Here is a 53,785-nt window from a genome sequence, read left to right as displayed (position 1 = left end):
CAAAAAAAGGCCAAATATGACTGGAACCTGTCCAATCTGGTCGCATTCATCAGAATGAATATCTTCGTGAAAATAAACATCTGGCAATGGATAGATGATCCCTTTCTCAGGCCGCCTATAAAAGGAAAAAAGGGACAGCTAAAGATCTTCGCAGATTGAAAAATAGGGGTCAATATCGAAATGATGAAAAAAGCTATGCTTGTACCATAGAAATCCAATCCTAAAATTTATTTAGGACACATATGATTGCAGGTAAAACAAAATTCTTATGTTTAAATACCAATGCGCTGGAATCAGATTACTCCAATCCCGTTCCTGACTTTTCATTTATTGAGCAAGAGCGCCAAAAAGATACCACACGTTTTGAACAAACAGTTGTCGTCATGCATGCCAGACCCACATCCGATCAGTTCAACAACAATGTAGCTTCAGTCTTCCAATACAGTATAAAACAATTCCCCAATCTCCTTTATTGTACCAATGGCCACGATCATATCTATCAAAAAGAAGATATTTTTAAGGATGGTATCATCTATTACGGTACTCCCAATATCGGTAAACGTCAATTTCTAATTTTTACAATCACTAAGGACCACTATACCCATGAACTTGTTTCTTACTAAATCAAAAATACGATTTTTCGCGCTTGTTACCCTTTTCTTTTCAGTTCACAATATGGCTCAGGCTTCCGAACACCAATATCTCCCACGAACAAGCTTGGCTGGCAACAAAACGGACACCCTCCAGGAGAATAGCATCACAACGGACAGCATCAAAACGGGAAACATGAGATCTAAAGAACTAAAAAAAGCCGCCTTTAGCCTTGTTCCATCAAGTTACATGCTTCAATACGCAGGATCCATAGGACTGCTTTCTGCCGGAACAGGCTGGGATTATGGCCGACACAAGCAGTGGTCGACAGATTTCCTGCTTGGCTATGTACCAAAATACGATACAGACCGGGCTAAACTTACCTTAACGCTGCGTCAATCGTATACCCCTTGGGAAATTAAACTCAGTGAACAGTTTACTTATCATCCCTTGCGTACCGGCGCTTATCTCAATACGACCTTGGGTAAACAATTTTGGTATAAAGAACCCGACAAATACCCGAATAGCTATTATCGGTTTTCGACCAGGCTACGCATCAATATCTTTGTAGGACAGGACTTCAGTTATAAAATCAAATCCAACAGTTCTTATTTTGAAGGCATAAAATTCTATTATGATCTTCATACCAGCGATCTTTACCTCGTTAGCGGCGTACAGAACAAGTATCTTAAATTTGATGATTACATTGGACTGGCCCTAGGTGTCAAGCTACAGATTAGGCGAAAATAATGCACAAAAAAGGCTAGATCGATATCGATCTAGCCTTTCTGTTAAAATACAATCAACGCACTAACTTATTTAAGGTATCATTTAAACAAAAGCTACGGTCAAAACGTTTTAGAATTTACAGTCTGTACGTTTAATACCCCCTCTTTTAAACCTTTGCATTTCGCCTTTATCTGAATCTTTCCCGATTTTTCGCCTGCCTGCACAATCAAGTTAAGCTGTCCATTAAATAAATGCATCTGCGGTTTATGAAAAGCCTCCAGATTTGTTGGATCACCGTTAGCCAAGGCTTTAAATGTACCATCGCCACCTACTTCAAATTGGATCAGTTCTGCGGCCCTTGGACAGAGATTCCCCTCCTTATCCACTGCTTTGACACGGATATAGGCTAATGCACGGCCATCAGCAGAGATGGAATCATGAACCGCATCCATTTCAATCCTGAAGGCTCTTCCCGCCGTCCGTATTATTTTTTCGGCCGCTGGTTTTCCAGATTCATCGTAAGCTACTACTTTGACTTCTCCGGGTTCGTATACTGTATTCATCCACATGAGGCGGTAACGTTCCTGTAAAGAAGACTTACTCTTACGCTTTATTCCCTGACTTTTCCCATTGATAAAAAGTTCGGCACTTGGATAATCTGTATACACGAAGACAGGGGTTTCTTGCCCCACACGTTCAGGCCAAGTCCAATGTGGAAGTATATGCAGGGTATGCTCATTTCTATTCCATAAACTTCGGTACAGATAATAACGGTCTTTGGGAATGCTCGCCAGATCAATAATACCGAACATGGAACTATGGTTGGGCCAGGCATCGGTATCATAAGGGGAAGGTTCGCCAAGATAATCAAAGCCTGTCCAGACAAATTGCCCCATGGTCCAATGATGATCTTCCGCCAGGGCAAAATCCTCATCCGGAAGGTTGGACCAAGAGCAATATTCCATATCGTAAGAAGACGACTGATGATCGGAATACAACATATCACCTTTTTTTAGCACCGGAAATTTATAAACGCCCCTCGAGCTCACTGTTGATGCCGTTTCCGAACCCAACACTAGATTTTGGGGTAATTTGGCATACGCCTCTTCGTAACGGTGCGCACGATAGTTTAATCCCGGAACATCCAACAGACTAGCAAAACCATTTTCCAGCACACAGCTTACCTGATCCATACCGCAGGTCACTGGTCGGGACGGATCCTCACGATGGCATATATCCTGTAAAAACGAAGCTACTTTATAGCCTTCAGCACTGCATTGTGTGGGCACTTCATTTCCAATGCTCCACATCACGACAGCAGGGTTATTTCTAAAATGATGGATCATGTTGACCATATCCCGTTCGGCCCAATCCGCAAAAAATCGATGATATCCATTTTTACATTTCGCAATATCCCATTCGTCAAAAGGTTCAATCATCAGCATAAAGCCCAATTCGTCACATAGGGCAACCAATTCCGGAGCCGGCATATTATGTGCCGTACGAATGGCATCGCAGCCCATATCTTTGAGTAATTCCAATTGATAACGAAGAGCCGAAACATTGATTGCAGCCCCCAAAGGTCCAAGATCGTGATGATTACATACCCCCTGAAACTTTCGGATCTTTCCATTTAACATAAATCCCCGGTCGGCAATAATACGTACCTCCCGAATCCCAAAACGGGTTTCAAAACTGTCTGTCAATTTACCGTCTACAAATACTTGCGTGGAGGCCCGATACAGATTTGGATGTTCGGGGCTCCAGAGAGCAGGGTTTATCACTTCAAGATTTTGCACGAAAGGCTTGACATAATTTAGTTTTTGTTGGTTTTCCTTCTGCGCAACCACCTGTCCCGCCGCATCCAAAATCGCAGTTACCATTCGTACCAACTTGCCATCAGCATTCTTCAAACTGGTTTCAAGCTTAACTGAGGCTAGACTGTCCGACACAAAAGGCGTCGTGATATACGTCCCCCAAACAGGTACATGGATCTTCTCCGTCACGATTACATGCACATTGCGATAAAGTCCTGCACCGGGATACCAGCGTGATGACTGTGCTTTATTTTCCAACCGCACAGCAACTGTATTATTCATCCCGTCCGGATGTAGAAATTCGGTCACATCACAATGAAAAGCATTGTAACCATAGGGCCAAAAGCAGGCTTCCTTTCCATTGACATAGACCCGGGCTTCACTCATTGCACCATCAAATTTCAGGACCACGCGTTTATTGACGGGGTCGAATTGTGGAATATCAAAGTTGGTACGATACCAACCCACCCCCACATAAGGCAAACCGCCAGTCCGGCCCGTTTTTACAGTTGCCTTTTTCTCTCCATTTTGTGTCACTGCAACATCCTGCAGATCGTGTGACCGGTCAAAAGGCCCGAAAATAGCCCAATCATGCGGTACAGTGACCTTTTTCCAGGCCTTATCATCCAATGCTGCTGATTCCCCATGAACAACCTCACCCTGAAAAAAACGCCAGTTTTTCTCCAACAGGAAGGATTGGCGTGCTGACTGTCCGTGCGAATTGCCCGAAACAAGTAAGAATAAAAGAAACAAAAAGTAAGTCGTACGCAGTAATCTCATCATCAATTCAGGTGTTTATAGTCTACAGTTCAATTTTTTCATTGTCATTCAGCGGCTTAAATATACTTTATTTAAAGGCATTCAATGCTTTTGTTGGGCGCCCATTATTGTCAAATGCGCCTAGGGTATAACCATTCCAGCCACCATACGCCAAAGGCTCCCAATAGAATATACCCAGTACTTTCTGATCGGGCACACTATTGACCGCATTGAAAAGATCTTTTAACCATATTTCAGCACTATCTGCTTCATCCCAGCTCATCCCCACCTCGCAGATCATCACTTCTGAATTGTATCGGGCAACCATATCGTTGATGTTGCTGATGCAGGCCGCATTGCGCTCTTCCCAGTTTTCTGGAGTCGGATAAAGTGACATGCCAATTACATCCCATTTCCCACCGTTGTTTTTCAGACCGTCGAACATCCAACGAAACAAGTCATTGTCAAATCCATTATGCAGATGTACGATCACTTTTGCTGCCGGAAACACCGCTTTTACCGCATCATAGCCGGCATTATTCAATGTGGCATAATTAGCCATACTGACAGAGGCTTTTCCATCTTCCCAAAGCATTCCGTTGCCCGTTTCATTACCGACCTGCACCCATTCAGGTGAGATACCACTATCTTTTAGCAATTGAAGAACCTCCGTTGTATGATCACTAACAGCCTTCTTTAACCCATCAAACGATAAGCTCTTCCAGGCGGCAGGCTTTGTCTGCTGTCCCGGATCCGCCCAGGTGTCACTGTAATGAAAATCCACCATAATACGCATGCCCAGATGATGCGCCCGACGAGCTTTGACCAGTACGTCATTCTTGTTGCACCAGCCTTGTTGGGGATCTACCCAAACACGCAGACGTACCGCATCCATGCCTAGTCCACGCAAGATTTTCAGCCCATCCACTGCGCTGCCTCCTGCATTAAAAAATTGCACACCTGAGGCTTCCATTTCAGTAATCCAGCTCACGTCCGCACCTTTTGCCAAATGTGTTTTAGGTACATCCACCTTAAGATTATCTTTGTCGTTACAGCCAGACAAGCCCAAACACAAGCCTATCAGGGCCAACATTATTTTTATTTTTTTCATCCGATTATTTCATTTAAGAACCCGTCCCTATCTATTTTATTCCACATGATATTTGAATTGTTTTGGATCGCTTAGATCAAGAATCAAGGTATGTGTGCCGATCTTGTCATAAGCGAAGCCAGTTCCATCGCCCGTATACAAGGCACAGTTTCCATCGCCCTCTGCTGCGCCAAAAAACCAAGTCCAGCTGCCATTGATCAATACCTTAATTCCCCATTGTTCAGCTACCGTTGTCGTGATGGTTGCTTTCCAAACCTTCGCCGTCTGGTCATATACCATTGGTGTTGCTGTTGCACTCCAACCATTGAAATCGCCCGTTACCGTCATGGATTCTACGGAAGTTTCTTTCCAGGCCAATTTATTGACATCGGCTGTCAAGTATAAGTATCCACCTTTACTCGTCCAGCAATTCCAGCGATCAGCTCCGCTATACAAGATATATTGGCTACCATCTAGGGGATAAGAACCATAGATGAGTGGTGCACTCGCACTTTCCGCATTGGTTAAATAAAAATTATACCATTGGTCGAGACGCACAAAACCATCGTAAAAACCATCTTCCTTTCTCGAACACAGTTTCCATGGAAATTGCGTAAACTCTTTATTCGATAGGTAGAGATAGGCAGCATCCTCCACGGGCTGATAAGCGGTCACAGTCAGGGCGATCACATTACTGTAGAGCCAATCTGTATTGGTTCCCAATCGTGAAGCAATACGGACATAAAACACGTTCTTTTCATCGGGCAAAAATCCCATTCCCGTGACAAGGTTATTCAATTGTTCATGCGTATAGCTGAGCGAGCTTGCTACCTGCTCGATACTTTTGGTGACAGCAGAAAAAGATGGATCAGCAGCAATTTCTATTTTATTTTTTAAAGCCGACTGCGCCATTGGTTCATCGCTGCCCAAAATCGCCTCATCCCAGACAAGCTGCAGCGCCACGGTCTTGCGGTCAGTAGATTTTAAGACCAGTTCTGTTGTACTGCTGTACAACACTGCAGGTTTTATCCCACTGACAGCCGGTGTCCCACCCTCCTTTTTACAGGCAACGAAAAGCAACACCAGGATATAGAGTGTCAATTGTTTCATAGGTATCATTATCTTTAAAAGTCCATCTGGGAATACCTGGATACTCTCCGCAGCATGTGTGCTCAAATAGCAGTATATCCCCATAGATTTAGTTATTAATGCCAGCCAGCGCTAGTAGCCAGGATTTTGGATCAAATTCGGATTAGCGCTCATATCGGTGGTTGGAATCGGATACAGATTGAATTTCGCATCCACAGAGCGGCCGTTCATGTCACCGCCTTTCCATTGCCAGATGTAATCGCTACCGGTAAATTTCCCAAATCGAATCAGGTCAGTACGACGCGTACACTCCCAAAACAGTTCACGGCCGCGTTCTGCAAGGATAAAATCCAGTGTCAGCTGCGCCTGGTCAATGGCTCCGGCCGAACTACCATACCCCCGCTGACGGATACTGTTGACCAACCTGATCGCTTCCTGTACACTTCCTCCGCCACCGCGCAGTACAGCCTCAGCATACATTAGATACACGTCGGCCAAGCGGATCATCGGGAAATCAGTACTTACCAAACCTTCATCTGTCGTATAGGTACCATCATCTTTCAAATTTGTAAACTTAACAAGTCCATATCCCTGGCTCGAGGCAGCGGGGTCTTCGACATCCAGGGACTGGCCGTTTTTCCAGAAATCACCTCTTTTGTCTTCCGCCTGAAAGAGTGCCACAAATTCGCGAAGTGTACGAAAACTATTCCAGCCGGAAAGCACACCGTAATCCGATGATTTCATGCTTCCAACAATAGGGCCGTTGACAAGATACGTTGTCGCACCCCATGTCGTTGTATGCGCTACATCGGCCTCTATCGGGAAAATAATTTCATTGGTCCGTTTATCATTATCAGCATTAAATACCTGCTTATAGTTCGCATTTAAGGAATATCCAGCATCAATCACTTTTTTCGCATAGTTTAGGCATTCCGCATTTCGTGCTGTACCCGTATAGACCTGCGCATTCAGATAATTTTTGGCCAATAGGGACCAGGCGGCAGCACGGCTTACCCGACCATACTCATTTTGACGTGCTTCCGGTAAGATCGTCTCGATCTCAGTCAATTCTTTTTCAATAAATGCAAAGAGATCAGCTCTTGTCATCCGTGGTGGAAAAAATGCAGCAACCGGGTCCTTTTCAGTCACAAAAGGAACGTTCCCATAAAGGTCCATGGCATGACTATAGGCCAATGCACGCAGAAAACGCGCTTCGGCTGCGAACTCCAAAATTTGTGCCTGCTCGGCCGAATTAAAAGTCGCCAGCTTCTCTGTTGTTGCATTCCGTAGAAATTCATTACAGATGGCTACCGTATAGTAGATCCGATAATACATGGCATTCACCCAGGTATCAGAAGCTCCCCAGGTCATATACTGGATATCGGTCATATTGTCGCCTCCTGCCCATGTATAGATCACTTCATCAGTCGGTACCTCCTGCAAGTTAAAGTAAACCCGAAGGTAACCCCAAGAGGCCGTGCTGCCCGCCATATCCGGATCGGCATCACCACGTCCATTGCCCGCAACGGCAAATGAGGCATACAATTTAGCAAGTACTGCCCGGTAACCATCCACAGAGGTGTATACCGACTCCGAAGTAGTTTCTACAGTGGGATACTGGTTTAAGTCTTTTGTACAGGATTGTAGCAATGCGATTATACTCAACAATCCAAAACAATATCTTTTTATATTTTTCATCGCTATATAAGTTTTCTTTTTTGAGGTAGCCATTAAAAATCCATATTGAGACTCAAGGAGAAAGTTCTTGAGCGTGGGTAGAACGAACTGTCGAAGCCACTCGGAACCTCAGGGTCCATGCCGCTATATTTGCTCACAATAAAAACATTCTGAGCTACCGCACCCACACGTAGATTGGAGATCTTACCCACCTGACCAAAATTATAGTTCACCGACAGGTTTTCCATCCGAAGGAAGGAAGCATTTTCGACGTAATAATCCGAATAATACTGTCTGGTCTGGAATTGGGTATTCAAGTAATCCCGATGTAAGTTGTTGATCGATGCATCCACATATTGAACTGTTTCCCAAGCACTAAGATTCATTTTGGTATTATTGAATACGTAGTTACCCAAATTTGCGCGTAGCGTCGTTGCTGCTGTCCATTTTTTGTAGGTTAACTGCGTATTGAAACCAAAGAGCCATTTTGCCGCGGGCGATTGATAGCGGTACAAGTCCTTTTCGTTGATCGCTCCATCACCATTCAGATCCGCATATACACCTTCGAGCGGCTTGCCAGCCTCATTGTACAACTGTTTGTAGACATAAAACATGTAAGGCTGATACCCCGTTGTCAGAATCTGTATACCACGGCCACTGACATTCGGTCCCACATAAGTTCCTATGGCATTCGCATCCTGCACCAAAGCTGTATTGGTTACTTTTGTATGCTGATTAGTCGCATTGAAATTGACTTCCCAGCGCAAATTATCCTTTTGTATGGGTACGGTATTCAGTTGAAATTCGAAGCCACTACTTTCGACATTACCTACGTTGATAGTCGCGTTCTGGTCAAAATTGGTTCCTGCGGCTACAGGCACATTGGCCAATAGATCATGCGTTTTTCTTGTGTAATAGTCAATTGCACCAGACAGCCTGTTTTTCCAGAAAGCGAAATCCAGGCCGTAGTTAAATGCTTTGGTCGTTTCCCAGCGTAAGTCCCGATTGTAAACCGATGGTCTATACACCAGATGGTACTGATCGCCGAAACGATACTGTGCATAGGCTGTTCCCAAATTGTATACCGGCAAATATTCGTAATTTCCGATCCCTTCCTGCTGACCTGTAACGCCGTAACTCGCACGGAGCTTTAGATCGTCCAGGAAAGAGATTCCTTTCATGAAAGACTCCTGCGAAAGACGCCAGGCCAAGGCGACTGAGGGAAATGTTCCCCAACGGTTTTCGGGGCTGAATCGGGAAGTTCCATCCTTACGGACCGTAGCGGTCAATAAATAACGGCTATCGTAATTATAGTTGATCCGTCCGTACCAGGAAATCAGGGTATGTCTTTCGTCAGATGCAATAGCAGTCGAGCGTATATCACCAGCTTCGTTATAGTATACTATAGGTGGCCGTCGGGCACTCCAATATTGATAATCGTGACCTGCTGTCACGTCAATTGTACTTTTAATTTCCGGGAAGAACTTGTTGTAGTTTAGATAGCCTGTAAACAATTTATTTTTAAGCGTCTGTTCATAACGGTCAAAAGCGCCTCCGATCGTAAAATTATTGGCTGCACTTGCCGGAATAAGATTCGATCCATTTCCTTTGGCATAGTCATATCCGAGTGTTACGTGCGCTTTCAATTCAGGTAGCAGATGGAATTTATAATCGAGGTCAAGGTTACCCACGGCTCTATTGACTGTACTACGGTGTTTTTCCTGCTTGAGCAATCCAAGTGGATTGAGGTTTGCACCTGTTGCCGGAAGACCGGCATTATCCAAACTCTCGTAATAGCCACCATAAGCATCTGCCCCAGAATAAATCGGTTGCGTAGGATTAAATGCTACAGCAGACCATATCGCATCGGTATTGGCAAAACCGTTGTTGTTATGGGCACCTTTAACATTTAAATTTACGGTCAGGTGTTTATTAAAAAAAGTGGGATTTAACACCAAAGCGCCCGTCACGCGCTCCGTTTTGTCGGTCCGCAAAGTCCCTTGCTGATTATAATAGCCCACCGATGTACGAAAAGGCAAGGTTTTGCCGATCTTTCCCTGTAGACTTAAGTTATTATCCGTCCCGATGGCATCCTGAAAAACCTCAGACAGCCAATCTGTTGAGGCATTGCCCAATAACGCCTTTTGGGCAGTGCTCCCTTTGGTATTGATAAGCGAGGCAAATTCATCGCGCGACATCATATCAGCCACTCCCATAGCCTGCTGCATGGACACGATTGAAGAGAAAGAAAGCCGTAAAGCATCTCCTTTACCCTTCTTTGTTGTTATCAATAATACCCCGTTTGACGCTCGGGATCCATATATTGCTGTCGATGATGCATCTTTGAGCACTGTCATGCTTTCGATATCATTCGGGTTGATCAGACTGAGAAAATTGCCACTATTGCCGCTAATACCACCAGTCTCTAGCGGTACACCGTCCAATACGATCAATGGATCGTTGCTGGCACTCAAGGAGGCTCCCCCACGGATACGTATCGTACTCCCGGAAGAAGGAGAACCGCTGTTGGACATCACCTGCACACCAGCTGTTTTTCCATTGATCAGCTGTTCGGGAGAGCCGACAAGTCCACTGTTAAAATCCTTGCTTCCGACCGTATTTACGGCACCGGTTAGATCCTTTTTTGTTGTACTACCATAACCTACGATGACGAGCTCTTCCAGCACATTTCCCGCAGGCACCATGCTGACATCCACAGATGTTCCCCCTACCACCGTCAAGGTTTGGCTACTGTAGCCTACAACAGAGAATAGAAGCTGGGATTTACCCTTGGACAATGAGATACGGTACGAGCCATCACTCGCCGTTGAAGTGCCCACCGTAGTTCCGGCCACCAATACTGTAACACCTGCCATCACCTGCCCTTGCTCGTTGCGGACCACCCCACGGACATCCTGTTGTTGCATCGACCTGATCCACTTGCTTTCCCCTTTCGTTGCAGCATATAGCTGCATTTCCCCAAGACAGGATAGCAAGGACAAGCCCAATAAACTTGTTTTAAATGCAAAACCCTTCATTGTTTAAAATTTAGATGTGTTTATAATTGTTTTCTTTCCCTTTATTATATTTTTTGTATTCCTTATCGCTTTATTTAAGCATTCCCCTAAAAAACGTCGCCGTTTTTTTCAGGTCGTCGTCCTGCTCCAAACCTTGATCCTTACGGCCTGACGTATTATTATCCATGCCCTACTAATCGGTGGCATTAAGCAGCTGTATCGCTATTCGAGCCATATCGCAGCTATAGATAGTGCCACCCCTTCCATCTTTTCGCCTGAAACGATTAGTTTTTCGATATCCCTTTTGTCAAATTGAACCGGAACCGTGGGCTTAAAAAACCGTTCAAGAAATACAGGATAAGGAGCAGGTAGCAAAGCCGTAGGCACGAGTTTTAAGTCGGCTAGATCCATACGGACCACTGTTTCGCCGGATGCCCCAATAGCTATATTATCCACATAGGTATACCCTTTTTTTGTCACAAACCCAGCATTCAGTAGCGGATTTCCACCCTCATGTTTCAAGAGTATGCAGAGCTTTGTGGCAGCAGCGATACCCGCAGGCCGTTCAGCAATTGTCGATTTGATATCTTTTACCCAAAAATACTGTACCCCAGAATCCTTGGCATGAAAAGTATAGGTCCAAAATGGAACTTTACTGAGATCATGATGCTCCCGTTGCGCAGTCATGTAAGCCGTTTCTGGAATAGCGAAAGTTTCCAAAGAAGAGACTTTGGAGAAGGATTCAAAAAGCCCTATAGGCGCACCCTGCTCATATAAGCCCACGGTCCAATAACTATTGACGCGATAATTCCATTCCAGTGGGGCTCCAGTCTGATTGTCTGGGTAAGTAATTTTTTCACCACCCACAAACACAGTAGCTGTATATTTCAATTCATTGCTGACTAATAAGGATGCCGGGATGTCCGCTTCATAGGTACAGTTATCTGTGGAGATCAACTTGATGTAGGGATTATGATCTTTCCAAAACGAAACCTGATCCGTTTGTAGAATAATGGAATCGGGCTGTTTTTCAAAAACATAACGGAACTGCAATTTGGTAGACCGGCCTTTTTCCAATACTTCGGGCTGCTGGTGTATCAATAAAGGCTGCTTCAGCGCTTCCGTTTTTGGCGCGTAATATTCGCCTAAATAGCCATTTTTCCAGGGCGAGGAAGCTAGCCAGCTATTTTTCAGCTTGATATTCTTACGCTTTAACAGATATACTCCAGGCTTAACGCTAAAACTTGTTTTAGCGACTGAAATAGCTTCATCGCTGTCATTTTTCCCTACCAGTGACCGGACGGTAAAAAGGTCGCCTAGATCAGGGATCCGAATATCGATCATCTGTGACCGATACAGGATATGTACCACCTCCCGATCGAGCGATGGCTTGGCAAAAGGATCAGCGATTTTTTCTGCATCCGGCATAACCTCCAAACGCCATAGACCATCTTCCAGACGATCTAAAAAATAAGCACCAGATCCGCCATACTCCACCACAGGTGATGAACCATGACCGGCAATATGTTGCAATTTCGTTGGATTTAAAGGGCTTACTGTCGTATTATTGGTGTAAAAATACTTATCCTGCGCATTCATCACGGAGAGATCCTGCTCATAACTGACGCTAAAATCGCCAAATAGGGTGTCTTGAGGATACTGTTCAAACTTTTTATTTCTTGGTATCGTATAAGCTACCTCCGCAGCAATCATGGTACTCAGTGCTTTTGCCGGGGTATAAGCCAAATTGAGATAATGTGTCTGATATTCGGTATTGTAGGCTGCAATATCCATCGGATCGTAAGCAAACTGAGTGATCCACTGAAATCCCGCCGAACGAAATGTGCGGCTCATTGCGGGATGCATGTAGCTGTAGAGATTATCAGCAGGATCATATTCGTAAACCGCCTTCGCTTTGTTGGCAAAGCCTTTCAAGTTTGAAAAAGGGATATCGTAATGATCAATGTAAGGAAGAAAATTCCCCTGGCGCTCCCGTCCAGCAACCAGTCCCACAGGATACCATTGATAGGTTGTCCCTTGGATATCAGCATCAAAATAAGCCTTAACATGTTCCATATTATGACTTACATTGTAGAAAATCGGTTTTTTGTTACCACTTTTCTTCATGGCCTTCACCATTCGACCGATATAGTCCGACGTCGTCTGAATGGCACCTGTATGGCAAGGTTCATTATTTATTTCAAAACCTATGATGTAAGGGTCCGTCTGATAAGCATTTCCGGTATACGGGTTGACATGATGAAGTAACTGGGTAATGTATTTTTCTTGAGCAGCTATCGACTGTGGATTAGCATGAACCGCACACTTCTCATAATGATACGTAAATGCATCTGTATTTATATTTCTTTCTGGATAACCATTACCAAAATTGGTCATTCCCGTAATCAGGATCCTAATTCCCCTTTCCTGAAGTTTAAAAAGTAGATAATCCAATAGATCAAGGTGTTCATTGCTGATCAGGTTACCATTTTTATCGGAGATTTCTACATCCCAAATATGGATACGATAAGCATTATATCCCAAACGGGCGAAGTGGTAAACGTCGCGATCAATAGCCTGCTTTCGATCGATGCCTTTATCGTGTAAAGCCCGAAAGGCATGGGCAAAAGGAACGGTATAATTGACGCCATAAAATGAAGCTTCAGCTTTGGAGTCGGACCAGCGCATGACACCTTCACGGTCGACAAAAACTGTAGGGACCTTTTTAATCGCCTTCGATTGAGCGTAAGAATTGACATAGCCCAAAAGAGCAAAGCAGCATAAAATAATTACACGCATGGTTTGTATCGATTTATAATTTTTTGGTTATTACTCTTACAAACCTATCAAACGTGATTATTTTTTAAGGCCACATATCGGACAAAGAACAACACAAATTGGACATCCCCAACCACCTAAAACAACAAACAATACTAACAATCAATTACTTACAAATAACCTTCCATATACACCTTTGGTGACATCCCAAATTCCGATTGAAAACATTTTGAGAAATAAGAAGCATTGGAGAATCCGACCATATACATCACCTCGGAAACGGTAAACTTTTTTTGCTGTAATAACAGCGCTGCTTTCTTGATACGAATGCTGCGTATATACTCCACCGGTGTATAGCCTGTTAGTTGCTTAATTTTACGATAGAGTTGTCTGGCGGCGACATCCGTGAGCTCACTGAGCCGCTGCACCGAAAATTCCGAATCGTCCAAATTTTCTTCGATCAGCTGTGTCACATTGGTCAGGAATTTTTCATCCGGTGAATGTACAGCTATTGCTTCTGTGGGTTTACTGATTTCGTCGATACGCAATTGAGCGACAATCTTATCTTTCCTATCCAAGAGCTGCAATAGCTGTATTTGGAGCAAGTCCAGATCAAAAGGCTTCGCCATATAAGCATCTATGCCGACGGCAACCCACTCGCGTCTGATCAGCTCATCGTTTTGTGCGGTAAGCAAAATAATCGGAATGGTTGCCGTCACGATATTTTGTCGTAGTTTTTTCACCATTTCAATCCCCCCCATATTGGGCATCATGGCATCCGTGAGAATAATGTCGGGCACAAAACTATGTCCGTCGATCAAGCGTAAGCCCTCGCTACCATCACTCACAATGCGGCAATCGTAATGCGACTGCATGGCATTTCGTAAAAAATCAGCGAGTTCGGCATTATCTTCGACGATCAGTAGTTTTCGTTTAGCCCCTACCGGTATGCTATCGGTCTCATCCTTATCGTTTACATGGTCATGTTTCCAACTAAGCGTTACGGCTGTGCCCTTTTGATCGCTCGCTATATCAACGCTCCAGCCCAACTGCTCACAATAACTTTTGACCAAGTACAGACCAACGCCCGTCCCCTGTACAGCACTCACTTCTTTCAGGGAAGAACGATAGAATTTGCTGAAGACATAAGGCAGGTCTTCGGGTGCTATACCAATTCCCGTATCCCGAACGATAAGCTTGACATCCGGACCAATTACTTTCAGCTGCAGTTCCACGCTACCCTCCGGACGATTATACTTACAGGCATTAGCGATGAGGTTGTTGAGAATCGATCCCAGTTTGGCTACATCGGTCTGTATAAAAAAGCTCTCTACATCGGTAACAAAGTCAATATGGACGGTACTGTACTCAGGCACCTGCTGCCAGTCAGCTATAATTTGTCTGCTATAGGCGACCAGATCCATCTGAGAGGTAAGCAGGCCCTGCAAGGGCGTCTGTTGCTGCTCTACCTGATCAAAAGTCATCAATTCCTGGATGAGATGACTGATTTTTAAGGCATTTCGATGAACACCATCCAGTTGCTTCTTTTTGTCACTGTTCTTTGTCTGCCGCATCATTTGGCTGACAGGGGCCAAAATCAGGCTCAACGGGGTTTTCAGCTCATGCGACACAGCTGTCAGGAAGTCCATTTTCATTTTTGTGAGCTCAAGTACCTTTCTCCGTTCGCGCCTTTCCCATTTTAGCGTACTGCGAACCCTGAAAAAATTGACGACCCAAAATAGCAGGAAAATAACAATGAGGACGTAAGCAGCTTTAGCCCAATAGCTTGCATACCATGGATAACGGATCTGAATATGGTAGGTATAAATCTCCGACACAACATGACCGGCGACATCCACTTTAGCCAACTGAAGGTCGTAGTTACCCGAACTTAAGTTGGACAGCAGCACTTTGTTATCACCCCGTTCCATCGGAATCCAGGTTTCATTTTTTCCTTTAAAAGCATAAGCTAGGCGATAGCCTAAATGATTTCCATAATCCAAATCGGAAAATTCAAGCCGGAGGTTATTCTGATCATGCGCCAAAGTGATCTCGTTTTTATACCGTAAGCCATAGTCGTAATTACCGAAACGTTCATTATTGACATACATTGCGGTGAGCACAATCTTTTTGGAACCATCCAGATCCGCTTGCTCATTTTGCGCGGGCAACAGGACCAGCTCATCAATTCCGCCCAGCACCACTTCCTCCCGCTCTTTATCGTAATACATCGAGGATATCCTTTGCCCGTATCTTAATAGTTCCGTTTTTAAACTCTGCTTATTAACCTGCCATACCCCAGTACTTGTTGCCAGCCAGATGCTTTCTTTGACCTCGGCCATGGCAGTTACTTCTCCTTTACCAACAGGATCAAAACGAACCAATGTATTTTTCCCGTCCGGAGCAATACGCCTCAATTCGCCATGTTCCCCTACCCACACCGTATGCTGCCTATCCTTCAGCATAAAGGTCGCCTGATCCAATGCATGCCCAGCGCTGTCTTTAAGCTCCGTTATTTTCCCTGTGGCCACATCAATGCTACTGATCCCCTTATTATAGAACAGCGCCAAGATCTTCCCCCTACCATTGTCAACGATCTGATTGGCAAAATCTTCCAGAAGACCGTCAGCTTTACTGAAATTACGGCTTGCTATGACCGGGCCCTTGGCTTCCAATAAACGGCTTCGGTTGACGACAAATATTCCCCCCATATAGGAGGCCACCCAGAGATTATCCTGTCCATCTTGCAAGATGTCGTACGACCATTTCGCATTTCGTCTTCCACTGGCATCGACAATTGTAAAGGTTTTAAACTGTTTCGTATGCGCATCAAACACATTGACGCCGCCGTCTGAGGCTATCCACACCAATCCCGTATGATCCTCAAATATATCCCGGATACGGTTGTGTGCCAGACGATAGGTCTTGGCATCCATACGGTACCAGCTGCTTTCCGTATTTTTGTCGTCCAGCCCACGTACACGGATCAAACCATTATCGCCGCCCAGCCAATACCAGCCATTGCGATCCCTGTTAATTTTATAAAAACGGTTGCCGTCGCTGCTCGCAGTCAATTGATAGATCGGCAGTATTTTTTCCACCTTACGGTTGGACCATAAGGAAAATCCCAGGTCTGTACCCAGCCAGATATTTTCCGACCGATCCTTAAAGATACTCCACACGATGTTATTGGCCAGCGAGTTTCTATTCCGGGAATCATGTTTGATCCGTTTGACCAACTGCTGATCCAGCTGATACGTAAAAAGACCATCATCCGTACCGACAAGCAAGGTGTTGGAATCTTTGGAAGCCATCGCTTTGATGGGATGATTTTGTAATACCGGAGTTTTCTGAAGCGTATGATTCTTCGTATTATAGCGATACAGGCCGTATTCTGTTCCAACATAGGTACTTGCCGATTCCGGAATAGAAAATATAGAATTCACAAATTGATTACTACCCGGCCTATAATCTGGAAGTGGGAGAGGCACAATATCTTTTTTCGATGGATTTAATTCAAAAAGTCCATTATATGTACCGATTAAGATTCTATCGCCCACCTTTTCCAGTGCATACACGGCGGTTTTTGATTTGTTCTTTGGAAATGAATTCTGATAATCGATAAGTTTACGTGTCTTGGTATTATAGCAATACAAACCACTTATTGAACCGATCCACAAGGTATCGCCAACAAGGAGCAAAGACCTGACATCTCCAGGTCCCCCTGCCGGAAAAGATTCAAATCGGTCGTACTGATAGTTATAGAGCAGCACTCCCTGCCCTGTCCCCAATGCGAAATGTTTATTATCGATCAGTGCAATACAGTAAACGAACGTCTGAAAAGGAGATTTGGTCCCCGTGAGCGGCTGTAGTGCATAGCCATCATAATTAAATAACCCATTGTTACTTCCGAGCCAAAGCATCCCCAAGCTATCCTGTGCAAAAGAGTGGACTGTATTTGCATTCGTTCCCAAGGAAATATTGCGAAAAGAGGGATAATCCAGCGATTGCCCGAAAACAGCCGTACCCACGAAGGAACAGACAAGTAACCAACAGAAATAAAGAGACTGCATTTTTTATAAGCGCTATACCACAAACTTAATTATTTCAAACGGAATACTGCTTATCCAATCAATTGTGCCAAGCGAAAATAGCGTCCTTTACGCCGATGTGCAACTCTTACTTTTCTACCGTTTTCAAGGCGGTTTGATTTCACCAGCAATCCTGCCTAAACGAAATTTTTTCAAACGAAGCCTCATAGCGGTTGTTCTTTTTAAAAAAAAGTATATATGGCACATTTAGAAGTAAAACCGAGAAACGGAGCGCCCTGGTGGCTATGGCTGCTGCTTTCACTTATCGCGCTGGGATTGGTCCTGTATTTTATAAACCGTTACAACAGTGACGCCAGGTTAAATAACCCCACTCCAGATACAAGCATTAACGAAACAGCGCCGCAAACAGATACGCTTTAGACTCCGTTGCATATAAAAAATTGATCACCCAATAAAATTGAAGACATGGCATTAGAAGAAAAAAAATATAATCATCTGATTGAACTCGGTGGAAGCGATTACGAAATTGTCGATGGCGAACCTGATATCCGGGGCTGGAAAGTAAAGAATGAGGCCGGCCAACTGCTCGGCAAGGTAGATGATCTGCTCTTTGACCCTGAAAGCCAACAGGTCCGTTACATCATTATCGATCTCCATGACGCCGAATTTGTTATTGACGAAGATAAGAAAGTATTAGTCCCCATTGGACTGGCGTCGCTTTACGATGGCACACAGATTCAGCCCAGCAATGAAGAAGCTTACACAACCCCAGCTGTTGAGCCGATCGATCATAGCGTGATCCTAACGGTAGACGAAATCCCAACGGAAGAACCCGCAACCGATTATCTGTACAACCCTGCCGATGATGGCGAAGTTGTGGTGATATCCGTCAACGAAGATCAGTTAATCCGCTTACCTGCTTACCAACAGGATCAGCTCGATCCCGAAACAGAACTTAGTATCCGTCATATATTTGAAGGCACCGGCGATGTGGGTTTTATCGTGAGCGAAAGCAGCTATCACCCGACGGAATTCTATGATCATTATCACTTTAGTGAAGACACGTTCTATAGCGGCGGGAAAAAGACCGAAGGTCTTCCGCCGGATCAGACCCAACGGACCAGAAGGGTGACTGCCAGACATGAGCAAACCACAGGACATGAGCCAGGCACGCTCGACAATAACAGTGAATTATAGGATAATCAGATATAACTATTATATCAGGAACTATTACATCAGGCTTAAATTACAGCATTTATTTAAGCCTGATGTCTATTTATAGCTATTTTATCGGGCCGTATTTACCGAATTGACTTGTTAAAATACCCAAACCGCCAGTATTTTATAACCTATCGCGATAAAAAACTACCCAAATCCCTCTAACGTCCTATAAACTGCATTAAAATTGCAGGATTTGTAGAAAATCAATACAAATCGGTTATGAAAACAACATATAAAAACATCCACGTAAAGAATAGACAAACCATCAGGAGGTATTATGAAAAATATAGCTGGTATAAACTTGACAGGGAAGAGCTTACACAGGAATTACTTATCCGCGGCGGTTTTCTAGCAATTTTTACCTGGCTGCTATGGTAAGCCGCTGTTCAATTGAATTTACGCGTATTGGTCTTTCTTAAGTGATGACCTATTCATCTACCTTGCCTTTTGCATATAGTAAATCATCACCGGTAAGCATGGTTTTGCATATTGGATAGATGACGGTATCAGCCCATAGCGGATTGCTATTTAAATCAGTGGACCGATCAAATTTTGCAGTATGACATATATCATTTGGATTTAAGAAAAGAATAATTTAAACAAACTAAAGAATCTCCTACATTGTCCTTATACGAAAGACTGCTTGTCCCAGTCATGAAGAATGTTTTTTAAAGCTAGGCACCTTTCCACCTAGCTTTTTTAATTGTATCCAGTTTTGTTTCAATAGCTTGAACGCTTCCGCATATTGGTTGCTTTTTTGTAAAAAAGCAAACGATTTATTTCGGGCATCCGTTCATGAAGTAAACATCAGTTTATTTACTTTTCTAAACATTGGATTATGAAACAAGAAACTGGAACTACCCCAAAATTTAAAGCTAAGGCTACTGTTAAAGCTGATCCAGCGTTGCAGGAGCTCTTTTTGGATGAAATAATGGACCTCTACTGGGCCGAAAACCATCTTGTCAAATCGTTGCCAAAAATGATAAAAGCGGCATCATCACCGGCATTGGCCACTGCTATCGAAAATCATCTCAAGGAAACAGAAGAGCACGTTTCGCGGCTGGAACAGATATTCAAGCTATTGGGCAAAGAAGCACTGGCTAAAAAATGTGATGCAATGGAAGGGCTTACCAAAGAAGCGGAGGGCATCATCGAAAGTACTCCAGTGGGGACCGCAACCCGGGACGTGGGTATTATTTTGGCTTCTCAAAAAGTAGAGCATTATGAAATCGCCAGCTATGGTGGTCTGCTCCAGCTTGCTGCCACATTGGGACTGCAAGAAGTGGCCGAATTGCTTGAGCTGACACTCGGAGAGGAACAAACGGCTGACGCAATGCTCACTGAGGTGGCAGAAAATAAAATTAACTATACGGCGGCAAAAGAATAATAACACATCAAGTAACATGAAAAAGAGAGAAACAGAAATAAAAAAGGTCAAACAGCCTGAAAACGAAAAAACAAAATCATTAGATCAGCATATAGTCGATGCGACCGGCCAATTGATGACCACCGACCAGGGAGTGAAGATCAACGACGATCAAAATTCATTACGTGCAGGTGACCGCGGAGCTACGCTGCTGGAAGATTTTATCCTACGGGAGAAGATTACCCATTTTGACCACGAACGTATCCCCGAACGCGTGGTGCACGCCCGGGGGTCGGGCGCACACGGCATTTTTAAGTTGTACAAGCCGCTGGGAGAGCTGACCAAAGCTGGTTTTTTGAACGATACAGAAATAGAGACCCCGGTATTTGTACGTTTTTCTACGGTTGCTGGTTCCAGGGGATCCACAGACCTGGCCCGTGATGTTCGTGGCTTTGCCGTCAAATTCTACACACAAGAAGGAAATTTCGATTTGGTAGGCAACAATATGCCGGTATTCTTTATTCAGGATGCGATGAAATTCCCGGATCTGGTACATGCCGTCAAACCTGAACCGGACAATGAAATCCCGCAGGCAGCTTCCGCACATGATACTTTTTGGGATTTTATTTCCTTGATGCCGGAGTCTACCCATATGATCATGTGGTTAATGAGTGATCGAGCCATTCCACGCAGCTACCGGATGATGGAAGGCTTTGGCGTACACACATTTCGATTTATTAATAAGAAGGGAGAAGCCACCTTTGTTAAATTTCATTGGAAGCCGCTTCTGGGGGTACATTCCGTCGCTTGGGATGAGGCGCAAAATATTTCAGGTAAGGATCCTGATTTTCACCGGCGCGATCTTTGGGATGCTATCGAAAACGGCGCATTCCCGGAATGGGAGTTAGGCGTGCAGATCGTTCCAGAGGCAGATGAGTTTAAATTTGATTTTGACTTGCTAGACTCTACCAAAATTATTCCTGAAGAACTTGTCCCCGTACAGCGAATTGGAAAAATGACGCTCAATCGTAATCCCGACAACTTTTTTGCGGAAACGGAACAGGCTGCTTTTCACATAGGCAACGTCGTACCAGGGATAGATTTCACCAATGACCCCTTATTACAGGGACGTCTCTTTTCATATACGGATACACAATTGATTCGCTTAGGTGGTCCTAATTTTCACGAAATACCAATTAATCGGCCGATCAACCCATCACACAATAACCAACGAGACGGATTTATGCGCCAGAGGATTGACCGCGGAAAAACTAGCTATGGGCCAAATTCGCTCGGTGGTAACGACCCCGCCCAGGTGAAGGAGGCAGATGGTGGCTTTACGAGCTATCAGGAACGTATTGACGCGAGAAAAGTGCGCGCACGTAGCGATAGTTTCCGCGATCATTTTAGCCAGGCAAGGTTGTTTTTTCACAGCCAGTCAGAGCCCGAGAAAAATCATATTATTGATGCGTTCAGTTTCGAATTGGGGAAGGTAAAAACCGTCGCTGTAAGGCAACGTATGATTGGTATCTTGTCTTTAGTGGATAAAGGCCTAGCTGCTGAAGTAGCGTTTGCACTTGGGTTAAAGGTGCCGCAGGAACCCGAAAAGCCGATCAATCGCAGTTTTCCGGCCGATGCTGACCCCGAAAATTTTGAGCCTATCCAAGTTGAAGGAAAGGTTAAAGTTTCATCTTCATTGAGTATGAAAGATACGGTAAAAGATAGTATCCAAAGCCGAAAAGTAGCCATACTTGCTGCGGATGGAGTTGATGCGGTATCTCTGCAAACGGTAAGCGAAGCTATTGTAGCCGCTGGTGCGGTAGTGCATGTTATTGCCCCGAAACTGGGCGAGATCACGGCCTCTGATAATTCGAAAATCCCGGTTGAAGAGAGCTTCCTGACGGGGGCATCTGTACTGTATGATGCTGTATATGTGCCTGGTGGAAAAAATAGTGTAGCAACACTGGAAGCGGAGGCAAACGCTATACATTTTCTGAATGAAGCGTTTAAACATTGTAAAGCAATTGCAGCGGATGCGGATGCAATTCAGGTATTGGAAGCTACTTATTTCTTCGATAAGCTTCCCGACGAATTTTCAGAGAAAACTGTGCTTGAAGAAGGAGTCATTGTCGAAAAAGACGCCAGTGATTTAGCGGAGAAATTTGTCAAAGCAATTGCGCAGCACCGCTTTTGGGAGCGTGAAAAACCAAGACAGGTACCGGCTTAGAAAAGTGACGGTAACGATAAAAAAGCCCGGTAATATGCCGGGCTTTTGCTATTTAAGATGGTATTTATCCGATCGGATCTTTTCTTTAGTTTGCCAGTATCGCAATCGCGCCTTCATTGCCCTGCTGGGCGGCAAGGTCGCATACAGAAAGCCCGCGGACATCAAGGAGCGTTGGATCTGCGCCCTTCTCGAGCAACAGTTTTAATACATCATTGCGGCCAAACATGGCCGCAAACATCAGTGCTGTACCGCCGTTGCCATGTTGTAGGTTTAAGTTTGCACCATGTCGAATGAGAATCTCAGCGATATCCTTATAGCCCTTGAAGGCAACCCCCATCAATGCGGTATTGCCACCATTATCCTGTGCATCAACATCGGCACCAGATTCGAGCAATAGCTTAGCCGCGGCGAGCTGATTATTATAGCAGGCGATAATCAACGGCGTGTAGCCTTTGGTGTCACGGCTATTTAAATCTACCTGCTGTCGAATAAGTTCCTGTAATACTTCGACATTGCCTAGGCGGGCGGCATGTATAATTACTTCTGTCATCTGTGTCATATCGGAATTGTCCTTATTTATAACTAAAAATTACTTATTTAAGTTATTACAGGAACAAAAGCTAAAGTACAAGGGTTTGGAAAATATTGATCTGCACCGTTTCCCAGCTATTCTTACCTGGTTGTTATAGTAAGGTAACATATACCCAAGGAGATATCAATTCACAATATCCAAACCATTTGCAGTTCTGTGTTGTCCTATCTGTAAACTTAAATCAACAACACATTGAACAGATTTGCCCGGATTGCTTTAAAAACAATATTGTGGATTATTGGAGGAATAATTACGCTTTTTATTCTTATCGTTTTCCTGCTTCGCCTACCTTCCATACAGAATTATATCGCTGGTAAAGTGACACATTATGTCGAAGGAAAGATCGGCACCCCCGTCAAAATTGGTTACATCAATATCGATTTTCCTAAAAAATTGGTTCTGGAAGATATCTATCTCGAAGATCAAAGTAAGGATACTTTAGTTGCCGGAAAAAGCATAGCGGTTGATATCAATATGCTGAAACTATTAAAGAATACTGTTGAAATCCAAAGCCTGGAAGCCGATGGTATTACCACCAAAATACGTCGCACCTTGCCCGACAGCAGCTTTAACTTTGACTATATCGTCAAAGCCTTTGCCTCTGAAAAGGAAAGCGAACCAACTGCCGACACAACTTCAGCCCTGCTGTTTAACCTCGATAAGGTTAAGTTTTCAAAAATACATTTTGTCTATGCCGATGAGGTTATCGGTACAAGTGCCGATGTGTATCTGGGCAGCATAAATACCAATATTAAAAAATTTGACTTGACCAAGAACATGGCCTTTGACTTACCAAAAATAAAAGTCGACGGGCTAAATGCAACGGTAAAACAATGGAAACCAACAACTGATGGATCTGGCCCTTCGGTTGAAGATTTTGGTATCACCGATAAAACTGCACAAACCACATCCCTCCTTCCTGATGTAGGCATACAGGTAGCCGAGCTCAGTAATGTGCTGGTTCGTTATGAAGATGAATCGAGTGCACTTAAATCTCAATTTATCCTGAAAAACTTCTATGCCGCTATCAATAAGATTGATCTCAACAAAGAATTTGTCGACATCCAAAAGCTCGATCTCGACGGTTCGGATAATAATGTCCTGCTGGGAAAAATCCAAAAATATTCGGTCTCAGCAGCAAAAACCAGCGAAGTTGAAGCCGACAACAGCAGCGCAGCAAAGATGAACTGGATCGTTTCGGCAAAAGACATTAACATCAATAATACCAGTATCCGATTTAAAGACGACAACCAGCCCCGCATCAAGGGATTCGACTATTTTAACATCCAAATGCCGGGTCTCAAAACCAGGCTGACTGATCTCTACTACAGCGCCGATTCCATCAGTGGATCATTGAAAGAGCTTATCGCTGCCGACCATTCCGGTTTTGTCATCAAACAGCTGAAAGCCGATTTTAACTATACCAGTACAGGTGCCGAAATTAAAAATCTATATGCAGAAACTCCCCGTACTCTGATCCGCGATTATATTAAGCTAAGTTATCCTTCTCTGGATATCATCGGCAAAAAGCCAGAACTGATCACGGTCAATGTCAACATCACAAAGAGTTATATTGATATGCGCGATATCCTATTTCTCGCACCCTTCCTGGACACCATGCAGGTAATGAAGCCGCTGTTGGACAAGAAATTTTATATTGACACCCGCGTAACTGGCCGTGTAGATGACTTGAATATTCCGAATATCGATTTCCGCACACTTTCCAATACCCGGCTGATTGCCAGTTTACATTTAAAAGGATTACCCGATATGAATAAATTGTCGGTAGACCTCAACCTTAAAAAATTAACTACCGGCCGTTCGGATATCGAAAAGCTGGTTTCCAAGTCGATGCTGCCTCAGGGTATCGAGCTACCCAACACCATTGGACTTAGTGGCACATTTAAAGGCGGAATGACTGCCTTCAATACAAAACTTGCATTGGTGACCGAAAAAGGCACAGCCAAATTAGACGGAAAGGTCCAAATGACCAAGCGAGATACCAGCTATGATGCAGCAGTAAGCATTCGTGACCTCAACATCGGTCAAATCATGAAAATGGACAGTACGCTGGGTATTCTTTCTTTTGAAGGCAAAATTAAAGGCAGAGGCACAGATCCAAAAAAACTGATGGCTAACTTTGATGGTAAAGTCATCCGCATGGATGCCATGGGCTACCGCTATCATGATATCGACATGAATCTGTCTGCCGATAAAGGCGCCATAAAAGCTAATATTCTAAGTCCTGATCCCAATATCAAACTAAAACTGGATGCCACGGCCAATATGAATTCTACCTATCCCAAAATAGCATTCGAACTAGTGGCCGACAGCATCAACCTACAAAAGTTAAAGCTGATGCAGGAAGCTGTCAGCTACCGGGGCAAGCTGAGCGGTAACTTCAGCACTGCAGATCCAGACTTTTTGAATGGCGAAGCGCATATTACCAATTCGTTGATCCGATATAACACTGATCGTTATGCACTGGATACTGTCTCCCTCTTGGCCAAGGCCGATACAAGCAGTAACCAGTTGGTATTGCGGTCCGATTTTTTAAATGCCCACTTGGTCGGCAAGTACAAAATGCTGGAACTGCAGAGTGCGGTCCAAGATCTCCTGCAAGTGTATTATAAACCCGAAAAGCCGGTTAAGATTCCGCCCTACTCGCCGCAGGTCATCGAATTTTCAGCACAACTTACCCGCAATAAACTCATTCAGGATTTTCTTCCTGAGCTGACGGAAATGAAAGCCATTACCCTGGATGGTCTCTTTAACAGTACATCGAAAAACCTATCGGCCAAATTAGATGCACCACGCGTGGTCTATGGTGGTACCGAGATCAACAATGTTACCCTAGATATCAACAGTCTGGACAGTGCCCTTTACTATTCGGCCTTAATCAACAAAGTTAAAGTCAGCAGCATTGAACTCACCAACACCGTTTTTAGTGGAAAGGTCGCGCAAAATACGGTTAATCTGGGGTTGTGGATCAAGGATAAGCATGATAAAGAACAATATCATCTGGGAGCCGATATGCAGGCCAAAGATGGTGTATTTGTATTCAGCTTACTACAGGACGGCTTAATGCTCAACTACGATAAGTGGGATGTGGCGCCCAACAACACCTTAAAATTTGGTAGCGCCGGCCTATTGGCTAATAATTTTGTCCTCAGCAACAAGGGACAGGAACTGCGCATCGCTTCTCAGGACAGCATCCTGAACTCACCAATTGATGTGGCGTTTAAAAACTTCCGCATCGAGACCCTGAGCAAGATGGTTATGAGTGATAGTCTGGATCTTGGCGGCGGCATAAACGGACAAACGACGCTATCTAGACTGGAAAGCAGTCCGGTTTTTATTGCAGATATGACCGTAGATAAGTTTTACTTCGGAAAAGATACCGTGGGCAACGTCAATATCAAAGTCAATAATGAACGCGAAAACACCTACAATGCCCATGTGAGCATTACCGAAAATGGTAACAACCTCGTCCTGAGCGGTGATTTTATCAATCCGCCGCAAGGCGACGCAACGCTCGACTTCACACTGGATATCGCGCCACTGACGATGAAGACCGTACAGGCATTCAGCATGGGAAATCTCAAAGATTCAAAGGGCAAACTCGAAGGGCAGTTAAAAATAGCAGGATCGCCTTCAAAACCACAGATTAGGGGTGACCTTAATTTCAGGGAAGCCGAGTTCAATGTGGCCATGCTCAATGCCCTATTCAAAGCAAAGGATGAACAGATCCGTTTTGATCAAAATGGAATATCGTTCCCCAAATTTGAACTCGAAGACAGCAAAGGCAATATTGCCCAGGTCAGCGGTTCTGTCAATACCCAAACCTATACCGATTTTGACTTTGACCTCAACATCGTCATGGACAATTTTGAAGTACTGAATTCCACGCAGGCAGACAATGATCTATTTTACGGAAAAATGTTTCTTGGCACCGATCTGCAGATCGGCGGAAATCTTAACAAACCCGTTGTAGACGGTACAATCAAGGTCCTAGACAGTACCGATTTCACGATGGTGATGCCAAACAATGATCCCGGTATGGCCGATCGGAAGGGCGTGGTCGAATTTGTGGATAAACGGGATACGGCTACCGCAAATGCGCTTGCCAGATTAGATTCTATGACTGTAACAAAGCTTACAGGAATAGACGTCGATCTGAACCTGCAGACTGATAAGGACGCCAAATTTAAGATTCTGCTCGACGCAGGATCACAAGATGCCCTAAACATTCAAGGCGAGGCTGAATTAAATGCAGGTGTAGATGCCAGTGGTAAAATAACCATGTCAGGAACTTTTACTGTGGAGCAAGGGAGCTATTCATTCAGTTTTGGACCTGTGAGCAGAGACTTCAAATTTCAGAAAGGGAGTACAATTACCTGGAATGGCGATCCATTGGACGCGCAGCTCAATATTACGGCAGTGTACACCTTGAAAGCACCAACCCTGGAACTGGTTGCGCCACAGCTTGGTACGCAGAACGCAAACTTGTATAAGCAAAAGATACCTTTCGACGTGCTGCTGAAAATTTCAGACCAACTGTTTCAGCCACAGTTGAATTTTGATATCGACCTGAATGCCAATAATGCCATCGTATCACAGGACGTCATCAGTAAGGTAGACAATGCACTGACCACCTTACGTGATAATCCTTCCGACCTGAACAAACAAGTCTTTTCACTGATTGTGTTGGGGCGCTTTATGTCGGCCAATCCATTTGAAAGCCTTTCCGGTGGCGGAGGTACAGAGGCACTGGTACGAAATAGTGTCAGTTCGTTTTTGAGTTCGCAGCTCAATCGCCTTGCCTCCGATTTAATTACAGGCGTTGAACTTGATTTCAACCTGACATCAGAAGACGATTACAGCACTGGAACGGCCCAGACGCGCACCGACCTGAATATCGGCGTCTCCAAAATGCTGCTCAACGACCGGCTGAAAGTCAATATCGGATCTAACTTTGAAGTAGAAGGAAATTCACGACCAGGAGAAACTGCCAATAATATTGCCGGCGATATACAACTGGATTATCAGCTTTCACAAGACGGACGGTACTTTGCCCGCTTCTACCGCAAAAACCAATATCAGGTCACTTTACAGGGGCAATTTGTTGAAACCGGAATCGGCTTTATCATCACGATGGACTACAACCGATTTAAGGAAATCTTTATGCGTTCCAAAAAGCTCAAGGAATATTATAATACCGGCAGCAAGAAGTTTAGAAAACGTTTTGATGTCGATCGTATGGAGCAGGATTCGGCTTATCGAGACAGTGTACGCACAGTGATCCGCGACAGCCTGATGCTCCATAGTCCCGAATACCGTAAACGGATAGAGGATCAGGAAAAAGAGCAGCAGCACCGCCAGCAGGTGGACAGCACAGCAAACAGCGCACGGAAAAATAGTGCGCCGAAGCACTTAGACACGATCAAAACCACAGCAATTAAAAATGAAGACGAGGAAAGGGCTTACCATGCAAATTAAACTACACTGGCTGATTGGCCTATTTACGATAAGCAGCATCATTGCTGCCTGTTCGTCGACCAAAAACCTGCCCGAAGGTGAGAGCCTGTACGTGAAGGGAAATGTCAACATCGCATCCGATACCATTTCAAATAAAAACAAAGAAAAGCTGGCGGCCTACCTGGCCGAATCGCTACGCCCGAAGCCCAACAAGCGCGTTTTGGGGATGCCCTACAAGCTGTATTTTAACAATATGGCCGGCGACACCGCCAACAGCAATTTTCTGAAACGTTTTCTTAAAAAAATAGGTGAAGAACCCGTACTGCTGAGTGAGGTGAACAGGGAGTACAATGAGAATCTACTGCGCAACCGGCTTGAGAATATCGGTTTTTTCAATGCGGAAGTTACTTCGGATACAATCGTTGAAAATAAAAAAGCTACGGTAGACTATACCGCCAAGCCCAATCTGATCTACCGGATCAGATCCGTCACTTTTGATGTGGACAGCACGACCCAGCTCGGCCGCGATATTCAGGGGACTTCCGGTGAGAGCCTGCTACGGCCAAACAACAACTATAGCTTGGATGTAGTACTCAACGAACGGGACCGGATAGACAATGTCCTTAAAAATAAGGGTTATTATTATTTTAGCCCAGACTATATCCTGGTGCAGGTCGATAGCACCATCGGCAACCATAAAGTCAATCTGTATGTCACGGTAAAAAAAGAAGCCCCTGAGCAGGCCCGGGTACCGTCCAAAATCAACAAGATTTATATCTACCCCAACTATACGGAGACCGGGGCAGGCTACCAGCGGTCGGCCCGGAATGCCGAACCCTTTGATAGCAGTTATTATTTTATCGATCCAAAACACAGCTTTCGCAAACCTGTTATTGCCAATCACATCTTTTTCAAGCGGGGCGACCTGTACAACCGCGATGCCCACAACCGGACCATCAGCCATTTGGTAAACCTGAACAGCTGGAAATTTGTCAAAAATAACTTTGTGGACAGCAAGGAAGTGCCCAACGCACTGGATGTGTACTATTATCTTACCCCCCTGCCCAAGAAATCCATTCGGGTAGAGCTGCTGGGCAAGATGGCTTCCGTCTACAACGGGACCGAGGTCAATGTCAACTGGACCCTGCGAAATGCTTTTAAAGGAGCCGAAAAGCTCAATATCAATGTATTTGGCGGCTACGAACTGCAGACGGGTGGCAATGCCGACCTCAATTCCAGTTATTTCCGGTATGGTACCGAGGCCACCTTAACCTTTCCGAGGATATTGACGCCATTTGGTACCATCAATCCTTCGCGCCAATTTATTCCGAACACCTATATCAAGGCACGCTATGAATTTTTAAACCGACGGAAAGCCTATACCCTCAATTCCATGGCGCTGAGCTACGGTTATACCTGGCAAGAGAACGAAGAGAAACAGCATGATCTGGCGTTGATGGAAATCACCTATGTACAGCCGAGAGGCATTTCCGAAAGCTATAAAATGCAGATGGATACCATTCCGGCGTTGCGGCATGTGATCGATCCCCAATTCACGATTGGGCCCAATTATAATTTCACCTTTCAGAACACCATGAAGAGACACCTGCAGAATACCTTCTATTTTAAGGGCAATCTGGACCTGTCGGGCAATATTCTGGGATTGATCAAAGGGGCGGATTTTAACAAGGGAAAAACGTTTAAACTCTTTGACGCCTACTTCTCGCAGTATATCAAAGCCAGTGTGGATGGCAGGCATTATTTCAAGCTCAGCGAAAATTCACAGATCGCATCACGGGTGAGTATAGGGATGAGCTACTCGTATGGCAATTCGCGTTCCCTGCCCTATCTTAAGCAATATTATGTGGGCGGACCAAATAGTATCCGTGCCTTTGGCGCACGTGCGATCGGACCCGGCACAGTAGCTCCGGAAAGGTTGGGCAATGGACTTTTCTATGCCGATCAGACAGGCGATATCAAGCTAGAGCTGAATACCGAATACCGGGCAAAAATTGCTGGTCCTGTCCATTGGGCCGCCTTTATCGATGCTGGGAATGTATGGCTGCAGCGGGACGATGAGACCAAGCCAGGCGGTAAATTCAGCAAGGATTTCCTGCAGGAACTAGCCGTCGGCGGCGGCTTGGGATTACGGTTTGATTTTACGTTTCTGATCCTGCGCACCGACTTTTCCATCCCGTTCCGTATCCCCTATTTACCGAAGGGCGAGCGTTGGGTATTTAAGGATATCGACTTTGGAAGTTCAAGATGGCGAAAAGATAATCTAATGTTTAATCTTGCGATCGGTTATCCATTTTGATCTAGTCATGTCAACGTAATGATCACATAAAACCGAAGTCCTTATGATCAATGAAAACTTTCTGGGTATTATTGCGGGTATCCTCACATCTATTTCTATGCTGCCGCAGCTCATCAAAGTGCTAAAGGAAAAGAATGTGGATGACCTTTCCCCGGTTATGCTACTAACATTAATCATAGGACTTTCCCTATGGGTATGGTACGGCATAATGAAAAGCGAAGTACCGATTATCTATTCAAATAGCTTTGCTGTTCTCGTGAACCTTTGCCTGTTGATCAGTTATCTGATTTATAGAAAAAAGACCTAAAAAAAGGCGGATAACATTGCTGCTATCCGCCTTTAACACGAAAACACTATTCTACAAACCGTTCAACCAACTATTCACCTCATCTTGTGTTTTACCTGTTTTCTTTTGAAGTTTACCTACCAACTCATCTTCCTTGCCTTCTGCATATAGTAAATCATCATCTGTAAGATCCGCATATTGCTGTTTTACCTTACCTTTAATTTCGTTCCAACGACCTTTCCATGTTAATTCGCTCATAATAATTTTCCTTTCGTTTTTTATTAATAGAACAGCCTGCAGCTGGAATCGTTTAAAAAAAAATGTTATCAAATGTTAAAAAAATATTCACGGTGATTTTACTCCGTTTTATCAATGGTAGTTTCCTCTGGATCGAGTGGTGCCGGTGGAATTTCATCCACATTCCGCTCTATTTCCTGCGTTTCCACATGTACCGCAAACTCAGAAGGTTCGATCGGAATAGCCATTTCCGTTGCGTACTCTCGGGTAAAAATAGCACCAAAATAAAGGATTGCAGCGGTATAATATACCCAAAGCAAAATAAGCACAAAAGAACCTGCTGCTCCATAAGTATCCTGCGTTGCCGAACGTTCTAAATAGATTCCGATCAAGTAACGGCCAATCACAAAAAGAATGGCTGTAAATAGAGCTCCGGCGCGAACAGTCTTCCATTGAATATTGACATCGGGTAAGGTTTTAAAGATCACGCTAAAGAGTAGGACGATAACCACAAAGGAGATGACAAAATTGATTAAGTTCATCAGCACGACCGTGATTTCCGGGAAATAGCGCTGCAGCTGCCCGGTAAGTGCAAGAATGATTCCGTTGATAATCAATGTCACCACCAACAGGAAACCCAGACCGATTACAAGCGATGACGATAACAACCGGTCCTGAATTAATTTTAACCAACCCTTTTTAGGTTTTGGGCGTACATGCCATATTTTATTGATGGAGTTTTGCATATCGCCAAAAACCGTAGTTGCACCGATAATCAGGGTCACTATACTGATCACCAGTGCCATATTGGATTTACCCGACAGCTGGAGGTTCTGAATGACCTCTTCAATCTGTTTGGCGGCACTATTGCCTACTAAGCCGTTAAGCTCGGCAAAAACCTTTCCCTGAATGGCTTCGGCACCATAAAATATTCCGGCCAGTGCGATCATTAAAACTAAAATGGGACCAATGGAGAAAACGGTATAATACGATAATGAAGCACTGTATTTCATGGAGTCTTCATTCATAAATCCCGATACAGTATTTTTAAGTATTGTCCAATACTGCTGCAGCTTGCTTGTCTCTTCCTTTTTTACATCCATTGCGCTCGTGTTTTTTATTCGTTATTGTTCAAAATCTGTCTTATTTTCTAAGAAAGAAACTCTTAAAGAGAACAGAACGTTTTGTTTTTTAGGAAAATATAGTCCGCATCATACATTTTCTTCCTCGGCAGGAGCCTATCCTATGCGAGAGACACGAAATAAGTCCCCTCAAAATCAAGCAGTAAACCTGTACAAATTATCATTAAAGAAATAAAGACAAACTAATGATTAATCTGCCTTGTTCCCCTTAAAGACAGCATACAAGATTATCTAAAAAGAGCATCAATATTAAAAAAAGCATAACGAAAAAATGAAAAGTAATCAGAACGACCCAAATATTTTAAATGACCTTATTAAAATCAACAACGATCGCATCGAAGGATATAAGCTGGCGGTTGATCTGGCCAACGAGCAGGGCGAAGGTGCCCGGGAAGCGGTCTTTAACCAGCTCGCTGCGCAATCTGAAAATTTTATTGCCGAACTGAGTCCACTTGTTGAACTTGCCGGTCAATACGTCACGGACCGGACAAAACTGAGCGGCGAACTATTCAGGCTGTGGATGGTGATCAGATCAAAACTGTCAGGTGGCAATATGCAGTCTTTGTTGGAGCAATGTGAACGGGGTGAGGCGGCTTTTAGCGAAGTCTACGAGAAAGCACTTGCGGAGGAAAACAAGCTATCCGTTGGAACCAAAAACCTCATACAGATTCAGCTGAGCCAGCAGCGGGAAGCCCATGAAAACATTAAAATTCTGTGCGGGATCTAGATTTTTCTGCATCAATGAGTCAATGCAAAAATAGTAAGAAAAAAAATAGGCTAGGGAACCAATCCCTAGCCTATATAAATACAATAATCTAACTTGCCTAAGTTATCCAAAAAACCACTGTCAGCGCAAGAATGTTTTAAAAATTTCTCAAAAATTCCGACTGAGCATCAGTAGCGTCGCCCCTATCTTCGTCAGGAAATTGATACATGAATTAATATCCTAGTTTTGCCAAACGTCCATACATCTCCACAAAAGCGCATTGATCTAACAGCCACTTGGATTTTTGCTTTTTCTCCAAAGTCCAGTCGACATCAAAAAGTCCGTCCTGATCCCTCATCTTATACCATGCACGGTCTAGGTTTTTCGCAAAAACATCAATATAGGTTCTATTTCCGTCCTGTTCAAATAAACTGATATATCCCCTCATCATTACAGCATGGAACCATAAGTTACTATTCTTTAACATTGGAAAAGTATCTTGGTCCGTGGTCTGAAAAAAATACGCTAAACAAGCTTTTGCCAGGTCTTGGGCATCAATCAGATATTTTTTTTCCTTGGTAAGCTTGTAAAGCAACGCTGCTGCTTGCAACATCTGTCCGGAATTATAGGAATACTTGGCCTTACCAATATTTCCATTGAGCTGAATATTATCCCAATAGAGTTTATCCGTTGGGTCTTGCAGACCTGCCTTTGTCCACGCATAGAGTTGTCGCGCTTCATTCAGATAGTCTCCCTCTTTAGTAGCTTCAAACAGCTTTAGTGCAAATACTGCCGCAGGAGCATTGGAACAGGTATTTTTAGATTCTTTTTTCTGTTCACACCAATAGATTCCACCACCGAGCTTGTCATCCGCACCACTTTTTACAAAAGCCCAGATCTCTTTCGCATGCTTAAGATAATCGACCTTTTTTGTCTGCAGATAACTATCGGCAAAGTCAATACCCAACCAGACGTTATCATCATAAAACCGGTCTGATGGCGGAGCAGAATTGATATAGGAAGCATAACCAACGGGCTCTCTGGAATGATCCCTATATTCCATTAATCCTGGCAGCACGCGTTGGTCCAGGATCTTTTGGTAAAGCGCTTTGTTCTTTGGTAGTTCCATCAATGTGTTTACAGCGGAAAAGCTTCCGGAGAATGGCCATAGGTAAGCATATTTCTTTTGCACGGTCGCCTGTTCGGAATTATCAAGATAGTCCGCTTTAAAGGTTTCGTCGAAGGGATATTTCTCGGTCAACAGTTGATTTTTGGTATTTCCATACTTAGCGTAAATAATAGCTAACGTTCTTTGGGCACGTTCGGCAGACTGACCTTTATTGAATTGTCCATAGCCTGTTAAATAGCATAGACCCGACAGCAGCACAGTTGTCGTTATCTTAGTGATTTGTCTCATCAGCATATGTATTTTAAGAAGCCTTCGAAACCTTTTGGGTCACGAAGGCTTCTTTGTGTTCATTCCATTATTTTAATTTATTTTCATAGCTTGCTAATCCTTCAAAAAGCATCGCAGCACTTGCATAGGCAGTAATTTCACTATTGCCAATAGGTGGTTGCGCCCAGGACGGACCAAAGAACAGCGTCGGTAGACTTGTTCCCTTGGTCCAGGCAATTTTACCATTATTGACCAAAAATTTCTCAAACTTACTGCGGTAGGCTGCATCAATTCCTTCCTGATTTAAATAGTCTACAAAATATCGTATAAATATCCCTTTAAACAATGCGCCGTCGCCGCTTCCCTCGTCGCGCAAAATATTATTCCCGCCATCGATACAACGTGTGATTGTGTAATAACTAATTTTTTGCGCATCAACCAGATAAAGCTGATCTTTAGTAATCTTAAAAAGCTCCACTGCGGTACCAAGGAACGTCCCCTGATTATAAGTCAGTGTTGTCATATCCACATTACCTGTCTGACCATTAATATTGTCATAAACAGCGCCCGTTGACGGATTGTACAGTGTTGCTTTTTGCCATTCGTAGATCTTCTTGGCCCAGGTCAGATAGTTTTCATCTTTTGTCAAACGATATAGTCTAGCTGCCAGAATACTAGCTGGCCCATTCGAGCAAGCATTTTTGCTATAGCGCATATCTTTCTTCCAAGCCAATCCACCGCCTGCATATTGCTCATCCCATGCGCCAGCAATATCTGTCCATAAAAGCAATACCGTGTCGAGATATTTTTGATCCTTGGTAATTTCATATAAGCGCAATATGGTCAGTGCATTCCATTCCATGTCATCATAGAATACGTTATAATAGGTATTGCCATTTTTGATCTTCACACCTTCAAACCATTTGCTGAAATAGGCACTATATCTGCTGTCCTTCGTTCGTAGATAGGCATCGATAACAACATCCATCGCATGTGCATTGGGCCAATATTGAAATCCCAGATCGGATTGATTGATCGCATTGTTAAAATACCCGGACTCATTCCAGAATCCGGCAATCATCTTATCGGAAACCTGCGTTGCAATAGTTGTCCAGCTTTCCTGTACAGTGTCGTCATAGGGGTAGCTGTCCTCAATCTTGGTGCATCCTAAGAGTAGAAACAATAGGGATGACAGTATAATCATTTTATTCATCGGGTCTCCTCCTTTAATTTGGTACGACAGTATGCGTATAGTCTTTGTCGCCTTGTAAAATCATCGATATTTTTGTTGGATGGCCGTCTACTGCATCCGCAAATTTCCATTTATCGTCCCATTGTGAAAGATTGGGCAATATTCGGACGAAATAATAAGAAGGAGCTGATGAACTATTGGGCGGACTGTCCGTCCCGTTTTGAGTTCCCAACTGTAAGGTTTCAGCCTTTCCAGCCTTGACGGTTTCCATTTGGAACTTATAACGTTGGTCACGACCCCAACTTTCCTGTTTAAAATTGATGATACCTGTTGCAGACCAAATTCCCTTACCTTGATAAGGTAGATCCAACACCACAGCTCCGGATGGAGAAAAATAAACGCCCATGTTTTTGATCTCTGTGTAAGTAACTGCTGCCACATTGAAATCAATTCGAATACGATATACTGCTGTCTTGGCAATGCTGTTACTTCCGGTTTCACCTTCTTTTATTTTGGTTTGATCTTCCGAATAGAAAACACGTCCCTCAGCAGACTTGCGATCCGTAAAGGTGTATTTTTTTCCGGCTTCCAATTTTGTAAAGATCTCATATTCACCATTACCTACCAATTTAAAAGGTAAAGATGCGGCAACATCCGTCCCACCCTCAGTCGCCTCTCCAGTGATAAATAATTCATCGGGGATCTCTGCAAAGCCTTCCAGTGTTTTGATATTCAATACTTTCTTTGCTTTGCTCAATACCCGTTTCATTCCACGGATAGCATATACGGACCAGATCACATCGCCGCTCTCACCAGGGTTAATCCCAGCTTTCGTTGCTACCTGATTCAATATTTTGTGACTAATATTGGCGCCGTTTGAGTTTCCATTATTATCCGACGTGACTGTATAAAGAGGCTTGCTAAAATCGCCATCGAGCTTATCAAAAACAACTTCATATTGCGCTGCCCCACCATCGGCCACCAATGCCGACTCCCATTCAAAATACAGCGCTGCGGAGCTGGAACTTAATAATTTGACAGCTTTTCCATCTGCAGGGGCATATAAGTTCTCAACAGCAGACACCTCTGCGTCAGCATATTTCATATCGTCTTTTTTACAGGAAACGATGCTCGCAGCCAATGCGACCATTGCTATAACTTTAAAATACCATTTCATGTCTTTATCCTAAATTTATGGTTCGAAACGTACATTTTTTAATGCGCCGTTTGCGCTAGTTTTTGAATTAAATTTAGTTTGAGTAGCCCAGATTGTTAGGCAATAAATTTTTATTTAGATCGATCTGAGTTCGTGGTATCGACCAGAGATAATCTCTACTTTCATCAAATCGGCGGATATCCAGTTTGATATTACTATTGTTACCACCATATTTAGCACCCAATACCTGGCCGTCCAAATAGGTTTTACCAGCTTTCCAGCGCATGATATCATAGTAACGCAATCCCTCAAGAGCAAGCTCACTTCGCCGCTCATTTCGGACAATTGTTTTCAGATCTCCGGTAGTCGGAAAGTCTAACGCTTTTGATGCTTCAAAACCAGCCCGCTGACGAATAGGTCTGATCGTCATATCCCACACTGCTGCATTGAGTTGTCCCAGTGCTTCTTTTGCTTCTGCATACATCAATAAGATATCGGCGTACCGAAACATGATGATGTTCAATCCAGCATCGTATTTTACCGTTGCTGTTACATCGTAGTATTTCTTTACGTAATACCCTGTGGCGGAAGCGTTGGCACTTGCACCCTGATATTCATCGAGCCGTTCCTTATCTGTTGTACCAGAGCCGGGTTTGATAAAGATCTTACGTGTTGTACCGTCAAAATCAGTCCATTGCCCACCATGAAAAACGATGGTTGCGGCCATGCGTGGATCGCGGTTGACATAGGGATTATTGTCGTTATATTGCGGATCCGTAGCAATGGTATTTCCGCCCAGTGTCAAATAATTATCGACCAGACTTTGTAATGGTGCATAACCATTTAAACGTGCTTGAGCAGAGATTGGTGCTGCATCATATAACTTATTCCAGGTTTTTAATAAAGGTACATAGGCATAATCCAGAATAACCTCTGAATTATATTCATTGGCTGCAGTAAACAACTCCGGATAACTGCGGAATAAAGCGTAAGTGCCAAATTCCGTTTGTTTTTTCATCAGATTTTCACAGTATTCCAATACTTTATTCCAGTTGCTTTCATAGAGATAGGCCCGGGCTTGAAAGGCTGAAGCGGCCCCCTTGGTAATCCGGCCACGGTCGTCTACCGGTAAAGCATCTCTGTTCGGTAGATCGGCCATACATTGATCCAACTCTTGATGGATAAAGGCCATGATAGTCGCTTTTTCTGTCCGAGGAAGAGTCTTAGACTCTTCCAATGAGATATCTTTCGTGAAGAAAGGCACAGCGCCATAAAAATTAACAAGTCTAAAATAGAGAAATGCACGGATAAAGCGTACCTCGGCGATACGGCGTTTTTTGAGTGCCGCATCCATTCCAGGTACACGCTCTACATTCTCTAGATAGACATGGCAAGTCTTAATACCACCGTAAAGATCGGACCACTCTGCCCCAAAGCGGCCCAGTGTCGGATCGGCGGTTCCATTACGAATTGCGCGCTGGTCTGTGTTTGAGCGCCCCTCAAAAATATTATCACTCAGGGCTTCATCATTCCACATACGATCTGCTGAATACAGCTGATTATAGGCCATATTGACCATTTTTTCGGCGTTGTCTGGATAGTCCCAAAAATTTTCATCGGTAAAGCGATCTGTTGGCAGCGTATCCAACTTATTACAGGATGTTAATTGGAGAATTGCCATTAAACTCAAGCCTCCAATAAGTATCTTATATAGTTTCATTACATAAAAGGTTAGAATTGAATATTTAATCCACCGCCATAGTATTTCAACGTCGGATAATTGCGGGCACTATTGGCCGAACCACCCATGTTAGAATCAAATTCGGAGGATTCGGGATCTATCCAGGAGTTTTTGCTCAAAGTCAGCAGGTTTTGGGCATTGATGAAAAAGCGAACACGCTGCAATCCCAATTTCGACACGACTTCTTTGGGTAACGAATAACCTACCTGTATATTTTTCAATCGAGCGTATTTCCCGTTGAAAAGATAGAGATCAGAATCTTTCCCAAAGTTGTTGGTCGATGCTGTTGATCCATTTGCAGTCAGTCGGGGCCAGCGTCCATCAATATTGGTCGGCGTCCAGTAATCGAGTTGATGCTGATAAATGGTATATGAATAATTCTGATGAAATGGTTCGATCAATTCTCCCCGGATCATCATATCGCGCTTGCCTACCCCTTGCCAGAACATACTAAAATCAAAATCTTTATAATTCAGGTTATAGGTTAGACCAAATGTAAAGCGGGGGAAACCATTGCCCAACACAAAGCGGTCCCGTGCATCGATAATTCCATCGTTATTGCGGTCGACATACTTTACATCTCCGGGGCGCAGATCTGCTGCCGTAATACCGCTCGGCAAGGCCGAAGTTTCAATATCCGTTATATTTTGAAAGAATCCGGCCATCTTGTACCCATAATAGGAATTATAGGGTAGCCCAACACGCGTTAATTTAGTAATGTTATCGACTGTCGAAATACGGTCATCGCCGGGCATCGCAATAATCTTATTGTGACTATCGCCCATATTCGCATTGATCGTATGGTGGAAATCGCCTGTTGTAGCACGGTAGCTTAGGTTGATTTCCCAGCCCTCATTGTTCATTTCACCTAAATTCTGATTCTTTAGGGAGGTTCCGAATGTGGAAGGTATTTGAGGCGACATCAAGATATCAACTGTACGCTTTTTAAAATAATCGAAACTGGCCGTTAATTTATCATGAAAGAAGGTGGCGTCCAACCCAACATTGAAATTATAGGTTTTCTCCCAACGTAGATCCAGGCTGGCATAATTAAATCCCGCAGCAGAAACAGGTTTGTTGTTAAATCCATAACTGTTCTGATAGGATTCATAGGTAAAATAATACGCATAGTCGTCTACGGCCTGATTGCCAAGAACACCATAGGTAGATCTGATTTTTAGGCTACCGACATGTTGTTTATACCAATTCATAAATACTTCGTCGGATGCCCGCCATCCGAGGGATCCCGAAGGAAAGAAGCCCCAGCGATTAGCTTTCGAGAACTTAGAAGATCCATCGTAGCGAAAGCTAAATTCGGCAAAATACCTACTTGCAAAGTCGTATCCGGCACGACCGAAGATCGAATTGATACTATTTTGCAGTGTCCCATTTGGTGTCACACGGGCACTCACAGGGTCAATAACTGTTCCTGTGGTAGGTGTACCGAGAACCGGATCAGTAAATTTCATTTTCAGTTCGTTTTGTCGGCGTGTATAGGATTCGTTGGAGGCTCCAAACAGACCTGACACATGATGACTGCCAAAAGTCCGGTCATAATCCAGAAGCAGCTGAAAGTTCAGTAAGGACGCTTTTTCGTTAAAATCTTCCGTATTGCGGTCTGAATTGACGTAGACCTGAGGTTGCGAGGCATCCGGATTGGAATATAGTGGCACCTGGATTCTACGGATAGAACGGTGATCGGCATAGATGTCCGCTCCGAAGATACCACGCAGTTTTAAACCTTCGAACAGTTTTGCTTCGAGATTCAGGTTGATATTAAAATAGTCGTTATCGTTTTTGATATAGCCGCCTTCATTTAGTTCAGCCAAAGGATTTTGATCTGTCAGTGCATTGTTGACAAGGTATTTTCCATTATCGGCCTGCATGCGGTAGTAGTAATAAGGAGGAAGTCTGGAGGCATTGATAATGGCACTTCCGGCCGTGTTGCTCATGTTGTTGTTGCGGGTATAGGCTAAGATTGAGGTCAGTTTAAAACGGCCTATCTCTGTACTGAGGTTGCTCCGCAAATTGTAGCGCTTAATACCAAAGTCCTGTCCGACAAAGTTGCTGGGCTGATTGTAGAAGCCGCCGGAAAACAAATAGGAACTTTTATCGCCGCCCCCGGCCACACTGATATTATATTTTTGCTGAAAAGAGTTTTTCATGATTTCCGGCAAGTTCCACCGCTCGATATCCTGATGGGCATATAAGTCTGCAATAGCCTCTGGTGAAAACTGTGGATCCATTCCTGAGTTAGTCAGCGCAAGATTACGGAGAGTTGCATTTTCATATCCGGCAACTGGTGAAAATAAAATTTTAGGTTCTTGCACGCCCCACTGTGTGGTGACAGTCACTGCGGGCCGCTGATTTTGGCGTCCTCTTTTGGTGGTTACCAAAATAACGCCATTTGCAGACCTCGAACCGTATATAGCCGTAGAACCTGCGTCTTTCAATACCGACACCGTTTCGATATCATCCGGATTGATCTTATTGAGCGTTCCGCCTTCTGTAATAATTCCATCGATCACCACCAGCGGTGCGTTACTGTTTATGGTAGAAATCCCACGAATATTGATATTCATCGAATTATCATTAGGGTCCATACTTTTCTGTTGGATAGTCAAGCTGGGCGAGGCTCCTTGAAGGGCTTGCGTTACATTTCCTACAGGTCGATTTTCGAAAGTCTTCGCACTGATCTGATCAACGGCCCCGACAACACGCTGACGTGTCGTGGTACCATAGCCGATTACGATAACTTCTTCGAGCTGACTGTTGCTATTTTTCATGATCACATTGAGCAGCCCCGATCCATCGGTCCGCAGGGAAGACAGTTCCCCGGTCAATGCATCATAACCAACAGAGGAGAATATCAGGGTCGCTTTGGGCGAAAGGTTTGTGAGCGTAAATAGACCATCACTATTGGTGGTCGTACCTATAGATTCATTTCCTTTGACCCGCACTGAGACATTTGCGAGTGGTTCGCCACGTTCATTGATCACCCGTCCTTTTACAGGAACCTGATTTGGGGTCATCGTAAACTCCATCGGTACGGACTTTATGGAAGCTTTTGGCTTATCATAAATGACCACTGTCTTATTATCCAACTGGTAAGACAAGGGCTGATCTTTAAAGATCTGGTCCAATACATCCGACAATTGACGGTCCCTAACTTTTATGTCAACAGGCTTAGCGTTTACCATCTGCCGTTCCGTGTAAAGAAAATTGTATCCCGTCTGGGATTTGAGTTCCCTAAATATTTTCTTAAGGCTCATGTTGGAGTATTCTAATGTTACCTTTTGTGCAAAGGTGGTAGCGCTAACCTGCATAAAAGTAACCAAGATAATTATGGTTGTCAATCGCATAATAAGCCATAGTTTACGGAATAGCAGATATGCTATCTCCTTTTTTCTGATATAATTTTGATACATTTGTAAGGTTTATTTGCAGTGTATTCGAGTCGTCCAAAACAGAAACATACTGCAGATTGGATAGTTAAATTTTAATTGTCCCAAACGGCAACCGAGATCCCTTCAGGATCTTGGTTGCTTTTTATACCCCACCTTTATGGCTATTCGTTTTGTCGTTTTTTGTTCATCGATTCGTTTATTTAGGTTATTGTGTAATTCATTGTTTACAGGATCGTTACGGAAGTACATGTATTTTTTTTCCGTCTATTCTGAAATGAACGGCACCCGTTTTTTCGAGCAGGCTCAAGACTTTTTGAACATCATCAAAACGCGATATTCCGCCACCAAATTTCTCGGTTGTTTTTTTACCCTGATAGATGACCTCGACATTATACCAGCGTGCGACCTTGCGCATGACGCTTTCGATATCATCTCCATCGAACATAAATTCGTTGTTTGTCCAGGCAATAACCGGAGCTGTATCTATTGGGTGGGATTTTAGCACCCCATGCGCTGTAAGGCTCGACTGCTCTCCCGGCGCTAGTAGCAATTTTTGATTATGGGAACTGACCTGCACACGACCTTCAAGAAGAGTAGTCTGTACTGCCGATTCGTCGGCATAACTGTTTACATTAAAATGAGTACCGAGCACTTTGACCTGCTGATCAGCTGCCTGAACAATAAAGGGCTGTTTGGCATCCTTCGCCACTTCAAAATAAGCTTCTCCGGTCAGTGTGACAGTTCTGTCTTTCTGATTGGCGAAACTAACTGGATAGCTGAGTGAAGAGGCCGCATTGAGCCATACCTGTGTACCGTCAGGTAGTTTAATCCGATAGGTTTCTCCTTTGGTTGTCGATAAGGTATTTTGCTTGATTTCGCCCTGCGTCTTACCGCTGACCTCGTAAATCAATTGGCCATCCGTTGTTTTAGATATCCTTATGCCCGACTCTTCCACAAGCCGACCGTTTTGTGTTTCATGTAGACGAATCTGCTTGCCGTTGGCCAGCGTTAAGGTTGCGGATTGTTTTCCGGGCGATATTACATTTTGTGCAGTCTGCGGAGCCACACTTTTATTTTCAACGGCAAGAAACCAGCGACCAATAAATAATAGTCCAATAATAGCCGCTGCGATTGCGCCAACACGTTTCCAAGTCCACAGCGATCTTGTTTTCGGTTTATTAATCTGGAGATGCAATTGGTCCCAGGTATTATCCAGTACGGCCAATAAGGTTGGATCGTCCAACAGATGTTGATCGATGGGATCGTCCAAAACCTCCTGGATGAGTTCTTGAAGTAACATTTTGTCCTTGCCTGATTTCACATAGGACAAAAACGCACGGGAATTTTCTTCGCTAAGTTTCCCCTGTATATAGCGCCTTAACGTATATCGAAGTGTTTTCTTTTCCACAATTGGTTACCCTCTTTTCAGCTAATACACTTCAGCGGTACAGATCATCTGCTCTGCCAGCAAATTTATTTTACTTTTTTTCTGTGCAATGAAAATTTTATGCGTTAATGCTGTTGGAGAAGTATAAAAGAAATAATGAGCAATGTGGATTTATCCAGGATCCCATGTTTCTCTTTTATATATTTCGTAGCTTTTACGATGTGGTCGTTAATTGTAGATGTCGATATACTCAATAAGTCGCTTACTTCGGCGTAGGTTTTGCCTTCAATTTTACAAAGTTTATAGATCAGTTTGCGTTGCGGCGGTAGTTGGTCAATGGTCTGTGACAGCCATTCTTCATACTGCTTTTCATAGAGTTCTTCTTCGACGTGACTGTACAAGGCTGTATTGTGAAGACTAAGATAGGCCTGAACTTGTTTTTCGAGGTTATTTCGCCGGATAAAATTATAGACAGTATATTTGGCTATCTGGAATAGATAAGCTCGAAAAGGCTGCTCGGGATCAATCAGCTCCCGCTTATCCCATACTTTAATAAATACTTCCTGTAATAGTTCGACTGTGTCTTCTTCGGACTTGACCATCTTACGGATGTTGAGATAAATACGCCCACTATACATACTGTAGACCTGCCGGAAAGCACGCTGGCAGCCGGAACGAAGGGAGATCAAGACAGACTTCTCTTCACTATTGCAGGAATATTTCATAAGTTGGTCTTTCACGCACTGTGTCCTAGTAATTTGTGGATTACTCCCTTAATTTGGTTACGAACAAATATAACAAAACTAAAACGGTTTTGCTTTTTTAAATAAAAATTTAAAAAGATTAAGAAATTTCGATTTTTTCAATTGACATGTCTTTATCGTCATAAACACTAAGCAACAGAACCCCTTAAAGAACAAAACTCTTTGCATCTTATTTATAATATTATCAAATTAAAAGGCCAAAGGTTGGGTAGCCAATAAAGTTTCTATTCGCTGCCGAGCCTCTGGCCTATTGAAATCTTTAACTTAACGCAATTTAAATTGCCGGAAATCGATGTGCTCTTCCGTCTACTATTTTAACAGTATATCTTTTAATTGTTTTTCCAACGCTTCTCCTCTTAAATTCTGAGCCACTATAATTCCTTCAGGATTGATAAGTATAGTTGAAGGAATTGTCATTATGCCATAATAGTCTAGAATTTCACTTTTTTTATCCTTTCTATCTCTTACTTGAGTCCAAGGTAATTTGTCTTGGGCAATAGCTTTTTTCCATGCCTCTATATCATCATCAATAGAGACAGATATTACGGTAAATTCACTATCTTTATATTTATTATAAGCCGCTAATACGTTTGGATTTTCTGCGCGACAGGGCTTACACCAGCTTGCCCAAAAGTCAATAAGCACATATTTCCCTTTAAAGGATTCAATAGAAACGGACTTACCGTTAATATCATTTCTTGTAAAAGATAAAATCTTCTGTCCAGATTCACTTCGACCCGAAACCTTTAAATCTTCTAAAACCTGCTTTCCAAATACGGAACCCTTCAACACAGAGTCTAAGCTGGAAAAAAGCTGCATTTTTTTCTCATGGCGCTGTTTGCTATTAGCTATCAATTCTAGGCTAAAAAAGCTATTAGGATGATCTTTAACAAAAATATCTTCTGATTCATTTTTAATCCGCTGATATTTTTCCATGAGGTCTTCTCGTTCTCCCGGAGAAATTATACTGTTTTTAGAATAGAGAACCTGATTAAGTTCTTTCAGTCTTTCGCTGTTGAAATTGGCATAGCCAATGGCTTCATCCTGTGTTTTCAAACCCGATATCTCAATGTTTCCATCAAAGCCTTCCGATCCACTTATTTTCACTACACCAGCCTCCATCCAGAACGGTGTACCAATTCGACCGATATATAGAACGCCTTTTTCTGGAATATCTCCGACCTTTACCGTTCCAGAGAACTCGTTATTATTTACTTTAAGTGTATCTTCCACCTTATTTTGATGGCGATCTAAATACGCTAGACGCACTGTCTTTCCTTCAATACCGCTAACTTTGCCTTCTAATTTCATTTGTTGCGCATAATTATACTGTAATCCCAACAGAAGAGAGAGGGCTATTCCACTAATTTTTAAATATTTCATATTATTTATTTGCTAAATCAACCATTAATTTAATTTCATCTACCGCTTCCTCTTCTGAAACAAAGCCCACATTTTTAAATTTGATTATGCCTTTTTTGTTGATAATCAATTTAGTGGGGAGTCCCGATATTTCGAAACTATCTAGCAAAGGGTGTTTTCCAGTATTTTTATCTTTTAGATCCATGTATACATCAAAGCCCTTGTATCCTTTATCTTTGATAAGATTTAGTGCCATTGAGGTAGATTTTTCCGGATCAAACCTTTCTGCAGTGTGCACAAACATGAACACCACATCCTTATCCTCTTTGTAATAATCAACGGCCTTCTGCATTCCCGGAAAAGATGCTACACAGGGTTGGCACCATGTAGCCCAAAAATCTATTATTACGGTTTTACCCTTTAAGGTCTGCAGAGAAACTGTTTTACCCTGTGTATCTTTAATAGAGAAATAAGGTGAGGGAGAATCTACTGCTAACTTCATTATTCTTTCGCTCAGTTCTTTTGCTTTAATTTCAGCTGTCTTTTTCAATAATGTATCGAACTGCGAGGAATTGCCGTCTTTTGACGTATAAAATTGCTTTACAGTTTCCAAGAAATCTACGGAACGTTCTCCGACAGCACCAAGGACCCGTTCGATTTCTGGTTCAATCGATTTATCTCCAGTTTTAATTGCTGCAATTATATACAGTTCCTTCAAGTTTGGATCGACATACTGAGAATTAAGTACGCCACTCAAATATTGCCTTGCAATTTCATACCGTTGCTTTTTAAAGTTTATCTCACCATATAGAAATTGAAAGGCCTGTAAAACTCCCTTGGATTTCTGATCATCTATCGCGTCATTTTTATAGTCTTCTCCCAAAAGCTTTTCAGCTTCCGCTATTCTATTTTCTAAAATTAAAGATTTGATTATGCCGATTCTTGCATAATTTTTATCCCTCGGGCTACTTAGTTGTTCTAACCAATAAATGGATTTTTCCAAATCACCTTTTTCGGCATATGCTTCAATAACAATCACCTTGCTTGCTTCAAGTAAACTACTATAGATCTCTTCCTTACCTTTTGCATATTTTTGCATTTCAACCAGCAGACTGTCCTTTTTAACCACCGAGGTTAAGGATTTAAGGGTATTATACATGAGGCTAAATTTTTCCATTTCTTGGCTTTCTTGGCCCCAAACTAACGTGCTATAGCTAATGTTTAATAACGCAAACAAAGCAATCGTCCTTATTTTATCTATAATTCTCATTATGACGTTTTATTTTTACTAATATTTATTTTTAAAACTTATACCGGCTATATTTCCAAAGCCATCAATCTGCTTTGATATCGCATTATTTTTGAATAAGCCTGTTGACTCCAAATCAAAATAATATATTGAGCCATTGTTTCCCGAATTCGCGGCCACTACCAGACGCTTGTTGTTGTAAGGGTTGCCAGAATAAGCTTGCCACATTTTTATGCTATTGACTTTTACATCAGCAGGAAAGGTGTAAAGCAGACGTGAGGACTGCGCCAAGAAATCGTATAGATAAATGCTATTCTCTGTAGCGTAGTAAATATGTCTCACTGAGGCAGATCCTGCCATAGAAACGATCTTATCAACATCGGCAATATTATCTAGCTTCTGAACAGATTTAGGAATATTACCCAACAGTTCATACAGATAGTAACCCGAAGCGTCCTGCATTAAAAAATAAGCTTGATTCGAAAAGTAGTCACGGCTTCCATACGCTACTTGTTTTAATGTTTTGCCTACATCTCTCATATCAAAGGCATCCGTTACGCGGTATTGCGGAAGATATAAGTCCCTTCCCAAACTCTGTACGCGTAAGAACTTCTTATACTTGTTATCATAGAAATAAGTTTCGTTGTAATAGGTAGATATTACTTCTGGGTATATGAAATAATCTCCAGTAAGTCTATCCGAAAATAATTTCTTATCAATATCGGTCTCAAAGGGGAAACTCCCCGAAATACCCATATGTATTCCATTATTAAAAATCAAAATTTGGTCATATCCACCATGTGAAAGGTTAAAATTGACACCTTGATTATCAATCTGACTGACATCCGAGACAATGTCTTTTGTCGTACCGTTGAGTAAAAACTGTTCGGCGTCGAATCGATAAATCTCTTTGTCTGTAAAAAAATAAGTTAATGCGAATTTATAATCCACTTTCCCAAAAGCTCCGATTGCCTTTCCATGAAATTCCATTTGATTGACGTCCTCCGCCGGATGCATAAATAGCTCATCGTCAACACGCAGAAACGAAAAATTAGCTTTTCCATCCTTATTATGTGAAATCAACCATCCTTCCGAAAAAGCGGAATTGACGATTAATTGAAAAAGTGCCAATGTTTCAACCCCTGTCTTGGAATTTTTAACCCGAAACTCCATCTCATAATTTCCAGATGGTAAACTAATACGCTCATCAAGTTCTTTTTTTGTTGATATAACGGTAGAATTTCCACTAACTTTATACGCTTTCCATTGGTATGTATAGGAATCGCCGTTTGTTGCCAAAGATTCTGACAGCTTAAGCGGAACATGTAAGGAATCGAGCTGTGTTACCTCAAAAGAGGTAACATCTGACTCAATAGTCACGATGTTGATAGGATGAATACTATTCTCATCTTTCTTACATGCCGAAATCCACATGATAAGGACTAATCCTAAAAAATATACTTTGTATTTCATAGCTAATAAATTAAAATGTAACTCGATTTCCAAATTCGTCGATCAGCGGACCGTTTGCTTTTTCATATGCCGCTAAAGCATTCCGAAGTTTCACTGGAATATTATATGAGCCACTATAACCCAGTGCTTCATCTGAAAAGTCGTTAAGCCCGGTAGACTGAATCATAAATCTGAATTTTACCTGAGAAAATGTACCAAAATTGTACTCAACTGAAGGCCAATAAGTAGGCTCTACTAGTAAATTGGTTACTTTGATGACTATATTAGGCAAATTTCTGGTCTCCCCTATTTCAGTGCCCGAAAGATTAGTTTGGTACTCTCCGCTTGATTCAACTTCTGCATCTATAATTAAGATATCTGTATCCATTTTTTTTGTTCGATGAATAACGACGGGGTAGATTAATGTTAGTTTCTCTGCCGGCAATTGCACTTTTGGGAACTCAAAATCTTCTCCCAAAGCAGCGGTCGTTCGGGCCCCCGGTTTTAGGGAAATAGTTCTGGCATGATCAACAGGTGCACCTGACATTCTCATCTTTAAAAAAATGGTATCGACCAACTTAGGAGCTGCTAACATCGCAAATGAATAAGAAATACTGTCCGACTCACCAGAATTCAGGTAAAAAGATAATATGTTAGGTCCAGAATAAGTATCCACCGTCTCCTTCTTACACGAGAATGCAAAAACAAGCACGGTTAACATCAAAAATACAAAACTCTTTTTCATAGCTAATTATAATTAGGATTAAATTCTAGTTCGTCGTTCGGTATCGGCAACACATATTTTTTTGTGTCAAAATCTGAAGTCATAAACTGCATTCGCTTTACTTGTTTGCGTTTGTAATACCAAAATGTCTGTCCTTCTGCATAAAATTCTTTTTGATATTCCTTTTGCAATTCTGATTGAATATAATTAGCATCACTATTTTGACTAACTAAAGGTGTTAATGCGCGGGCGGATCTAATTTGATTGAGATATTGCAAAGCCAAAGTTGGATTTTCTGTGCATTCGGCCATGATATAATAGAGCTCAGATAGGCGGATGATAGGCACAAGCCGATCTAATTTATAATCCGTTAGATCCTTAAAATAATATGTTTGCCAATATTTGGTCGTTACCGAATTTGAGCCGTTGTTGTTTATTCCATAAGCATACCGATAATCTGAAGCCCCGCCCCCGTTTGAGGTTTCAAAAAGCACCTTAAACTGTGCTTCAGAACGCAACAGATTCGTTGTGGTACCCGACCGGTATCGGAAATAGATATTTTCTACCCAAGTGTCCAAATTTGTTGGACGTATACAAAATAACAATTCCGAAAGATAGAGCCGGTCTCTAAAGGCCTCGGATGCCCCCGCATCCTCAGCAGCGACAAAAACAAACTTTCCTGAGTTGACTACTTCTTGAGCCGCTTGATAGGCCTCATTCTTATTTCCCGCGTACATATTTACCCGAGCTTCCAAGCCTTTAACAGCCCAATAATTCAGTTTATGCCGCCTGGGGCTAATATCATCAAGAACACCATCATAAGGCTTTAACAAGTCTTCAGCTGCTTTTAAATCTTCCAACACCAACGTTATAATTTCTGCCGTTGTAGACGGGACAACTGCAAATTCGTCGACGGTTTTCTTATAAGGTATTGCTTTTGCGTTGGGATTTTCTGCGAAGCTTTTCCCAAATAAGCGTAACAAATCGAAATGTAAAAGTGCTCTTATAGCCAGCGACTCTCCTTTAAGCAATGCGTATGATTGCGGCGACAACATCGATTTTTTTAAGTCCGCATTCGCAATGATCTTATTGGCACCAGCTATCGAAGAATACGCGTTGTTCCAAATTTGATTTAGATATGAACGCACCTCTGCATAGTCGTAGTTAAACTGTTTAGTTCTATAAAATGGTGATCCGCTGCTCGCAGCGGCATAATTCTGTGCCAATGCTGATACAAAACCCATTGATAGATTATCGCCATATAAATTTCTTGAAGCCAGCTGCGAATACACCCCAGTCAATGCCTGTTGAAATCCGACTTCTGATTCAAACATCTGATTTTCGGACAATGAAGATTTAGGATCCACAATGAGAAAATCTTTACAACTGCTTAGTGATACTGTCAGCAGAACGAAGAGTTTAAATATAAAATTTCTTTTCATAGTTGGTTGTTTAAAAGCCCGCGCGAAGCGATAAAGAATATGTGCGAGCAAAAGGATTACTTGTCCCACGTTCAATTTGTATACTACTGATCCGAAATAAGTCGTTGGTGATTGCAGATACCTGAAGACTTCTGAAACCTAATCTTTTTATCCATTGGTTTTTATAAAAATTATAGCCTAATGATGCAGAACTCAGAATCAGGTTATTGTCGTCCTGTACAAAGCGGGAAGTCAGTTGTGTCACTGTAGGTGTTGCAGTTATACGTTTGTATAATGAGACATCCCCCTCTCCTTTCCAACCCAAATCGTAGGCCCTCCTGTCGACATTTAATTTAGCATCGACGTTTTCCACGCGATCAATCAGCGTACTATTATAGAGTTGCCCTCCAAATTGATAATTGAATAAGAGATTCATCTCGAAACCTTTGTACATCAGATTGGTACCAAAATTTCCATTCCATTTCGGTTGACTGATGCCAAATGGCACTTTATCCGCCACGTTCCAACTGTAGGTGCGTTGACCGTCTTTCGTTAGAAACACTTCCGAGCCTGTGGCGGGATCAATACCTAAGGACCGTACAACAAAAATCGTATTTGTGGATTGACCTTCTTTTAAAACTATATTTGGATATATTTGCGCTGTATTATCGGCGTTAAACCGGTCATTGGATGCCTTTAGACGATTGGATATTTCTTTCAAAATATTTTTGTTGGTAAATCCGTTGACATTCACTGCCCATAAAAAACCTTTTGATTTGTCTTCGATCAGTTTTAGGCGAGCAGAGAATTCAAACCCTCTATTCTGGATTTTACCCATATTTTCGTTGTAAGAAGAAAAACCTGTCGAAGGGGCCAGTGTTACCGTTGTGATTGCATCCCTTGTATTCTCAACATAGTAGTCAAATCGCAAACTCAATATATTTCGAAATAACTCAGCATCGATGCCAAGGTTACTTTTCAAGACGTTTTGCCAGGTAAGATCCGTGTTTCCCAGTCCCATCAAAGCCCCTCCGAGTTCACCATAATAGGAAGTTCCAACACCAAAACTATAACGCGACTGCGCACTGTATGCTGGTACGTTCATCGACCCTGTTGCGCCATAACTCGCTCGTAACTTTAATCTATTGATATAGGGGTTGTCTTTTAAGAATTGTTCATTGTGTATATTCCAACCAATACCTGTCGACCAAAATGTACCAAAACGCCTATCTGCACCATACTGAGATGAACCGTCTCGACGTATCGAGACATCTGTCAGAAAGCGGTTGTCGTAGGTATAGCTGCCGCTATACACAAATCCCATACGATTGACCGTGCTTTCATCACCGGAGGGACGACTATTAGCCTGATATTGGGCCGCAAACAATAAATTATCCAACTTCTGGTAAGGAAATCCTTCTGCCGTAACACTGTAATAATCCGTCTGTGCACTGGCAATATTAAACGCTAAGGTTGAAAACCATTGATTTCTTCCTTTTACCAACGAGTAGTTTGCAGTAGTCAAACTCTCATAAGAGAAATTATTGTCATTTCGCGCGGTATATTGTCCCCTACGATTAATATCATCGACGGTTAAAAACATCGAATGTTCAGCGGGATAAAATTGGTCCGAAGAGCTTTTTTGACGGTTAATGCTGATATTTGACTCTACGTAAAAATTGGGTGCAGGTGCATATCTTGCCGTAAAGTTATTACTGAATCCAAAATATTCAGTTTGGTTTTTCGTATTGAGCGTAGCGTCATAGAGCGGATTAGGTTGCTGGAAAGCAGTAAGGTTGATCTCATAATCCTCTAGCAGCTTTTTGGGGTTACCATTTTGATCGTATGGATTCCAATACGGGTTTTGTTTTACATAGTTCTGGAAGCCGCCATAAGGAGACTCATTTGATTTGTTTTGAAAAATCCGAAGGGAATTGCGAAACTGCAGTTTATTTACCCTGTAATTCAGATCAAACTGACCAGCGTAATTTGTACGGTTCTGTCCTTTCATAACGCCGTTCTGAAAATCCGAATTTACCTGAACGCCATACCGCAGTGTCTCATCCCCGCCTTGAACATACAAAGAGGTTCTGTTATTATAGCCTACTTTTGTTGGAATTTTGAGCCAATCAGTATTTACACCGCTTAACATCGCCTTGTACCGTTCACTATAAAGCACATCCAATTTATGTTGATATTGCGCACTGGATGATTCGTAAATACCTGCTCTTCTCTCAAAATCCAGTTTTTCCTGTGCGTTCAATAGGTTGTACACCGAAAGTATCGGCGTCGTCACACCAAAATCGTTGTTTACAGTAAGCTGCAGTTTACCTGGCTTCGGCAATATTGTCGATACAACCATAATACCATTAGCCCCGCGAGAACCATAGATTGCTGTTGCAGAAGCATCTTTAAGCAAGGTAATATTGGCGATCAGATTCATATCCAAGTCCATTATTCGTTGTAAAGACACTTCAAAACCATCTAAAATAAACAATGGCGCATTCGGATTATTGGAAAGTTCCCCTGTCAGGTTAGGAAATGAATTTTGTCCACGTATCTGAATGTCTGGCAAGCGATTAATATTTCCTCCGGCAATATTATTGGGCACAATGCGAAAAGAGGGATCGTAAGCAGAAATAGCTGCAAACACATTTTGAGCACTTACTTTTTTTAATTCTTGTGCGGAAATATTGACCGAAGATCCTGTAAAATTTTTAACGTCGCGGTTGACAATGCCGGTGACCACCACTTCGTCCAAGCCCTCACTCTTTTCTGTTAATTCTACCGCGTAGCGGACAGATGGAGTGACCGGAACAATTTGACTATTAAAACCTAGGTTAGATATGTAAAGTTCTTTTGCATATTCAGGAATATTGAGTGTAAAATTACCTTTAGCATCGGTTTTTGTGGCAATTCTTTTTTCGTTAATTGAAACGGAAGCACCAACGACCGGTTGCTTGCTGATATGGTCAATAACCGTCCCCTGTATTAATTTATACTCCGCCTTCTCTTCATCCAGTAAGATGATGGTTTTATTTTTGAAAATATAAAATACCCCTGCATTGGCGTTGAAATAATGATTCAACACCTGAATAAGATCTGTATTTTTGAATTTTGGACTTACCTTTTTGTTAAAGTCAAGCTTTGATGACGTGAAGACAAAATCATAGCCAGACTGTCTGCGGATCTCAGACAATAATTCATTTAAAGTAATTTCATTTCGATCTATAGTGATCGTGGTACGGTGTTTCGTTTGTGCATGCACATGTTGTGTGGATAACATGGCAAGGCAATAAAATAACACCCATCTTCGGTTAGTTCTATTAGATAGTATCTTCATTAGCTGTTTTCAATTGTATT

General features: G+C 42.8%; 34 protein-coding genes. 11 read left to right on the top strand and 23 right to left on the bottom strand.

Annotated elements, in window-relative coordinates; genetic code table 11:
• Positions 1-242: 242 nt before the first annotated feature.
• Both B4N43_RS08125 and B4N43_RS08120 read left to right on the top strand, forming a co-directional pair.
• Positions 243-623 (top strand): hypothetical protein, encoded by a 381-nt coding sequence (locus B4N43_RS08125; RefSeq protein ID WP_286734033.1) that lies wholly within the window; start codon positions 243-245, stop codon positions 621-623.
• A 163-nt stretch (positions 624-786) separates the two neighbouring features.
• On the top strand, positions 787-1,341 hold the full coding sequence (locus B4N43_RS08120; RefSeq protein ID WP_182331073.1) for a hypothetical protein: 555 nt from the start codon (positions 787-789) through the stop codon (positions 1,339-1,341).
• A gap of 98 nt (positions 1,342-1,439) precedes the next feature.
• Here B4N43_RS08120 and B4N43_RS08115 read toward each other — a convergent pair whose 3' ends face one another.
• The 7 genes from B4N43_RS08115 to B4N43_RS08085 all read right to left on the bottom strand — a co-directional run bounded on the left by B4N43_RS08115 (position 1,440) and on the right by B4N43_RS08085 (position 17,620).
• Positions 1,440-3,920: a DUF4982 domain-containing protein gene (locus B4N43_RS08115; protein WP_286734031.1), complete on the bottom strand. Its 2,481-nt coding sequence runs from the start codon at positions 3,918-3,920 to the stop codon at positions 1,440-1,442.
• Between the two features lie 64 nt (positions 3,921-3,984).
• Complete coding sequence (locus tag B4N43_RS08110; RefSeq protein ID WP_286734030.1) at positions 3,985-5,007, bottom strand: glycoside hydrolase family 53 protein; 1,023 nt, start codon at positions 5,005-5,007, stop codon at positions 3,985-3,987.
• 36 nt (positions 5,008-5,043) lie between these two features.
• Complete coding sequence (locus tag B4N43_RS08105; RefSeq protein ID WP_286734028.1) at positions 5,044-6,096, bottom strand: DUF5111 domain-containing protein; 1,053 nt, start codon at positions 6,094-6,096, stop codon at positions 5,044-5,046.
• 111 nt (positions 6,097-6,207) lie between these two features.
• Entirely contained in the window at positions 6,208-7,773 is a 1,566-nt protein-coding gene (locus tag B4N43_RS08100; protein WP_088163671.1) for a RagB/SusD family nutrient uptake outer membrane protein, read from the bottom strand.
• Positions 7,774-7,805: 32 nt separating this feature from the next.
• Positions 7,806-10,790: a SusC/RagA family TonB-linked outer membrane protein gene (locus tag B4N43_RS08095; protein WP_286734026.1), complete on the bottom strand. Its 2,985-nt coding sequence runs from the start codon at positions 10,788-10,790 to the stop codon at positions 7,806-7,808.
• Positions 10,791-10,991: 201 nt separating this feature from the next.
• Positions 10,992-13,568 carry a hypothetical protein gene (locus B4N43_RS08090; protein ID WP_286734024.1) on the bottom strand — a complete coding sequence of 859 codons (2,577 nt, stop codon included), beginning with the start codon at positions 13,566-13,568 and terminating at the stop codon, positions 10,992-10,994.
• Between the two features lie 149 nt (positions 13,569-13,717).
• Positions 13,718-17,620, bottom strand: a complete 3,903-nt coding sequence (locus tag B4N43_RS08085; RefSeq protein ID WP_286734023.1) for an ATP-binding protein — start codon at positions 17,618-17,620, stop codon at positions 13,718-13,720.
• A 216-nt stretch (positions 17,621-17,836) separates the two neighbouring features.
• Between B4N43_RS08085 and B4N43_RS08080 the strand changes: the two genes are divergently transcribed.
• From B4N43_RS08080 to B4N43_RS08060, 5 genes are all read left to right on the top strand, one after another.
• Positions 17,837-18,019, top strand: coding sequence for a hypothetical protein (locus tag B4N43_RS08080; RefSeq protein ID WP_088162362.1), 183 nt, complete (start codon positions 17,837-17,839; stop codon positions 18,017-18,019).
• Between the two features lie 45 nt (positions 18,020-18,064).
• Positions 18,065-18,796, top strand: coding sequence for a PRC-barrel domain-containing protein (locus B4N43_RS08075; protein WP_286734020.1), 732 nt, complete (start codon positions 18,065-18,067; stop codon positions 18,794-18,796).
• Between the two features lie 243 nt (positions 18,797-19,039).
• Positions 19,040-19,198, top strand: a complete 159-nt coding sequence (locus tag B4N43_RS08070; protein ID WP_286734018.1) for a hypothetical protein — start codon at positions 19,040-19,042, stop codon at positions 19,196-19,198.
• A 460-nt stretch (positions 19,199-19,658) separates the two neighbouring features.
• The gene (locus tag B4N43_RS08065; RefSeq protein WP_286734016.1) at positions 19,659-20,207 is read left to right on the top strand and encodes a ferritin-like domain-containing protein; all 549 of its coding nucleotides are present in this window, start codon (positions 19,659-19,661) and stop codon (positions 20,205-20,207) included.
• A gap of 16 nt (positions 20,208-20,223) precedes the next feature.
• Positions 20,224-22,413 (top strand): catalase, encoded by a 2,190-nt coding sequence (locus B4N43_RS08060; RefSeq protein WP_286734015.1) that lies wholly within the window; start codon positions 20,224-20,226, stop codon positions 22,411-22,413.
• 85 nt (positions 22,414-22,498) lie between these two features.
• On the opposite strand, the gene B4N43_RS08055 is transcribed toward B4N43_RS08060, so the two are convergent.
• Positions 22,499-22,963, bottom strand: coding sequence for an ankyrin repeat domain-containing protein (locus B4N43_RS08055; protein WP_312461560.1), 465 nt, complete (start codon positions 22,961-22,963; stop codon positions 22,499-22,501).
• A 234-nt stretch (positions 22,964-23,197) separates the two neighbouring features.
• Between B4N43_RS08055 and B4N43_RS08050 the strand changes: the two genes are divergently transcribed.
• The 3 genes from B4N43_RS08050 to B4N43_RS08040 are packed head-to-tail and all read left to right on the top strand — an operon-like array spanning position 23,198 to position 31,107.
• The gene (locus tag B4N43_RS08050; RefSeq protein WP_286734013.1) at positions 23,198-28,504 is read left to right on the top strand and encodes a translocation/assembly module TamB domain-containing protein; all 5,307 of its coding nucleotides are present in this window, start codon (positions 23,198-23,200) and stop codon (positions 28,502-28,504) included.
• The gene (locus B4N43_RS08045) at positions 28,470-30,800 is read left to right on the top strand and encodes a BamA/TamA family outer membrane protein (protein ID WP_286734012.1); all 2,331 of its coding nucleotides are present in this window, start codon (positions 28,470-28,472) and stop codon (positions 30,798-30,800) included. The genes B4N43_RS08050 and B4N43_RS08045 overlap by 35 nt, the downstream gene beginning before the upstream one ends.
• Before the next feature lie 43 nt (positions 30,801-30,843).
• The gene (locus B4N43_RS08040; protein WP_070568180.1) at positions 30,844-31,107 is read left to right on the top strand and encodes a SemiSWEET transporter; all 264 of its coding nucleotides are present in this window, start codon (positions 30,844-30,846) and stop codon (positions 31,105-31,107) included.
• Between the two features lie 51 nt (positions 31,108-31,158).
• On the opposite strand, the gene B4N43_RS08035 is transcribed toward B4N43_RS08040, so the two are convergent.
• Positions 31,159-31,344 carry a CsbD family protein gene (locus B4N43_RS08035; protein WP_046675215.1) on the bottom strand — a complete coding sequence of 62 codons (186 nt, stop codon included), beginning with the start codon at positions 31,342-31,344 and terminating at the stop codon, positions 31,159-31,161.
• Positions 31,345-31,442: 98 nt separating this feature from the next.
• Positions 31,443-32,426, bottom strand: coding sequence for a YihY/virulence factor BrkB family protein (locus B4N43_RS08030; RefSeq protein ID WP_286734011.1), 984 nt, complete (start codon positions 32,424-32,426; stop codon positions 31,443-31,445).
• 310 nt (positions 32,427-32,736) lie between these two features.
• Here B4N43_RS08030 and B4N43_RS08025 point away from each other — a divergent pair, with 310 nt between their 5' ends.
• A complete protein-coding gene (locus B4N43_RS08025) occupies positions 32,737-33,192 on the top strand; it encodes a PA2169 family four-helix-bundle protein (protein WP_286734009.1) in 456 nt (151 codons plus the stop codon).
• 211 nt (positions 33,193-33,403) lie between these two features.
• Here B4N43_RS08025 and B4N43_RS08020 read toward each other — a convergent pair whose 3' ends face one another.
• From B4N43_RS08020 to B4N43_RS07960, 13 genes are all read right to left on the bottom strand, one after another.
• The gene (locus B4N43_RS08020; RefSeq protein ID WP_286734008.1) at positions 33,404-34,588 is read right to left on the bottom strand and encodes a glycoside hydrolase family 76 protein; all 1,185 of its coding nucleotides are present in this window, start codon (positions 34,586-34,588) and stop codon (positions 33,404-33,406) included.
• A gap of 67 nt (positions 34,589-34,655) precedes the next feature.
• Complete coding sequence (locus B4N43_RS08015) at positions 34,656-35,780, bottom strand: glycoside hydrolase family 76 protein (RefSeq protein WP_075993609.1); 1,125 nt, start codon at positions 35,778-35,780, stop codon at positions 34,656-34,658.
• A 13-nt stretch (positions 35,781-35,793) separates the two neighbouring features.
• Positions 35,794-36,936 (bottom strand): SusE domain-containing protein, encoded by a 1,143-nt coding sequence (locus B4N43_RS08010; protein ID WP_075993610.1) that lies wholly within the window; start codon positions 36,934-36,936, stop codon positions 35,794-35,796.
• A 73-nt stretch (positions 36,937-37,009) separates the two neighbouring features.
• Positions 37,010-38,635: a RagB/SusD family nutrient uptake outer membrane protein gene (locus B4N43_RS08005; RefSeq protein WP_075993611.1), complete on the bottom strand. Its 1,626-nt coding sequence runs from the start codon at positions 38,633-38,635 to the stop codon at positions 37,010-37,012.
• 11 nt (positions 38,636-38,646) lie between these two features.
• Positions 38,647-42,084, bottom strand: coding sequence for a TonB-dependent receptor (locus B4N43_RS08000; protein WP_286734007.1), 3,438 nt, complete (start codon positions 42,082-42,084; stop codon positions 38,647-38,649).
• 214 nt (positions 42,085-42,298) lie between these two features.
• Positions 42,299-43,471 (bottom strand): FecR family protein, encoded by a 1,173-nt coding sequence (locus B4N43_RS07995; RefSeq protein ID WP_286734006.1) that lies wholly within the window; start codon positions 43,469-43,471, stop codon positions 42,299-42,301.
• Positions 43,472-43,575: 104 nt separating this feature from the next.
• Entirely contained in the window at positions 43,576-44,175 is a 600-nt protein-coding gene (locus B4N43_RS07990) for an RNA polymerase sigma factor (RefSeq protein WP_286734005.1), read from the bottom strand.
• Between the two features lie 348 nt (positions 44,176-44,523).
• Positions 44,524-45,597 carry a TlpA disulfide reductase family protein gene (locus B4N43_RS07985; RefSeq protein ID WP_286734004.1) on the bottom strand — a complete coding sequence of 358 codons (1,074 nt, stop codon included), beginning with the start codon at positions 45,595-45,597 and terminating at the stop codon, positions 44,524-44,526.
• A 1-nt stretch (position 45,598) separates the two neighbouring features.
• Positions 45,599-46,753: a TlpA family protein disulfide reductase gene (locus B4N43_RS07980; protein WP_286734002.1), complete on the bottom strand. Its 1,155-nt coding sequence runs from the start codon at positions 46,751-46,753 to the stop codon at positions 45,599-45,601.
• 111 nt (positions 46,754-46,864) lie between these two features.
• On the bottom strand, positions 46,865-48,298 hold the full coding sequence (locus B4N43_RS07975; protein WP_286734001.1) for a PKD-like family lipoprotein: 1,434 nt from the start codon (positions 48,296-48,298) through the stop codon (positions 46,865-46,867).
• A 10-nt stretch (positions 48,299-48,308) separates the two neighbouring features.
• Positions 48,309-49,022 carry a DUF4843 domain-containing protein gene (locus B4N43_RS07970; RefSeq protein ID WP_286733998.1) on the bottom strand — a complete coding sequence of 238 codons (714 nt, stop codon included), beginning with the start codon at positions 49,020-49,022 and terminating at the stop codon, positions 48,309-48,311.
• Positions 49,023-49,024: 2 nt separating this feature from the next.
• A complete protein-coding gene (locus B4N43_RS07965) occupies positions 49,025-50,443 on the bottom strand; it encodes a RagB/SusD family nutrient uptake outer membrane protein (RefSeq protein WP_286733996.1) in 1,419 nt (472 codons plus the stop codon).
• A gap of 10 nt (positions 50,444-50,453) precedes the next feature.
• Positions 50,454-53,708 (bottom strand): SusC/RagA family TonB-linked outer membrane protein, encoded by a 3,255-nt coding sequence (locus tag B4N43_RS07960; RefSeq protein WP_286733995.1) that lies wholly within the window; start codon positions 53,706-53,708, stop codon positions 50,454-50,456.
• Positions 53,709-53,785 lie beyond the last annotated feature (77 nt).

It is taken from the genome of Sphingobacterium sp. UBA1897, assembly GCF_002337775.1.
Lineage (GTDB): Bacteria > Bacteroidota > Bacteroidia > Sphingobacteriales > Sphingobacteriaceae > Sphingobacterium > Sphingobacterium siyangense.
Note: the sequence above shows the minus strand (reverse complement) of the source record. Positions and strands in the feature narration are given on the sequence as shown.

What these genes read in the sequence shown, in the direction of transcription:
- B4N43_RS08125 (WP_286734033.1), top strand. Translation starts at nt 243, where the DNA reads ATGATTGCAGGTAAAACAAAATTCTTATGTTTAAATACCAATGCGCTG.
- B4N43_RS08120 (WP_182331073.1), top strand. Translation starts at nt 787, where the DNA reads ATGAGATCTAAAGAACTAAAAAAAGCCGCCTTTAGCCTTGTTCCATCA.
- B4N43_RS08115 (WP_286734031.1), bottom strand. Translation starts at nt 3,920, where the DNA reads ATGATGAGATTACTGCGTACGACTTACTTTTTGTTTCTTTTATTCTTA.
- B4N43_RS08110 (WP_286734030.1), bottom strand. Translation starts at nt 5,007, where the DNA reads ATGAAAAAAATAAAAATAATGTTGGCCCTGATAGGCTTGTGTTTGGGC.
- B4N43_RS08105 (WP_286734028.1), bottom strand. Translation starts at nt 6,096, where the DNA reads ATGAAACAATTGACACTCTATATCCTGGTGTTGCTTTTCGTTGCCTGT.
- B4N43_RS08100 (WP_088163671.1), bottom strand. Translation starts at nt 7,773, where the DNA reads ATGAAAAATATAAAAAGATATTGTTTTGGATTGTTGAGTATAATCGCA.
- B4N43_RS08095 (WP_286734026.1), bottom strand. Translation starts at nt 10,790, where the DNA reads ATGAAGGGTTTTGCATTTAAAACAAGTTTATTGGGCTTGTCCTTGCTA.
- B4N43_RS08090 (WP_286734024.1), bottom strand. Translation starts at nt 13,568, where the DNA reads ATGCGTGTAATTATTTTATGCTGCTTTGCTCTTTTGGGCTATGTCAAT.
- B4N43_RS08085 (WP_286734023.1), bottom strand. Translation starts at nt 17,620, where the DNA reads ATGCAGTCTCTTTATTTCTGTTGGTTACTTGTCTGTTCCTTCGTGGGT.
- B4N43_RS08080 (WP_088162362.1), top strand. Translation starts at nt 17,837, where the DNA reads ATGGCACATTTAGAAGTAAAACCGAGAAACGGAGCGCCCTGGTGGCTA.
- B4N43_RS08075 (WP_286734020.1), top strand. Translation starts at nt 18,065, where the DNA reads ATGGCATTAGAAGAAAAAAAATATAATCATCTGATTGAACTCGGTGGA.
- B4N43_RS08070 (WP_286734018.1), top strand. Translation starts at nt 19,040, where the DNA reads ATGAAAACAACATATAAAAACATCCACGTAAAGAATAGACAAACCATC.
- B4N43_RS08065 (WP_286734016.1), top strand. Translation starts at nt 19,659, where the DNA reads ATGAAACAAGAAACTGGAACTACCCCAAAATTTAAAGCTAAGGCTACT.
- B4N43_RS08060 (WP_286734015.1), top strand. Translation starts at nt 20,224, where the DNA reads ATGAAAAAGAGAGAAACAGAAATAAAAAAGGTCAAACAGCCTGAAAAC.
- B4N43_RS08055 (WP_312461560.1), bottom strand. Translation starts at nt 22,963, where the DNA reads ATGACAGAAGTAATTATACATGCCGCCCGCCTAGGCAATGTCGAAGTA.
- B4N43_RS08045 (WP_286734012.1), top strand. Translation starts at nt 28,470, where the DNA reads ATGAAGACGAGGAAAGGGCTTACCATGCAAATTAAACTACACTGGCTG.
- B4N43_RS08040 (WP_070568180.1), top strand. Translation starts at nt 30,844, where the DNA reads ATGATCAATGAAAACTTTCTGGGTATTATTGCGGGTATCCTCACATCT.
- B4N43_RS08035 (WP_046675215.1), bottom strand. Translation starts at nt 31,344, where the DNA reads ATGAGCGAATTAACATGGAAAGGTCGTTGGAACGAAATTAAAGGTAAG.
- B4N43_RS08030 (WP_286734011.1), bottom strand. Translation starts at nt 32,426, where the DNA reads ATGGATGTAAAAAAGGAAGAGACAAGCAAGCTGCAGCAGTATTGGACA.
- B4N43_RS08025 (WP_286734009.1), top strand. Translation starts at nt 32,737, where the DNA reads ATGAAAAGTAATCAGAACGACCCAAATATTTTAAATGACCTTATTAAA.
- B4N43_RS08020 (WP_286734008.1), bottom strand. Translation starts at nt 34,588, where the DNA reads ATGAGACAAATCACTAAGATAACGACAACTGTGCTGCTGTCGGGTCTA.
- B4N43_RS08015 (WP_075993609.1), bottom strand. Translation starts at nt 35,780, where the DNA reads ATGAATAAAATGATTATACTGTCATCCCTATTGTTTCTACTCTTAGGA.
- B4N43_RS08010 (WP_075993610.1), bottom strand. Translation starts at nt 36,936, where the DNA reads ATGAAATGGTATTTTAAAGTTATAGCAATGGTCGCATTGGCTGCGAGC.
- B4N43_RS08005 (WP_075993611.1), bottom strand. Translation starts at nt 38,635, where the DNA reads ATGAAACTATATAAGATACTTATTGGAGGCTTGAGTTTAATGGCAATT.
- B4N43_RS08000 (WP_286734007.1), bottom strand. Translation starts at nt 42,084, where the DNA reads ATGTATCAAAATTATATCAGAAAAAAGGAGATAGCATATCTGCTATTC.
- B4N43_RS07990 (WP_286734005.1), bottom strand. Translation starts at nt 44,175, where the DNA reads ATGAAATATTCCTGCAATAGTGAAGAGAAGTCTGTCTTGATCTCCCTT.
- B4N43_RS07985 (WP_286734004.1), bottom strand. Translation starts at nt 45,597, where the DNA reads ATGAAATATTTAAAAATTAGTGGAATAGCCCTCTCTCTTCTGTTGGGA.
- B4N43_RS07980 (WP_286734002.1), bottom strand. Translation starts at nt 46,753, where the DNA reads ATGGAAAAATTTAGCCTCATGTATAATACCCTTAAATCCTTAACCTCG.
- B4N43_RS07975 (WP_286734001.1), bottom strand. Translation starts at nt 48,298, where the DNA reads ATGAAATACAAAGTATATTTTTTAGGATTAGTCCTTATCATGTGGATT.
- B4N43_RS07970 (WP_286733998.1), bottom strand. Translation starts at nt 49,022, where the DNA reads ATGAAAAAGAGTTTTGTATTTTTGATGTTAACCGTGCTTGTTTTTGCA.
- B4N43_RS07965 (WP_286733996.1), bottom strand. Translation starts at nt 50,443, where the DNA reads ATGAAAAGAAATTTTATATTTAAACTCTTCGTTCTGCTGACAGTATCA.
- B4N43_RS07960 (WP_286733995.1), bottom strand. Translation starts at nt 53,708, where the DNA reads ATGTTATCCACACAACATGTGCATGCACAAACGAAACACCGTACCACG.